The sequence below is a fragment of the Streptomyces sp. NPDC090021 genome (assembly GCF_044748225.1).
GTDB lineage: Bacteria > Actinomycetota > Actinomycetes > Streptomycetales > Streptomycetaceae > Streptomyces.
The window spans coordinates 1-55,797 of the sequence record NZ_JBIVFO010000025.1 but is presented as its reverse complement, the minus strand read 5'-3'; the positions used below and the strand labels follow the sequence as shown (position 1 = coordinate 55,797).

Below are 55,797 nucleotides of genomic sequence, written 5' to 3'. Positions count from 1 at the left end.
CCAGGTCGGCCTCCGGCGCCTTCGCGACGTACGCGTCGACCTTGGGCTGGTCGATGCAGAGCAGACGCTCGATGTCCCCGCACCAGAAGTACGAGCCGAGGGCGGTGTCGCGCACGGTCGCCGGGTCCGGGTCGCCGGACACGCCCGATTCGCGCGAGACCGCGTCGACCGTCCACACGTTGAAGAGGCCGCGGTAGGTGGTGTACGGCTCGACGGCCGCCACCTCGGCCCATTTCTGCTCGGCGTCCGCGCGGAACCGGGGCAGTTCGGCCGCGGTGTAGCCGTCGCCGATGACGACGACGTCGAGGCGGTCCGCGGTGGAGCCGTTGTCGATCATCTTGGTGACCTCACCGTCGGCCCAGCGCTCGGCCTCGGTGAGCCGGCCCGCGTGCTTCGCCGGGCTGCCGGCCGTCGGCACCAGGGCGTGCCCGGACCCGGCCTCGCCGCCGTGTTCGGGCCCGGGGATCTCCACCTCCACCCGGTCCCTGGAGGGGGTGTTGGCCGCGTCGGCCGGACCCGCGGCGACCAGCGCGGCAGCCGCGCAGACCATCGCGAGCACCGCTCGCGCCGCCGGACGTGCCCCCTTCCGCCGCGCCGACCGCCGTGCCGAACGTCTGGCCGCGCCTCTGACCGGATCCATGAAGTCCTCCCCCGGGAAAGGAAGTTAAGCGGTTTGATAAACGCATTGAACCGGCTGCTTAAACTAGGCGTCGCGCGAGAGGTGCGCAATGGCGTACTCCGGTTGAATACTGGGGAGTTCGAGCAACCAGGGGGATTCGATGGACGAACCGGGCGAGATCGGCCGCAGGGTCCAGCGCATGCGGGTCGAACGCGGTCTGACCCAGAAGCAGCTGGCGCACCCTTCCTACACCTCGGCCTACGTCTCCACCCTGGAGTCGGGCAAGGTGCGTCCCTCCGAGACGGCGCTGCGCTTCCTCGCCGCCCGCCTGGGCACGTCGTACGAGGAGCTGACCACCGGCCGCCCCGCCCATCTGGCCACCGAGCTGCGGCTCGCCCTCACCGACGCGCAGCGCACGCTCGCCACGGGCGCCGCCGAGGAGGCCGCCTCGCACTACCGGCGCCTGCTCGCCGAGGCGGAGGAGCTCGGGCTCGTCCCCGAGCAGGCACAGGCCCGCCTCGGGCTCGGCGAGTGCGCGCTGGAGGCCGGTGAACTGCCGGACGCGATCGGCCACTTCGAGGAGGCGGAGCGGCTCCTGGCCGACGAGCCGCTGACGCGCCGGGCCCGGCCCGTGCGCGGCCGGGCGGTGGCGCACCTGCTCGCCGGCGAGCTGCGCTACGCCTGCTACCTGCTGGAGTCCGCCATCGACGAGCTCGGGGCGGGCGGGCTGACCGACCCGGACGCGCTGGTCCTCCTGCACGCCGCGGTGATCGGCCCCTACATGGACATGGGCGCGCACGCGCGCGCCGCCCATTCGGCCGAGCTCGCGCTCGCCCTGGCGCCGCAGGTCAGCGATCCGGCACTGGTGGCGGGGATGCACCGGCAGGTGGCCCGGACCTTCCTCGCCGAGGGGCGGATGGCCGACGCCGACGCCTCCCTGGCCAAGGCGCAGGCCATCTACGCCCACTTGCAGCTGAGCACGGATCTGGCGCACTGCCACTGGATGCGCGGCTACGTACTGGCGCAGAACGGGGAACTCGGGTCGGCCGAACGGGAGCTGCGCACGGCCCGGGACATGCTGTCGGCCCGGCGGGCCGGTCTCTACACCGCCCAGGTGGAGGTCGAGCTGGCGGACGTGCTGCGCCGGCTGGGCCGGCAGGAGGAGGCCGCGGGGCTGCTCGCGGCGCTGCTGGAGCTGGGCAACAGCCACGGCGCCGTGCACGCGGGCGGCGCGCACCGGCTCCTCGGCCTGATGGCCGAGGAGCGCGGTGAGACGGAATCCGCCGAGGAGCACTACGTCCAGGCGCTGGCTCTGCTGGAGCGCAGCGGGGCCAGGGGCGATGTCGCCGACCTGTGCCGGCTGCTGGGCGATCTGCTGCGGCGTACGGGCCGGGTGGAGGCGGCCATGGACGCGTACCGCACGGGCCTGGGGCACCGGGCGGCGCCGGGCACCACCACACTGGGCCCGGCGCCCGCCGCCGGGGTGCGGCCCGCCGGGGTCAGTGGTTCTCGGTGGGCCTCAGGTCGCGCGGAATGAGCGTCCAGGTCGTGGCCGCCGCGGCGACGGCCAGGCCGCCGGCCATGAGGAACGCCGGGGTGATGGCGAGGGTGTACGCGTGCGAGGCGGTGTCGAGGAGGGCCTGGCCGACGGCGCCGCCCAGCCGCTCGGCGATGTGCGCGGCCTCCCCGACGGAGTCCCGGGCGGCGGCCGCGGTGGGGCCGTCCAGGTCGAGTGCGGGCAGGTTGCCCCGGTAGAGCGCGGCCGCGGTGGAGCCGAGGACGGCTACGCCCATGGCGGAGCCGAGCTCGTAGCAGGTCTCCTCGATGGCGGCGGCGCTGGAGACCTCGGCGGCGGGCGCGGCGGAGACCAGCGTCACCGAGGCGACGGTGGTCGCGATGCCCGCACCGAGGCCCATCACGGTCAGGGCGGCCGCGAAGGCCGGGTAGCCGAGGTCGGTGAACTGCTGGAGGGTCCACGGCAGCGCCATGCCCGCGGCCAGCACGACGAGTCCGGCGCCGAGCACGTGGCGGATCGCGAAGCGCTGCATCAGCGAGGGGGCGACCATGGAGGCGGCGATCAGGGCCAGCGGGGCCGGCAGCAGGCGCAGTCCGGCCTCCAGCGGGGTGTAGCCCTCGCCGTACTGGAACCACTGGGTGACCAGGAACAGAATCGCGCCCATGCCCACCATCGGCAGGAAGATCGCGGTGGCCGCGACACTGAACGCGGGCTCGGCGAACAGCCGCACCTGGAGCAGGGGGTTGTCCAGCCGGGCCTGACGGCGGACGAAGACGGTCAGGGCGACGGCCGCGACGAGGAGCAGCCCCCAGGGCAGGGGGTCCGCCACGCCGCTCTTGCCGAGCTGCTTGATGCCGCCCGCGAGGGCGAGCATGCCCACGATGGACTGTCCGACGCCCCACCAGTCCCAGCTGCCGGCGCCGCGCGGGGAGCGTGATTCGGGCAGGTAGCGCAGGCCGGCCGCGACGATGACGGCGGCGACGGGCAGGTTGAGGAGGAAGGCGGAGTGCCAGCCGTGGTCCTGGACCAGGAGGCCGCCGACGACCGGCCCGAAGGCCATGCCGCCGCCGAAGACCGCCGCCCAGACGGCGAGGGCGAAGGCGCGCTCCTTGGCGTCGGTGAAGACGGTGCGCAGGATCGACACGGTGGCCGGCATGATGGCCGCGCCGCCGATGCCGAGCAGGGCGCGGGCCGCGATCAGGTGCCAGGCATCGGTGGCGAACACGGCTATGAGCGAGGCCGCCGAGAAGATGCCGAAGCCCGCCATCAGCAGCCGCTTGCGCCCCCATCGGTCGCCGAGCGCAGCTGCGGTGACCAGCAGTCCGGACAGGGCGAGGGCGTAGATGTCGATGATCCACAGCTGCTGTACGGCGCCGGGCTGCAGGTCGCCGACGAGGGAGGGAAAGGCCACGTTGAGGATCGTGGTGTCCATGGAGATGAGCAGGAGGCTGCCGGAGAGGATCGCCAGGACGATCCACCGTCGGGGGTCCGGCGTGGGGGTGTGCATGGGGTTCCGTTCGAGGTCTGTGCGCGGTGACGGGTGGTTCAGGGTTCGGGGGTGCCGGCGGGGGGCCGCACGGGGGGCCGCGCTCCGTCGAGGAAGGAGCTCAGGACCAGGTGCCCGGTCTGGCGGGGGGCGAGGTGTCCGTCCCGTACGCCTTCGGCGGCGGCGTCGAGGAGTCCCCAGAGGGAGTACCAGATCCAGTACGGCGGGAGGTCGGCGCGCAGCCGTCCCAGCCGCTGGCCGAGGGCGAGGAAGGCGAGGGCCCGCTGGTCCTGGCGGTCCACTCCGGCCCGGAACGCGGGGTCCGCGAGCACGGTGGCGTCGCGTGAGGTGAAGCCGTAGAGGTGGGCGGCGGGCATCAGGGCGACGACCAGTTCCTCGAGCGCCGCGTCGAAGGCGTCGGCGTCGGCGTTCCGGGCCGGGTCCAGCGGGGCCAGGCAGCCGTCGACGACCTCGATGGCCCGGACCGCGACGGCTTTCAGCAGGGCTTCCCGGGTCGCGTAGCGGCGGCTGAGCGTGGCGCGGCTGGTCCCGATTCCGGCGGCGATCTGCACCATCGAGGCGCTGTGGTCTCCGGCGAGGACGCGGGCCGCGCCGTCGAGCAGTTCTTCCTCGTGCACCATGGCGAGCCTCCTTCGCCTCGAACGATACAAGAATGTCTCATCCGAGGCAAAGATGCCCCACCAGAGACGGGGTGGGGTCGAACAGCCCGCGACAGCCCGCGACAGCCGCGCAGCGGTATGGGGGCGCGGCGATGCCGCGCCGGATCTCACCGGGCGGCGGGCGTCAGCTCTCGCCGTTGGTGCGGGCCCGGGCGCCCGAGCGGGTGCGGGAGGCGGTCTGGGCGCGCTGCGGATGACGGCGCACGTACTCGTGCTCCAGCTCGTTCATCCGCTTCGTGTGGGTGACCAGGGCGTCGTCGGACCCGTGCAGCAGGGTCTCGTGGCGCGTGCGGTGGATGGCCTCCAGCTCCTTGAGCAGCCGGCCCTCCTCCAGCTTCCGCGCGGACGGGCCGCCGTCGTGCTCCGTCATGGCACGCACCTCCTCCTCGGGCCCCCGCCCGTCCATCATCCTCCGCCCCGCGCCGCACGTCCTCACCAGCGGCGGCGCCCCCGGTCAGGGCGAGTGGACACGGTCTACGCCTGCTGGTGGACCGGGCCGCGTGGACCACGACGGACCACTGCGGGAACGGCTGACCGACATCGGTGCGGAACGCGTCATGAGCGAGGGCACCGCCGTCGGCCTGGCCGCGGCGTCACTGCTGTACGGCGGCGCGCGCCCGGCAGCTGCGGGCGACCTCGTCGGCGAAGGCCAGGGCCGGCGGGGAGAGGGCGGCCCAGCGGCGGACGGCCCAGCCGACGGCGAGCGGCGGCAGGGCGGGGACGGGTACGAGGCGCAGCGGGCCGTCGGTGCCGGGGACCTGCCAGCCGGGCAGCGCGGGCACGACGGCGTGCCCCAGGCCCAGTTCGGCGAGCAGCAGGGCGGTGTCCCAGTCGGCCACGCTGGTGTCGGAACGCACGTGGATGCCGGACTCGGCGAGGGCGGCGTCGAGGTGGGCCCGGGATGCGGAGTTCTGCGGCAGCCGGATGTGGCGGATGTCGGCGAGTTCGTCGGGCGTGAGACCGGTCCGGCCGGCGAGGGGGTCGTCGGCGCCGACCGCGAGCACCCAGGGCAGTTCCATGACCGGGCGCTGCTCGATGCCCCGCACGGGGGCGCCGATGGTGATCCAGGCGAGGTCGAGGTCGCCTGCGGCGAGGGCGCCGAAGCAGCTGCGGCTGGAGTTCTCGGTCTGGAACTCCAGGCTCACCCCGGGGTGGCCGCGGCGGAAGGAGACGACCGCCTCGGACATGAAGTGCCGCACGGTCGTCGCACCGGTGGTGATGCGCACGGTGCCGCCCCCGCCCCGTACGAGGTCCGCCACGCGGCGCAGGGCCCCGTCCAGGCCGGCGAGGCCGTCGGCGGCGGCCGCCTGGAGGATGCGGCCGGCCTCGGTCGGCACGACGCCGCGGGCGTGGCGCTCCAGAAGGCCGGTGCCGGTCTGCTTCTCGAGACGGCGGACGTGCTGGCTGACGGCGGACTGGGTGCAGCCGAGGTCGCGGGCGACGGCGCTGAGGCTGCCGGCGCGGCAGACGGCCACGAACACGCGGAGATCGTCGAGAGTCATGAGGCCCAAGGTATTCCTTGGATGCGGGGAGCAAACCAGAGGATTGACTTGGGTTTTGCGGTGGATCAAGATCGATGCAGGGCCCGGGCGGCAACCCGTCCCCACCTTCGCCACGGGGTCCGGACCCCCGGCGACAGGGGTGGACGGGTGCCGACCCACCACCTTCGACCCCCGGGAGGTTCCGTGTCGGACCGCGCCGTCGCACGACTGCGGGAACTCGGTGCGCAGGAGGTTCCCCACCCGGGCGGAACGCTCCTGCTGCACCTGGAGCGCGTACGGGACCTGCTCGCGTCCTGGGGTGCGCGGCCGGCCCTGCAACGGGCGGGGCTGTGCCACGCGTTCTACGGCACCGACGGGTTCGCCACCGCCCTTCTGCCGCTCGCCCGGCGCGGGCACCTGGCCGAGGTGATCGGTGACGAGGCCGAGTCGATCGTGTATCTCTACGCGGCCTGCGACCGGGCGGCAACGTATCCGACGCTCCACCACACCGGGGCGGCCTTCCGGGACCGGTTCACGGGCCGGGTCCACCGCCCCGCGGAGCGGGCACGGCGGGACCTGGCCGAGGTGTCGGCGGCCAACGAACTCGACCTGGCGCGGATCGATCCGGTCTTCCGGGAGGCGTGGGGCGGCGAACTGCGGTCGCTGTTCGGGCGGTGGCGGGGGTTGCTGAGCGAGCCGGCCCGGCGGGAGTGCCGGGCCGTGCTCGGCGACGGGTGGGAATCAGCGGCCGGCAGTGCCCCGTGCCGGGGGAACGGCGGTCGGGGCTGAGGGCAGTGGTTCGGCGGCGTGCGGGCCACGCGGGGAACATCAAGAACCGCAGCCTCACGAAGACGGGCGTCGCGGTCGACGGCGACCGGATCGTGCAGGTGTTCACCAGCTGACCGGTCACGCCGGCGCCGGCTCAGCCGGCGTCGGCGTGGCCGTGCGCCCGTGGCGGGGTGACCGCGAGGACGGGCGGTGCGGGGGTGCTCCAACGGTGGCCGCAGGGCTCGAAGACCAACAGCACGGCCTGTCCCGGGCGCTGCCGCCAGGAGATGCGTTCCGGCATCCGGGCGCACAGCGGGCAGCAGGGCAACGGGCCGGGCTCCGGCGGGCACGCGGGGGTGGCCGCGAGCGGCGTGACGTGCGGATCGCGCATGGAGGCTCCCTCATCGTGCGGTTGGACCGATCGCACTCTGTCATGGCCGGGGCCTCGACCGCACGGGCGAATCATCCAGTGTTCCGGCTGGTCAGAGGTACGGTCACCAGGAGGATTCCGGTCCTCTTGCGGGCACTTTGTGACCAACCGCTCCCGCGACCGGCTTCCACCAGGCCCGATGCGCAGGCCGCGATCACCGCCCGCAGCCGGGACGGGCCGCTGCGACCGAGGTCCCGGGGCGCTTGGGGGATCCGCTTCACACGGGGACGCGGTGGTTCGGCCTAGCCGATGTGGAACGCGGCGGTGGCGGGGTGACGGCGGTCACGGTGGAAGGTCAGGTGGTCCCAGGTGGGGAAGGCCAGGTCGGTGACGGTCAGCAGGAGACCGGACGGGGCGTGCACGGTGCGGCGTACGGTCAGGCCGCAGGCGGGGGCGGAGGCGGGCGGGTGGGTGGTGCGGGTCATGGTGATGGTCTCGGCGACCCGCCCACACGCCGCGGCCCGCTCCAGCCAGTCCTGGAGGGGGTTCAGATCCTGGTCCTGGGCCCGCCCGGCGCGGCTGCGGCAGGCGGCGAGTTCGGGGCTCCGGTCGACGACCTCCGGGCTGAAGTAGGTGACGGCGTGCCGGAGGGTCTCCCCGGTCCGTCCCCGCTCACGCTGGTGATGGACCAGGGTGCGGTCCCCGCCGGACATGCCGAGCGGCACGGCGAGCGAGGGCGGGACGGTGACCACCGTGACCCAGCTCCGGGTGACGGCGGGAGCCGGGGACGCCGGCCCGAAGGCGACCGGATCGGCGGCGGTGGGCACGACCTCGGCCGTCACGGCGGGGCGGGAGCCACGGCGCCCGGTCACGACCAGGCCGTCCTCGCGCAGGTGCTGAAGGGCGGCCCTGATGGTCTGCCGGTTGACTTGGTAGCGGGCGGCCAGGCTGCGTTCGGAGGGCAGTCTCCCGCCGGGGGTGTGCGCGGCGCGCTCGAGATCGCGGCGCAGCGCTGCGGCGATCCGCTGGTACTTGGGCATGGCGGCCGGGCCGCCGCCCCGCGAAGGGGAGGGCATGGCTTCTCCTCTGACGGGTGGTCAAGGACTGCGCGGTCTGCCCGACCAACCTAGCATTGGTCTATACCTGTGAGTGAGAGGAGATCGGGGCGGCCCGCCCACCTTGGCCGGTTCCCGACCCCGGGCCCCGACGGGACGGCCCCGCCTACTTGCGCAGGGGGTTCGGCAGCGGACGGTAGCGGGCGTCCGCGCCGTCGGCCCGGGTCCAGCGCAGCAGCAGGTTGGTCTTCGCGGGCAGTGCGGGCGCGGACAGGAGCGCGGCGATCTCGGGGAGCCCGCGCCGTGCCTCGTAGCGCAGCAGCTCCTCCCGTACGGCCGGCCACAGGAGCGGCGAGATGTCCGGATACCGATCGGCCAGCGCGCCCGCGATCTCGGACAGGTTGTTGACCACCAGGCAGTACACCAGGCGCTCCCAGGCGTCCGTGCGCGACACGTCCGGCAGGAGCTTGACCCCTTCCGCGTCCCGGAAGAGGGCCTGCACGGGTATGCCCGCCGCGTCGACCGCGACCAGGGTGTTCTGCAGGTGGGCCTCCAGCACGACGCCGTGCCGGGCGAAGAGTTCCAGGACCGGCGGGACGACCTGGCGCAGGTACGCCCGCCACCACGCGAGGGGGTCTGCGGCGCCGGGCGGAGGGCTCCCGGGAGCACCCTCGGCGAGCGCGGCGGCGAGCAACGGGGTGGCCCCGGGCAGGGTGTGGGCGCGCAGTCCGTCCCGGACCAGGACCGCGAGTTCCTCGAACGCGAAGGCGGCGGTGCGGTAGCCGCGGTCGGCGAGCCAGGCCGCGTCCGAGCCGGTCGCGCGCAGCGCGGCGAAACCGGCCTCGACGGCCGCGTCGGCGCGGCGCAGCGCGAGCAGGTCGTGCCGCCACAGGCGGCGCACGTCGTTGGTGATCCGCACGTCGAGACTGAACTTCACGAAGAGGTCCGCCGCCGGAGCGGGAGCCGGAGCGGGAGCCGGAGCCGGAGCGGGAGCGGCCCCGGGAACGTGGACGGTCCGGATGGACGCGGTGGGCCAGACCGGACGCCGGCTCCGGCCGAGCCGCAGCAGCCGCCCGTCGGCGAACGCCTCGCGCACCGCAGGCCGGTCCGCCACCAGGTCGAGCTGCCAGGGGTGGGCGGGCAGCAGCCGGTAGCCCGCGGGCGGGCGCGGCCCGTCGAGGAGGTCGGCGAGCGAGTCGATCGCCTCGGTGACCGCCCGCCCGCCCTCCTCCACACCCTGGTCCTCGCGCAGCCCCAGGAAGACCAGCGGGAACCGGGCGTGCGCCTCGGGCGCGTACGGCAGCCAGCTGCCGGCCGGCGCCCCGCCGCGCGCCTTGGGGGCGGGGTGGTGCGGGTGGCCCGTCACGAGGGACTGCTCGGAGAGCAGGTACGGGTCCGCGGGGGGCTCGGCGGCGGCGCGGGCGCCGAGCAGCGCGACGAGCGCGTCACGGCTGTCGGCGATCTCGACGGGGAGTTCGTCGTTGGTGACGCCGGTGAACCGGCCGAGCTCGTCGGAGACGAGTTTGACCAGTTCGGTGTGGCTGAGGGGCTGCCAGCCGTTCCCGGTCCGCAGTTCGGGGCATGCGGGCCGGCGTCCGCCGCGCACCCGGAGCAGCCGCCCGCTGCCCCGCAGCCGGTGGACGGCCTCTCCCGCGGGGCCGGACGGCCCGGTGGGCTCGGCCGCCTCCCGGAGCAGGCAGTTCAGGAGCGGGGCTGCGGCGTACGCGTCTGCGGCGGCGTTGAGGTCCACTGGTTCCATTCGGTCCATCCGGTGGGCGGGAGGTCCGCGGGGCGGAACCACCGGCCGTGATCGTCGGTATCCGCAATGATTACTTGATCATCCCGTGAAGCGACATTCGAAGCGGAACTCGAAGCGACATTCCGAAGGCGGAGCCCAGCATGCACATTCCCCCCTCCGCGGCCGAAGAAGCCGTCGCCGCCGAACTGGCCGCCGTACGGCCCGCGCTCGCCACCCCGTACGCCGCCGCGCTGAACGGATCCCGGGCGGCCGTGCTCACCCGGCTGTGGCGGGCCCTGGCCTTCGAACCCCTGCCGTGGGTCGTGGGCCGGGAGGCGAGGCCGGACGGTCTGGCGCTGCGGCTGGCGGGCGGCGGGCGGCTGGAGGGTCCGCCCGCGGACCCGTACGCGACCCGGCCGTACGTGGACGAACTGCTGCTCGACGGCAGGGCCCATCGCCGGGCCGGGCAGCTCCTCAGGGCCCTCGGCGTGCCGCACGGCGAGGACTTCGCCGTCGAGCTGGACTCCAGTACGGCCTCCCTCGCCCTCTCCCGCGCCGGACAGCCGCCCGCCGGGGAGGACCCCCCGGCGCAGGTCCCCTGGGAATGGGAGCAGCGGGTGGTCGACGGCCATCCGTACCACCCCGGCTGCCGCTCCCGGCCCGGTTTCTCGGTCGTCGAGGAGCTGGCGTACGCGCCCGAGCACCGCCCGGTGGTGGAGCTCGGCCTGGTGTCGCTGCGCACCGAGGAGTGCCTGGTCACCGGCGACTGGCCGGCGCGGCTGCGCGACGCCGGGCGGATCCTGGTCCCCGTGCACCCGTGGCAGGCGGCGCATGTCCTGGGGCACAAACGGGTGCGGACCGGTTTCGCGGCGCATCCGCTGATGGCCCTGCGCACGCTGGCGCCCGCCGACGGCGGCGCCCACGTGAAGACCGCGCTCAGCGCCCGGCTGACCTCCTCCGTCCGGGACATCTCGGTCTACTCCATCGAGACGGCGGCGGCCGTGTCCGCCTTCGCCCAGGGCCTCGCCGAACGGCTCGACGGACGGCTGCACGTCACCCGCACCCTGGGGGCCGCCACCGCGCACAGCCCGGACCTCGCCGCCGTGCTGCGCGAGCCGCCGGAGGCGTACGCGGACGCCGCCGCGGGTGAGCGGGTGCTGCCGGTGGCGGCGCTGGCCTCGTACCCGCCGGCGCGTTCGGCGGCCTGGCGGGCGCGGTTCGCCCGCCTCGCGCTGTCGGTGTGCCTGCGGGTACTGGAGCTCGGGGTGGCCCTGGAGGCCCACGGACAGAACCTCCTGGTCGTCCTCTCCCCCGCCGGCGAGCCGCTGCGGCTGGTCTACCGCGACCTCGCCGACATCCGGATCAGCCCGGCCAGGCTGCGGGCGCACGGGCTGCCGGTGCCGCCGCTGTCGGGCAGGCTCGTCACGGACGACGTGACGGTCCTGCGCCGCAAGCTCTTCGGGTCCCTGCTGACGGGTGCGCTCGGCGCCACGGCGGGATCGGCCGGAGCCTTCGCCGAGGCGCTCGCGGAGGTGACCGCCCTGCCGTCCACCACCGACACCGAGGCCCTGCTGACCGGCGGGCTGCCCACGAAGGCGCTCACCCTCATGCGGCTGAGCCCGGGCGTGCCGGGCGACCAGTGGGCGGAACTGCACAATCCGCTGGCCGGAGGATGATCCGGAGCGCCGGGCGGGCTACTGTTCAGGGGCATGACAGCTTCCTCGTACCTGCACTCCGTCCGGGCTTCCTACGACGCCGTCGCCGTCGACTGCGCGCGGCTGCTGGGCACGGATCTGGCCGGGAAGCCGCTGGACCGGGCCATGCTGGGCGCCTTCGCCGAGTGCGTGCGCGGGGAGCAGGGCGGGCCCGGCAGGGCGGTCGCCGACCTGGGCTGCGGGCCGGGCCGGGTGACGGCGCATCTGGACGGGCTGGGGGTACGGGCCTTCGGGGTGGACCTGTCCCCGGCCATGGTGGCGGTGGCCCGCCGGACGTATCCGGGGCTGCGGTTCGAGGTGGGGTCGATGGCCGCGCTGGACGTGGCCGACGGGGTGCTGGGCGGGGTCCTCGCCTGGTACTCGACCGTGCACACGCCTCCGCCGGAACTGCCCGCCGCGTTCACGGAGTTCGCCCGGGTACTGGCGCCGGGCGGTCACGCCCTGGTCGCCTTCGAGGCCGGGGACGAGCGGGTCCGGCTGGACCACGCCTACGGGCACCCCGTGAGCCTCGACGTGTACCGGACACCGCCCGACCGGATCGCCGCCCTGCTGGCCGGGGCCGGACTGGCCGAGGCGGCCCGTCTGGTCCGCGAACCGACCCCGCACGAGGGCTCGCGGCAGGGCTTCCTGCTGGCCCGCAAGGGCTGACACGGGCGTACGGGACCGAACCGGGCCGTCACCGGTCGGGCGGCGCAGGACCCGGCCGGGTGGGCGGCGCAGGACCCGGCAGGGTGGGCGGGTCGGCTCCGTAGACTGCCCGGTATGGCATGCCGCATCAGTGAGCTGGTCCTGGACTGCGCCGAGCCCGAACGGCTCGCCGAGTTCTGGAGCAAGGTCCTCGGCTACGTCGAACTCGGCCGCGAGGACGACGGCAGCATCGAGATCGGGCCGCCGGGCGTGGGCTTCGGCGGCCCGCAGCCCACGCTCGTCCTCAGCCCCGGCTGCGCCCCGCGGACCGGCAAGCTGCGTCTGCACATCGACGTCAACGCCACCGACCGCGACCAGGCCGCCGAGCTGGAACGGCTGCTCGCCCTCGGCGCCCGGCCCGTAGACATCGGCCAGGACGGGACGGAGAACTGGCACGTCCTGTCCGACCCGGAGGGCCATGAGTTCTGCCTCCTCCACCGCCGCCTCGACCCCGTGGCCCCACCGGAGCCCTGACGTCGGACCTCCGGCTGTGCACCGGCGGACGGGCGGCGCCCGCCGTAGGAGAGCACCCGTTCGTCCGCCCTCCCCCCTCGCGGTGCGCCTGCCGGCCGAGGACCCGCCGGCTGATTGCGCCGCTCGGGGTCACCAGCGCAGCGGGAGCCTCGTCACGCCGCGCATCAGGGTGCCGGGGAGCCAGTCGGGCGGGCCCGCGGCCGGGTCCTCGGCCAGGGTGGGGAAACGTTCCAGCAGGGAGCGGATGGCGATGCGGCCCTCCACCCGGGCGAGGGGCGCGCCGAGGCAGTAGTGGATGCCGTGGCCGAAGGCCAGATGGCCCGGGCCGGTGCGGCGGATGTCGAACGCCTCGGGCCCGGGGCCCGGCCCGGTGAAGCGCGCCGGATCACGGTCGGCCGCGGCGAGGGCGACCATGACGGAGGATCCGGCCTCGATGGGGACACCGCCCAGTTCCAGATCGGTGTCGGCGAAGCGGTACGTGGCGTGCTGCACGGGACCGTCGTAGCGCAGCATCTCCTCCACCGCGCCGCCGATCAGCCCGTCGGGGTCGGCGCGCAGCGCGGCGAGCTGGTCGGGGTGCCCGAGCAGGGCCCGTACGCCGTTGCCGATCAGGTTGACGGTGGTCTCGTGGCCCGCGACCAGCAGCAGGAAGGCCATGCCGATCAGTTCGTCCGGGGAGAGCCGGTCGCCGTCCTCGTCGCGGGTCCGGATGAGGGCGCTGAGCAGGTCGTCGCCCGGTTCCCCGGCCTTGGCGTCGACGAGTTCGCGGAGGTACCCGGTCATCTCGTCCAGGGCCCGGGGGTCCGCGGCGACTCCGTCGAGCGGGGCGACGATCTCGCCCGACCAGTAGCGGAACCGGGCCCGGTCCAGGTCGGGCACCCCCAGCAGCTCGCAGATCAGGGTCATGGGCAGCGGTACGGCGAAGGACCGGATCAGGTCGGCCCGGCGTTCGGGCAGGGCCTCCATCGTGTCCAGCAGCCCGTCGGTGATCTGCTGTATGCGGGGGCGCAGGGACTCGACGCGGCGGGTGGTGAACTCACGGGCCACCAGGCGCCGCAGCCGGGTGTGGTGCGGCGGGTCCGTGTCCAGCATGTTCGTGGCGACGGCGTGGACCTGCGCGACTTCGAACAGCTCCGATCCCAGCCAGTTCTTCGACAGGCCCGGGTGGCTCAGCGCCTCTCTGGCCTCCTGGTGGCCGACGACGAGCCATGCGCGTTCGCCGCCCAGCACCAGCCGGTGGACGGGGCCGGCGGCGCGCAGGGCCTCGTAGAAGGGATACGGGTCGGCGTTGAACTCCTCGGCGTGCGCGGTGAGATCCACAAGAGTCATGGGGGCAGCGTACGGCGGCGGTTCACCGGGCGGGAGATGGTTCGGGGGTGGTCGCGGGACCGGATCCGCCGCCGCGCGGCGGTCGTTCCATATGACGAGTCGAACCGTTTCGGCGATGCGCCGTTCGGGGGTCACCGCGGTGCGCGTGGGACCCGCCTGCGCGGGGATCCGGACGGACGGTGGCAGGAAGGAGGTATGAGCCTCGATCGGCGCCGGGTCCTCGGCGGTGCGGCCGCGGCCGTCCTCGCCACCGTCGGCGCGACGGCCCGGGTCCCGGACTTCGGCGCGCTGGCGCGCCGGATCGACGGGCGGCTGGTGCTTCCCGGAGACCGCGAGCACCCGGAGGCCCGGCGGCTGTTCCAGCCCCGCTACGACGCCGTCGTACCGGCCGCGGTCGCCTATCCCGCGCACGCGGGGGACGTCGCCGTCTGCCTGGAGTTCGCCCGGCGCGAAGCCGTGGCCGTGGTGCCGCGCGGCGGCGGGCACAGCTACGCGGGCTGGTCCACGCGGGCCGGCGCCCTGGTCGTCGACACCGGAGCGATGGCCGCGGTGACGGTCGAGGGGGACGGCGTACGGATCGGCGCGGGCGCCCGGCTCGGTGACGTGCACGCGGCCCTGGCCGGGCGGGGCCTGTCCGTCCCCACCGGGCTGTGCCCCTCCGTCGGCATCGCGGGCCTCACGCTGGGCGGCGGCCTCGGTCTGGCCTCGCGGGCGTACGGCACCACCGCGGACCGGCTGACCGGGGCGCGGGTGGTCACCGCCGACGGGACCGTGCGTGAGGTGTCCGCCGACCGGAACGGGGACCCGGATCTCTTCTGGGCCCTGCGCGGCGGTGGCGGCGGCAACTTCGGTGTGGTGACGGAGTTCCGCTTCCGGACGCACACGGTCGGCGACTGCGCCTTCGCGGAACTCCACTGGCCGGCCGCCGGTTCCGCGGACGTCCTGCGCGGCTGGCAGCGCTGGCTCACCGGGCTGCCGGACCCGTTCTGGAGCCAGGTGGAGTTCACCGTGGACGCCGGGCCCGGCCCCGGCCCGGGGTCCGGGTCCGGGGACGCGGCCGCCACGGTGCCTTCGCTCCGGGTGGTGTGCCTCGACGGACGCCCGGAACTGGAAAGGCAGTTGACACGGCTGTCCGACCTGGTCGGCGCCGCGCCCCGGGACAGCTGGATCGTCGTGCGCAGCCACGGCGACACCCTGCGGGCCATGTCCGGGTGCCTGGACCTGAGCGCCGCGGAGTGCCGGCTGCCGGGCACACTGCCCGGCCGGGACCCGCGGGGACGGCTCGGCAGGAACTCCTACGCCGCCCGCTCCGATTTCTGGGCCGGTGCGGGACTGCCGGACGCGGCGGTCGGGGCCGTCCTGGACGCCGTCCGGCGGTACGCGGCCGAGGCACCCCGGGGCGGGCTCGGCGTGGTGCAGTTCGACGGGGTCTGCGGCGGCGCCGTCAACCGGGTCCCGGTCGGCGCCACCGCCTTCGCGCACCGCGACAGCGCCTTCCTCGGCCAGTACCTCGTCCACTGGCCCGAATCCGCCCCGGCGGCCGACGTGGCCCGGCACGAGGCCTGGCTCGACGGGCTGTGGCGGGACCTGCGTCCCTGGGCGAGCGGCCGGGCGTACCAGAACTACATCGACCCCAAGCTCAGCGGCTGGCGCGAGGCCTACTACGGCCCGAACCTCGCCCGGCTGGAGGAGGTCCGGCGTACCCACGATCCGGACCGGCTCTTCCGTTTCCCCCAGGCCGTTTAGGGAGTGTCCGGCATGCGACGTACGTTGACGGTGGCCGCGGCGGCGGCCGCCCTGCTGGTGTCCGCGGGGCCGCTGCCCGCGGCCGAGGCGGGGGGCGCGGTCGCGGTGGCCGCGGGCCGCTGGGGCACGCACGAGGCGGAGTCCTTCTGGACGCCCGAGCGGATGGCATCGGCCCGCCCGCTGCCGCCCGGCCCTGCGGAGCCGCGGGCCGGGGCTGCGCAGGACGCGGTCGCCCCGGAACCGCCCGTGGATCCCGTGGCTCCGGCGGCTCCCTCGGATGCCTCGGATGCCTCGGATGCCTCGGCTCCGGGGGTGCCCGGGCCGATGGTGCCCGTCGCGCCCGCCCCGCCGTTCCCACCGCTCCCCCCGGGTGAGCCGGGTGAGCCGGGTGAGTCGGACGAGCCGGTCCGCCCTGTGGACCCGGGCCCGGTCACGACGCCCTCTCCGTCCGCGTCTCCCACCGCACCGATGCCGAGGCCGAAGCCCACGCCGACGCCCGTCACCCTTCCCGCGCCCGCCCCCGTACGCCCGGCCCTCCCCCGGATTCCCGCCGCCGGCCCGGGCGTCGGGCAGGACTTCGGCGGCCTCCCGGTCGTCGGCCGGATGTTCCTCGTCAAGGGCGGCGGCTCCTACTTCTGCACCGCGAGCGTGGTCGCCTCCCCCGGCCGCAACCTCATCATCAGCGCCGCCCACTGCCTGACCGGGTCCGACACCCAGCAGGTGGCCTTCGTCCCGCAGTACACGCGGGCCAAGCCACGGCCGTTCGGCATGTTCCCGGTCCTGCGCACCGCGGCCGGACGCTCCAGGATCTGGATCGACCAGCGCTACCGCACCCAGGGCGTGAACCGCGCGGCAGCCCTCGACGTGGCCTTCGCCCAGGTCGGGCCCGGCCCGAAGGGGTTCCGCGTCCAGGACGTGGTGGGCGGCAACCGGCTGGTCACCGGCGCCGGTTACGCACATGCGCGGGTCGCGCTGATCGGGCACCCGTCCGCCGCCGCACGGCCCCGCCTGTGCGTGAACCGGACGACGAAGTACACCAGCGCCGACTCCCGGATCCCCGGCTCGTTCCTGCGCATCGCCTGCACCGGCTACCCGGGCGGCACCAGCGGCGGCCCGTTCCTGCTCCGTCTGGACGGCCGCACCGGGACCGGCGACGTGGTGGGCGTGATCGGCGGCTGGAAGACGGGCGGCGACCGGCCCGACGTCTCCTACAGCTCGTACTTCGGCGCGGACATCAGGAAGTTGTACGAGAAGGCGGTTGCCGGGGCGAAGGCGCCGTGAGGGCCCGTACCCACCGGGTCCGGCGCGGGTTGCCCACCGTACGCGGGGTCGCCGGGAGCCCGTCGCCGGTCAGTGGCTCGGCGGGGGCGAGGCCGAGGCGGCGGCGCAGGTCGGCCAGGGCCGCGTGGACGGGCGCCAGGACGACCTCGGCGCCCGGTGCCGCGGTCGCGAGGGCGTACGCGGTGGTCTCGATCGCCTCCGCGGCGTCCTCGGCGGCGGTCCGGCTCCACCCTCCGGGGGCTCCGGGCCCCCAGGGTGCGACGGTGTCGTAGAGGTGGCAGGCGGCATCGGCCGCGGCGTCGGCCCGTTCCCCGACGCCCGGTGCCGCGATGGTCGGCAGTTCCATACCCGTTCAACGAGCCGGTCCTGCCCGGGGGTACGTGAGCGTTGGTGCGGGTCTCCGCGCCCGCCGGGCGGGCGCGGTGCGGCGTGCGGTGGCGGGACTGCTGGCGGTGGGCTTCGGGGCGTTCGCGCTGGGCCTGGCGTAGCCGGGGGTGCCCCCGCGGGGGCCGTACATGCCGAGAGCGCCGCTCCGTCAGGGGAGCGGCGCTCTCGGCATGTACGGGTGCTGGGGCGGGTCCGCGAAGTGGCGCCGGCCGCCCGGAAGGCTCTCCCCGCGGCGTCCGGGGCCAGGGGGCCTCCCCGGACCCGCAGGGCCGAGGAGAAACATCGCGAGGCGGAGGAGCGCCCGAGCACGGACGCCGGACGTACCCGGGCGCCCCGACAACACGGCGAGGTGCGGTGCCGAACGCCGCGGGACAGGCGGGGCTTCGCGGACACGCCCCGGCGCGTCAGGCGATCGAGGCGGCGACGATCGCGGCGACGGCGAGGTTGCAGGCGCAGGAGACCCAGACCGCCGGGTGGGGCTGCGGGTCGACCACTATGGCGCCGAGCTTGCCCGGGGTCACCAGGTCGAGCACCAGGAAGGCCAGCGCCATCACGACCAGGCCGAGGAGGCCGAAGGCCGCCGTCGACGCCAGGCCCTTGCCGAAGTCGTCGTAGGTGGTCCAGATCGACGTGAAGACGATGCCGCCGATGCCCAGGAGCGCGGAGCTGAGGAAGAGGGCCGCGTTGCGGTTGCGCTCCTCCCAGATCAGCTTCGGGAGCTTCCCGGGCGTCAGCACGTCCACGAGGACGATGCCGAGGATCAGCAGGACCAGGCCCAGGGCGCCGTAGGCGCTGGTGCGGCCAAGTCCGTCGATGATGTCGCTCATTGAGAAGCCTGTCTCCGATGGGTGGGAAAATACCTGCCGTAGGGAGGCCGAATGTATCGCACGGCCCTCCCGCAGACCACGGGGAGGTCAGCGAATGGTAAAGGTCAGGGCCGCGCGGGCGGCCGAGGCGGAGGCCCTGACCGGGCTGGTGATGCGGTCCAAGGCGCACTGGGGTTACGACGCCGCGTTCCTGGCCGCGTGCGCTCCGGAACTGCGGATCCGGCCCGACGAGGTGACGGCGCGCAGGATCGTGGTCGCCGAGGACCCGCTGGGGGCGGTCCTCGGGGTCGCCTCACTGGAGGGCGCCGCCCCGCTGGCGACGCTGGGGCTGCTCTTCGTGGAACCCTCCGCCATCGGGACGGGCGTGGGACGGCTGCTGTACCGGGACGTGCTGCGCCGGGCCGTGGAGCAGGGGGTGCACAGGCTGGTCATCGACTCGGATCCGCACGCGACCGGCTTCTACCGGGCGATGGGCGCGGTCGCGGTGCCGGCAGCCGGGCAGGGCAGGGGGTCCGGGCCGGCCGCACCGGTGGCCGGGCGGTCGGGGTCCCTGGTGCGGTTCGAGGCGGCCCCGGCCCCGCTCGCCGACTGGGCACGGGCCTGGACGGGCGGCGGGCGGGCCGTGCACGTGGGGAACGTCGCCGAGTTCAACGCGCAGTTCGGCGATTCCTCCCTCGACCGCGAGCAGTCGGCGGCGCACCACTACGCCTGCCTGGCCGCCTTCTACAGCCCCCTCCCGTCCGCCCTGGTCCTGCCCCGGGCGGTACCGGCCGGCTGGACCGACCTGGTCGGCCGGCAGCTGGGCTGGACCGGGGTGGAGGTGTACGACGGCCTGGTGGAACGGGGGTCCGGGCTCGCCGACGCGGTACGGGCCCGGCCGGCGCTCGCCGCGCGGCTGACGGGGGCCGGGGAGCCGCTCGTACCGTGGGGGCTCACCCGGCCGTTCGGTCTGCTGACGGGCCGGCCGTGGCGGTCCGCAGAGCTGCGCTACGAGTCGAAGGCCGCGGCGCACGGCCTGTTCGAGCGGATCCTCGCGGACGGCGGGCATCCCGGGATCGTGCTCCCCTCGCAGGTGCGGGCCGCCACCCGGTGGGCGGCCGCTCGGCTGCTGGCCGCACGGGCGGGGGCGGGGAAGGCAACGGTTCTGAAATCGGAGCACGGGGTCGGGGGTTCGGGCACCACCGTGGTCACGGCCGGGCAGGTCCGGGCGGCGGGCGGTGCCCGCGCCGTCCTGCGGCGGCTGCCGCGGGGGCCGCTGCTGGTGGAGGAGTTCGTCGACGGGCCGACGGATCCGGGTGGCGTCCGGGACCTGACGTACGACGGTTTCGTGGACCGGGGCGGTGCGGTGCACGAGGTCGGCGCGGCGCTGATGGACGTGGTGGAGGGCGCCTACCGGGGGGCCACGGTGGGCCCCGGAGCGGTGCCGGCGTGGGCGGAGAAGCCGCTGCTCGCCTTCGGTGCGGCGGTGGGCCGGGAGCTGGCGGCGTCCGGCTACCGGGGCTGGTTCGACGTGGACTTCGTGGTGGACGCCGAGGGGCGGCTCGCGCCGACCGAGACGAACCTGCGGCTGACCGGGCCGGCGATCGCCTTCATGGTGGCGGCCCGGCTCGACGCGCTGCGGGGCGCGGGTCACCTCGTACGGATCGCCGACCGGGTGGAGCTCGGCGCGCGGCTGCCCGAGGCGCAGGTGGACGAGCTGTGCGCGGACCTGGCCCGGGCGTGCGCGGAGATCGGGGCGGTGTTCGTGCCCGCGATCCCGACGGGCGCCTTCGAACCGGCGCCCTGGATGGGTGTCCTGGTGGCCGCGCACCGCCCGGAGACACTGGACGCGGCCGAGGCCCTGGTCCGGTCCGGCGCGGCGGCCGTCGGCGCCATGTTCGACGCCCCGGAGGCCGCCGCCCGTTGACCGGACCGCCCCATCGTCGCCTCCGGCGGCGGGGTCGGGTCAGGTCAGGTCCTGTCCTCGTAGTCGAAGGGTGAGTCCGGCCTGCGGGCCAGGTGGACGGCCACGACGAGGCCCGCGATCATCAGCGGGATGTTGAAGGTGTAGACGAGAAGGGCCTGGAGGGGCCAGTCCTGCTTGGCCGCCAGCCGGTAGGCGTTGTCCTGCGGCCACCAGGCGAGCAGCAGGTAGCTCACGGCGAGGTGGACGGCCCTGATGCGGCCCGCGGGCCGGCCGCGTTCCCGGCGTGCCATCAGCCGGTATCCGGTGAAGAGGAACGCGAGGCCCGCCCCGAAGGACAGGCTTTCGGCGAGGTAGAGCAGGAAGAACAGGGCCGCCCACGGGCCGGGAACGGCGGAGAGATCGGTGGAGCCGGGCCACACGACGTCGGTGAGGGCGAAGGCGAGGAAGGAGAGGACGACGGTCAGGCAGCCGGCGGCGGCGACGCGCCCGCCGTCCGGGTCGCCGATGCCTGCTGCGGCCCGGGCGAACTTGCTCCCGTATACGGCGGGCCGTTCGGAGACAGGTTGCGTGGGCAGCGGCAGGGCCGAGCGGTCCTCCTGTCCGCCCCGCCCCCGCGGCAGGGCCCGGAGCCGGACGAGGATGGTGGGCGACTCCTCCTTCAGGACGGTGCCGGCCAGGTGGTCGCGCAGGCCGCGGATCGCGGGCAGTGGCGCGGAGGCGTCCCAGGCCGGGTCGCCGGGCGGCGGCGACACGTAGGCGACAAGCCGCTGTTCCCCGTCCTTGTCGACCGCGGCGACGAGGGCGGCGCCGATGCCCGGGTGGGTGCGGATGGCCGACTCGACGGAGTGGGGGTCGAAGGAGCCGCCCGGGAGGGCAATGCGGTCCCGGAGCCGGCCCGCGTACTCCAGCAGACCGTCGGGCCGGAGCACGCCGAGGTCGCCGGTGGGAATCGCGTCACCGCCGCCGGGCGGGGTGAGGTGTATCTCCCCGTCCCGCACGTGGACCTGGCATCCGGCGAAGGGGGTGCCCAGCAGGGAGAGCCGTTCCGGTTCGGCGACGGGGGCGGGCAGCTGCGGGAGTTCGAAGCAGGTGCCCGCTCCGGCGGTCTCGGTGAGACCGTAGACGTCGAGGATCCGTACGCCGGGGCGCAACCGGGTGTGCAGGGCGTCCAGTTCGTCGAGGTGGAGGCGGTCGCCGGTGACGGTGGCGAGCCGCAGCGAGCGCAGTGGCCGGGGGCCGGTCCTGCGGTCGGCCGCGGCGGCGGGCCGGGGGCCGTCGACCACCAGCGTGGCGACACCGGCGGGGTCGGTGTGCAGGACGGTGACCTTCTGGGCCTCGACGGCGGTGCGGATCCGGTGCGGGTGCCCGGTGCGCCAGGAGTCGTCCGGGGGCAGGACGAGGGCGCCGCCGGTGCACAGGACCCGGGTCCAGCCGGCGGCGAAGGCGGTGACGTCCGGGCGGGCGGTGATGAGGTGCCGGTCCTGCGGGGTCGGCCGGGCCAGCTCGCACCATCCCGTGTGGGCGGCGAGCAGCACGGCGTGGCCCACGGGCACGGGGCGCGGTTCTGCGCTCGCCGTGAACAGGACGGCCGCGCCACCGGCGGCCGGCGCGGCGCGGCCGTCCGCGGCTTCCGTGACGTCCGGTGCGTAGCCGGGCCGGGCGGCGATCTCGGTGGCGTCGTCGTCGGTGCGGATCGTGCGCAGGCCCGTCGCGGTGTCGAGGGCGGCCCGGTGGGGCGAGTGGGTGAGCAGGGCGAAGGGGTCCAAGGGCTGGAGTGCGGTGAGCTGTTGCCGTCCGGTGCGGGGCGTCTCGGCGTCGACGACGGCGTAGACCCCGCCGGCTTTGAGGACGGCGAGGATCCCGACGAGGCGTTCGTCGTGCCGGGTGGTGCCGATGGCGACGAGACCGCCGGGCGGCAGGCCGCGGGCCAGCAGGTGGTGCGCCAGCCGGTTGGCGCGGGCGTCGAGCACCCCGTACGGGAGTCGGTACTTCGGGGCGGCGATGAGGGCGGGCGCCTCGGGTGTGTCCCGCGCCCGGCGTTCGAAGTGGAGCAGGACGGTATCGGTGGTGTCCTCGGCGAGCCGAACGGACTCGGATCCCTGCGTCATGGACCGATGGTGCCACCGCGTACCGACACTGGAGGAGTCCCGAAGTCACTTCCCGTCCCGCGCAGTTGCTCCGGTAGAGGGGTCCGGAGCCGAACCCTTGACCTCAAGCTTGGTCGAGGTCCTAGCGTTCGGGTCATGGACATGGAAGTCACCGCTTGGACATCGCTGCACAGCGCGATCAACGCCCAGCAGGACCGCCGCCCGCTCTCCCGGGCCGGTCTGCGCCGCGTGGCCGCCTTCGCCCGCCCGCACCGCCGCGGGCTTGTCTCCTTCCTGCTGCTGAGCGTGGTGACCGCCCTGCTGGCGGTGGCCACGCCGGTGCTCGCCAGCCGGGTCGTCACCGCCATCGTGGACGGCCGGGACGGCGCGGTGGTGACCCGGCTCGCCCTGCTGATCGCGCTGATCGCACTCGCGGAGGCCGGGCTCGGGCTGCTGGCCCGCCGGCTCTCCGCCACCCTCGGCGAGGGGCTGATCCTGGATCTGCGGACGGCGGTCTTCGACCACGTGCAGCGGATGCCGGTCGCCTTCTTCACCCGGACCCGGACCGGCGCCCTCGTCAGCCGACTCAACAACGACGTCATCGGCGCGCAGCGGGCCTTCGCCAACACCCTGTCGGGCGTGGTCGCGAACACCGTGACGCTGTTGCTGACCCTCACCGTGATGCTGAGCATCTCCTGGCAGATCACCCTGCTGGCGCTGGTGCTGCTGCCCGTGTTCGTCCTGCCGGCCCGCCGGATGGGTGCGCGGATGGCGGCGATGCAGCGGGAGGCCTCGGCGCTGAACGCCGCGATGGGCACGCAGATGACGGAGCGGTTCTCGGCGCCCGGCGCGACGCTGGTCAAGCTGTTCGGGCGGCCCGCCGAGGAGTCCGCGGAGTTCGCGGTCCGGGCGGCGCGGGTCCGGGACATCGGGATCCGTACGGCGATGGCCCAGTCGGCCTTCATCACGGCCCTCACCCTGGTCTCGGCGCTGGCCCTCGCGCTGGTCTACGGCCTCGGCGGGTACTACGCGCTGCGCGGGACCCTGGACGCCGGTTCCGTCGTCGCCCTCGCCCTGCTCCTGACCCGGCTGTACGCCCCGCTGACGGCGCTCGCCGGTGCCCGCGTCGAGGTGATGAGTGCACTGGTGAGCTTCGAACGGGTCTTCGAGATCCTCGACCTGAAGCCCCTCATCGCGCAGAAGCCGGACGCGCGCCGGGTGCCGGAGGGGCCGGTGACCGTGGAGTTCGACCGGGTGTCCTTCGGCTACCCGGCCGCCGACAAGGTCTCGCTCGCCTCCCTGGAGGAGGTCGCGGCCCTCGACGCCCGGGGCGGTACGCAGGTCCTGCACGAGGTGTCCTTCCGCGCCGAACCGGGGCAGATGATCGCCCTGGTGGGCTCGTCCGGCGCCGGCAAGTCGACCATCGCGCAGCTGCTGCCGCGACTGTACGACGCCGACGCGGGCGCGGTCCGGCTCGGCGGGATCGACGTGCGCGACCTGACGGCCGACTCGATCCGCGAGACGCTCGGCATGGTCACGCAGGACGGACACCTCTTCCACGAGTCGGTACGGGCCAACCTGCTGCTGGCGCGGCCGGACGCCGCCGAGGAGGAGATCTGGGAGGCCCTGCGCCGGTCGCGGCTGGACGGCCTGGTCGCCTCGCTGCCGGACGGTCTGGACACGGTGGTCGGGGAGCGAGGTTACCGGCTGTCGGGCGGTGAGCGGCAGCGGCTGACGATCGCCCGGCTGCTGCTGGCCCGGCAGCGGGTCGTGGTCCTCGACGAGGCCACCGCTCACCTGGACTCGACCTCGGAGGCGGCGGTGCAGGAGGCCCTGGGCGAGGCGCTGGCGGGCCGGACGGCGGTGGTGATCGCGCACCGGCTGTCGACGGTGCAGGCGGCCGACCTGATCCTGGTGGTCGAGGACGGCCGGATCGTGGAACGGGGCACGCACACGGCCCTGCTGGCGGCGGGCGGCCGCTACGAGGAGCTGTACCGCACGCAGTTCGCCCCGGCGGACACGCCCGCCGACGCGGAATCCGACGGTGCGGCACCGGTGCGGGGCGCATGATGCTGTGATGGACATCAAACTGGAACTCGTCGCCGTCCCCGTCACCGATGTCGACCGGGCCAAGGCCTTCTACGAGAAGATCGGCTTCAACGCCGACCACGACGTCACCGTCAGCGAGGACATCCGCTTCGTGCAGCTGACCCCGCCGGGCTCGGCCTGCTCGATCGCGATCGGCCGGGGCCTCACCCGGATGACCCCGGGATCCCTCGACAACATGCAGGTCGTCGTGACCGACATCGAGGAGGCGTACGAGGACCTGCGCGGCCGGGGAGTCGAGGTGACGGAGATCCAGGACCTGCCGTGGGGCTCCTTCGTCCACTTCTCGGACCCGGACGGCAACGGCTGGGCGGTCCAGCAGACGACGCCGCGCAAGTCGGCGGAGTAGGGGCCCCGACCGGCGGCGCGGCTGCGGTCAGGCCGTGGGGCTCAGACCTCCGCCGCGGCGTGGTGGTGGTCGAGCTCCCAGGCGTGGTGCTTGAACTCGTGGCGGAAGTCGGCGTGGTCCTCCCACTGGCGGGCGATGCCGCGCAGCACGTCCCAGTTGTGCTCCACGGACTGGTCGATGACGCGGCGCGTGGCCGGTTCGGCGGATTCCCGCTTCTTGATGAGGCCCTTGACGGCCGAGGCCTCCAGGACGGAGTTGCGCAGTGCGCGCAGCGCACGGGAGGTGTCGTCCATCGCGAAGCCGTGCTCGCTGCCCGTCGCCTCGTCGAACAGCGGGGTGAGCCGCGCCTCGATGAAAGCGGTGATCCGCTCGAAGTGCTGCACGTCCATCGGGGGCTCCCTCTCCTGCCGGACCACCGTGTGCCCCGGCGTCTCCACTGCTTCTGCCGTTCGCGGTCATTATGCCGAAGCGGCTTGCTCGTGATCCATTCTGAAGATCCACTACGCGGAGGGGACGCGGTCCACGCAGTCGGCGCCGGACGGACGACGCGGGCGGACGCACGGTGGCTCCGCCCGGACGGCTGCTGCCGGTACTGGAGTTCGCCCCCGAGGACGGCCTGATCGCCGGGGTCGACGTCGTGGTGGACCCGGACCGCCTCGCCGGACGGACCCGGCCTTACTCGACATCCGAGCCCGTGCCCGCGCAAGCGGCCGTAGCGGTTCCGTGCCGCGGTCCCGCCGGCCGCGGTCCGGCAGCCGTCACGGGTCCTGGAGTTGGGCGGCGGCGAGGGCGAGGCCGCCCGCCGCCGTCGCACAGCGCGCCGCGAGGTTCTCGACCTCGGCGCGCAGGGCCGCGGTCTCCCGGCCCTGCCACCCCGGCGACCAGGCCGCTGCCCCGCGCAGCCGGACCGCGTGCGCGCGCAGCGCGGCGGCGTGGTCGCGCAGGTTCCCGCCCGCGGGCCGTGGCGCGGGCCGGAGCGGGCGGGGTCGCTGGGGCGGCCTGGCCACGGCACGGCGCCGGACGGGACCCCGGTCGGGTGCCGGTCCGGCCGGGGGCCGTACGGGCAGGCCGGGGCCGCGGTCGCAGAAGGCCCGCAGGGCGGCGCCGAGGCCGATCAGCGGTGGTGCCGTCTCGGCCCGGCCGGTGGCGACCTGCCAGCCGGCGTGGTCGTTGAAGGGGTTCGCGTCGGTCAGGGCGTTCCAGGCGAGGATGTCGGCGAATGACGGCGTGAGCAGGGAGAACGCGTGCTCGTCGCCCCGCTCGCGCGCGATGGCGCGGAACAGCCGGACGGCCTCGGCCTGGCGGCCGTCCTCGGCGGCCCTCAGCACCGCCGCGGAGCCGGGGTCCGCCAGGAGTTCGGGGCGGCCGGCGCTCGCGGCCCGGATCCGGGCCTTCAGCCCGCAGACGGCGATGCTGATGGCGAGGCTCTCCCGGCCGGCCAGTACCCCGGCGAACCGGCCGGCCCGGGCCGCGCCGCGCCCGCGCGCCGCCCAGCCGAGGCCCGCCGGGTCGGTGAGGGTGCGCAGCAGGGTGCGCCAGCCGCGTCTGCTGCGGCCGCCCCGGGTGAGCGCCGCCGCGGGCAGGCGGGCGCCGAAGGCCAGGCCGGAGGCGTAGCGGGCGGCCTCGCCGACCGCGTCGGCGGCCTCGGCGAGTGCGCGGCACGGGGCGTCGAGCTGGTCGGCGTCCGGGGCGGTGGACGCGGAGGTCGCGGCGTCGGACATGGGCTCCTCGTGGGTTTCGGCAGGGATCTGACGGCGTACGGGGCAAGGCGGGTCGAGTGGGTCGGGTGGGCCGGGCGGGGGACGGAGCCGTCGGCGCGGCCCCGGCGGCGTGATGTCGTCAGCGGCGGGTGAGGGTGAGCCGGACGCTGTGCGGGTCGCACGTCACGGGCAGGGGGCCCACGGGGTCCAGCACCGGCCGGGTGCCGGTGATCCGGTGACCGCGCAGTACCTCGGCGCAGAAGGCGGCGGTGATCATCAGCCCGAGCTGGTCTCCGGGGCAGCGGCCACCGCCGTGGCTGAAGGGCGCCATCCGGATGTCCTGGTCGGCACCCGGGTTCTTCCAGCGGCCCGGTACGAAGACGTGGGCGGCCGGTACCCGTTCGGGGTCGCGCTGGTGGAACGCGGCGGGCAGGAGCACCGAGGTGCCGGCCGGGTGGCGCACGCCCCGCCATTCGGTCTCGGCGCGGGTGACGCGGACCAGGTCGGGCACCACCGGGTACAGGCGCAGCGACTCCCGGACACAGGCCCGCAGCCTGGGCAGTTCTCCCCGGGCCGGACCGGCGGCGACCTCGGCGGCCGCTTCGGCCGCGGCGGCGTCCTGTTCGCAGGGGTGCGCGCCGAGCAGGAGCAGGGTGCGCAGCAGGATGTCGGGCACCGCGTCCATGGCCAGGAGCCAGAGGCGGGCCTCGTCGACGAGGTCGACGGCGCCGTCGGTACCGGCGGGGTCGGCCAGGCGGGCGGCACGGCCGGCGAGGGTGTCCTCGCCCGCGCGGCGGACGTACTCCCGGATGCGGGCGCGCGTCTTGTCGTGGGCCGAGCGCGCGGCGCGCCTCGGGCCGCCGCGCAGGCGCTTGTCCTCGGCGCGCAGTTGGGTGAGCCATCCGGCGAGTTCGTCGTCCTCGGCGGCCGGGCCGCCGAGGACGATACGGCGGGCGGCCCGGCTCGCGGCGTGCCGCGCGCGGGCGAGTTCGAGGGTCCCGGCGGCGGTGAGGTACCGGGCCTCGTCCGACACGACGGTGAGGATCGGCCCGGCCGCGGGGTGCACGGGCTGTCCCGGGGCCAGCGCGTCGGCGCTCATCCGCCGCCGCTCGGCGCGCTGTTCACCGCGGGCGCAGCCGGTGCCGTCCCCGTCGGGGCCGGGCTCGTGCGTGCTCAGGCCGCGGCACTTGCGCGGCGGGTCCGCCGCCAGGACGGTGACGGGTTCGGCGTAGAAGCGGCGCAGGTCGCGCGGGTCGAGAAGGACCAGGAGCCTCTTCCCGGAACGGGTGCGTACGAGGGCTGGCGCGTCCCCGTGGCGTGCGCGCAGGGCGCGCAGGGCGGCGGCGGAGGCGCTCACCCCGTCGAACCGCCGACGGATGGTGCGCGGCCGTCCGGTGCCGGAGAGCAGGGCGCCGAGGGCGGCGAACACGGTGGTCGCGGCCGTGGGGGACACGGCGGGCGCCATGAGTGCGGCGGTACGGGCGGGCGCGGGGGGCTGTCGTCGGAGCGGGGTGCTCACGGATGCCCGCCGGGCGGGGGTGTGCGTGCCCGGCGGCGGCTCGGCCGGTCCGGGGTCCGCGAGCCGCGCTCCGCCCCGGTGCGTGCGGACCGGTCGCTCCGCGGGACGTGGCGGGACGGCCGGTCCACCGGGCGTCCGCGGTTCGCCCCGCGTGGACCGCACCGGCAGCCCGGTCCGTTCCGCGAGGGCCCGTACCCGGGCCTTGAGCCCGTCGAGGGCGGCCCCTTGGACCGTACGCATCCGTGTACCTCCGCGACGGGAACGACGACAACGGCCGGTGACATCGGCATCACCGTACGTCCCGCCCGCGGAGTGCGCGCTCCGAGCGCTACGCCCGGGGGATGCCGTCCGGCCGGCTACTCCGCGCGGATGCGTCCGGGGTGAAGACGGCCTCGCGGAAGGTGGTCCGCAGCGGGCTGCGGGCGGCGGGGAGGAGGACGGCCCAGCGGTGGTGGCGCGGGGAGATCCAGACGGCGGGGCCCGGATCGGCCGGGGCGTGGTGCGTCCAGACGCCGTGGGGCGCGGGGTACCAGAGGAGACCGCGGGCGGGGGTGAGTTCGCCCGTGCGGATGCGGAGGGACTCGGCCGTCCAGGCGCGGGTGAGGGGTGCGGGGCGGGACGTGTCGCCGCGATCGGCGGGCACACCCGGGCCGGCCGAGTCGGTGGGATCGGCGGGGCCGGTGGGGCCGGCCGGGCCGGTGGGGTCGTCGCTGCTCGGTCCACCCGGGTGCAGGAGGCTCCGCAGGAAGAGGACGAGGTCGGTGAGGGGCGCGTGGAGGGTGCCGTCGGCGAGGCGGGTGCGGGTCATGCCCAGCGGGCTCCAGACGCGTACGGCCGCGAGTTCGGCGAGCGTGCCGCCGGAGAGGTGTTCGACGAGGCGGGTGAGGGCGGCCGTGCCACCAGGCCGGGTCAGGAGCTGGTGGGCGGTGGTTCCGGCGGGGGTGCCCGCCGCGGCCCGGTCCCCGTACGCGGCCAGCGGGGTGTGCAGGCTCAGCGCGCCCTCCTCGACGAGGGTCCCGACCGCCGGCCACAGCGCGAGGACGGCGGTGAGGCCGCCGACGTCGAGGACGCCGTCCCCCCGGTCCGAACCGGCGTGCGGGCCGTGCGGTCCGCCGACGGCCCACACCGCCCCGGGATCGGCCGACTCCACGAGGGCCCGGACGGCGTCTGCCTGGTCGCTCAGGAGCGTCATGGTCGTTCACGCTAACCACCGGCGCCACGGGCCCGTGGCAGGTCGCGCGGATCCGTCGCGCCCGCCACCCGAATGGGCCGGAGGACGCCGGGCCCGGACCGGAGGGAACCGGGCCCGGTCCGGGAGGAGGGGGCGGGGCCGGTGGGCGCCCCGCCCCCTCGCGGTGTCGGCCGGTCAGCCCTGGTCGGGCCGGTCGGTCACCCGGAGGGTGTTCAGCAGGGGCTTGCCGAATCCGGAGTGCGTCACGAAGCGGACGTTGAGCACCCCGTCCGTGACCGTGACCGTGTACGTGCGGGTCAGGGCCTGGTAGGTGCCCGCCTCCAGCGCGATGTCGAGGGAGGGCAGGACCTGTGTGCCCTCGGCCAGGACGTCGAAGACGCGCTTGTTCGGCTTGGTGGAGGAGAGCTCCGCGAAGCCGAGCTCCACCGTGTAGGTGCCGTTCGGCACGTTGTCGAAGCGGTACTCGTACATGCCCTCACGGGCGCTGCGGAAGAGCCGCTGCTCGTCCGTGCCGGCGATGGTGCGGCCGGTGGCTTTCACCGTGGCGTTGCCCTGGTATCCGTACGAGCCCGCCGTGTACTTGCGGTCCGGGGACCAGGCGTCGCCGAGGGCGTCGGTGGTGCCGTAGCCGGACCCCGCGTCGAGGGCGACCTGGTAGCGGGGGACGACGACCTTGACCGGGACGGTGAGGACCGGGGTGCGGCCGCTCGCCGAGGCGATCTTCAGGTCGGCGGTGAGGACCGTGCCGGGAGCCAGCCCGCTCGTGTCGACCGTGAGGGTGAGCGGGACCTTCCCGCCGGTCGGCAGGTCACCGCCCGCCGGTGTGGCGGTCAGCCAGGCCGCGTCCTCGGACAGCGTGAACGCCGTGCCGAGGCCCGGGTTGGTGAGGTCCAGAGTCCGCGTGCGCTGCTGGTCGGCCGGGAGCACGACCTCCAGCGCCGTCCGGGACGCCGTCACCCGGCCGGTACGCAGGGACTGCGTCAGCGTCGTGACGTCGGCGGCCTTGACGTCCACCGTCGCCGTGGCGGACTCGTACTGCGACGCCGCGAGGGAGACGCTCCGCGAGCCGGAGGGGCTCTGGACGACGTAGCCGCCGTCGGCGGCGGTGGTCGCCGACACCGCGCTGTCGCCGGTGCCGACGGTCACCGTGGCGCCCGCGACACCGCCTCCGTCGTTGGCGTCGAGCACGCGGCCCGCCACGACGCCGCTCCTGGTGGTGCGGAAGGCGATGGACAGGCCGTCGGTGATGACCGGGGTGTTGAAGGAGTACGTGAAGGCGTCGGTTCCGGTGGCGTTCTCCACGCCGACGGTGGCCGTGGAGCCGCCCTTGATGCCGGTGCCGCCTGTGCCCTTGTAGAAGTAGGTGACGGTGCCGTCCTCGCCGATCGCCGCGGAGAAGGAGAACGTGTCGGCCTGCGCCGACCAGTGGGACACCTGGCGCCACTCGATCACGTAACTGCGGTGCGGGGCGGTGCCGGTGACGGCGGTGAAGACGCCCGAGCCGCTGCCCGCCGCGCCGACGACCAGGTCGTCCCAGAAGGGGTAGAGGGCCGCGTTGGGCGTGGCCGTGCTCGGCAGGTCGCCGTTGATGTCGCCGGTGTGGTTGCCGCCGAAGCTGACGGTGCCGTTCGTGCCGATCCAGGCCTGGGCGTACGTCTTGCCGTACAGCGGCAGCGGGAAGGGCAGGTCGACCCGTTCGGTGGTGTTGTCGCCGGTCAGCGCGAGCTGCCGGCTGCCCGCCGCGTACGGCCGGTCGCCGGCGGTGGCGCAGGCGTAGCCGTAGCCGTCGGTGCGCTCGGGCAGGTTCACCGCGACGGTGGTGTCACCGCCGACGGTGACCTCGGCGGTGCCGGGGCTGAGGCAGCGGGAGGCGTGGGTGGCGTTCACCCGGTAGGTGCCGTGCGGCAGGGTGACCTCGAAGCGGCCCTGGGCGTCGGCGGTCGCGGTCACGGGGGTGTCCGCGATGGTGACGGCGGCCCCCGCGGCCGGGCCGGCGGCCGAGACCACGGTGCCGGTGACCTTGCCGGAGGCGGCCTGAGTGAGGGTGAAGTCCCCGGTGGCGGTGGCGTTCTCGGTCACGGTGACGGTCGCGGTCTGCTGCCCGTAGCCGAACTTGGCCGCGGTCAGGGTGTACTCGCCCACGGAGAGCGCCGGGAAGGCGTAGCTGCCGTCGGCGGCCGTGGTGGCGGTACGGTCGATCGGGCCGTCGGCGGTGACCTTCACGCCCGCGAGGGGCTCGCCACCGGAGCGTACGGTGCCGCTCAGGGCGCCGAGCGCGCCGCGCGGGGCGGCGCTGACGGCTGCGAGGACGTCGAGCCGGCCCTCGCCGAAGACGTTGTTGTCGGCGGCGTTGCCGCCGCACTGGCCGCTGTCGGTGTCCAGGGCGGTGCCGTCGAGGAGGGACTCGGTCTGCGCGATGTCGCCCTCGAGGGCCGGTGCGGCGGACCACAGCAGGGCCACGGCGGCCGCGGTGTGCGGCGAGGCCATGGAGGTGCCGGAGAATGCCTCGTACGCGCCGCCCGGGACGGAGGAGCGGACGTTCACGCCGGGGGCGGAGATGTTCGGCTTGACGATGCCCCCGGGACCGGCTCCGCGCGAGGAGAAGGACGCGATGGCGTTGTTGATGTCGAAGGCGCCGGAGCTGTAGGAGCTCGCGTAGTCACCGGGTGAACCGCTGGTGTTGCAGCCGGGTCCGGCGTTGCCGTTGGAGAAGGCCGGGAAGATGCCGGCGGCGCGCCAGGTGTCGACGATCTGCTGGTACCAGGTGTCGCCGCCGGTGCCGCCCCAGGAGTTGTTGACGATGTGCGGGGCGAGGTCAGGTCGCGGGTTCTGGCCGTTGAGGTCCGTCGGGGCGACGATCCACTGGCCGGAGGCGAGCAGCGAGGCCTCGGAGCAGGAGTTGGACTCGCACCCCTTGGCCGCGATCCACCGGGCACCGGGGGCGACGCCGATCTTGTTGGCGCCGCCGTCGTCGCCCACCATCGTGCCCATGGTGTGGGTGCCGTGGTCGTTGTTGTCGCACGGTGCGGCGCCGGCGCACACGCCCGCCGGGTCGAACCAGTTGTAGGCGTGGGTGTGGCTGCCGTCCGCGTTCCTGCCGCGGTACTGGTCGGCCACGGCCGGGTGCGTGAAGTCGACGCCGCTGTCGATGTTGGCGACGACGATGCCCTCGCCGCGGACCCCGATCCGGTCCCACACCTGCGGGGCCTTGATCCGGTCGATGTTCCACTCGACCGCGTCGGCGGCGGCCTTCTCGCGCTTGCCCTCGGCGGGCTTCGGCAGGTCGACCTTGTCGTCGGCGTCGATCCGGGCCACCTCGGGGCGCTGCGCGAGGGTCCCGGCGAGCTTCTCGCTGCCGACGACGCGGACGGTGTTGACGATCCAGTACGAGGTGTACTCGGCCCCGGCGCCTTCCAGGGCCTTGATGACATCGGCCTGGCTGCGTGCGGCGTGGTCCTTCTTGGTCCTCAGCACGGTCTCGGCCTTGGCGGCGCGGGTCTGCTGCTTCCCCGCGGCGGTGAGGTCGGCGGCGCTGTCGAGGTAGACCCAGAAGACGGCCTTGGCGGAGCTGTCGAGCTGGGCGCGGAGCTTGGGTTCGATCTTGCGCTCGGCCGCGCTCGGAGTGCTGGGGCCGGGATCCGGGGCGGCCGCGGCGACGCCCGCGCCGAGCGGGAGCAGCAGGACCGAGGTGAGGGCGGCGAGCGCCGTGCGTAAGGACCGTGCGGGCCGGCCCGGCCTGGTGGGCCGTAGGGCTCGTTGGGACCGCTTGTCGCGTTGGGCCACGTGTTGTCTCCTCGTACGCCGTGTGCTGGATGTGCGGGAAGGGTGCGCGTGACGTGCGCGGGTCATGGTGAACGAGACGTCATGTCCACTACAAGAGGGCCTTATGAGCCGTCCAGCCGCCGCGGACCGGGGCGCGCCCCACTGGCCCTTGGGCGCGCGGCAAGCCAGCCTGAAGGCATGACCGTGCCCGCCGAGTCGCCCGACGTGCCGCCCGACGCGCCGCCCGAGCCCGCCGTAGCCCTCGCCTCGGCGCGCGGCCGGTGGATCCTGCTGGCCACCGTGCTCGGGTCGACCATGGCCATGCTGGACTCCACGGTGGTGAACGTGGCCCTCCCCCGCATCGGGGAGGACCTCGACGCCGATCTGGCGGCGCTGCAGTGGACGGTGAACGCCTACCTGCTCACCCTGGCCGGCCTGATCCTCGTAGGCGGGGCCCTGGGCGACCGCTTCGGCCGCCGCCGGATCTTCGTACTGGGCACGGTGTGGTTCGCGGTGGGCTCTCTGCTGTGCGGGATCGCGCCGAACGCCGGGGTGCTGGTGGCCGCCCGGGCCCTGCAGGGCGTCGGCGGGGCACTGCTGACGCCCGGCTCGCTCGCCCTGATCCAGGGCTCGATCCGGGCCGGGGACCGGGGCCGCGCCGTGGGTTTGTGGTCGGGGCTGGGCGGCGTCGGCGCGGCGGTGGGACCGTTCCTCGGCGGCTGGCTGGTGGACGGGCCGGGCTGGCGGTGGGTGTTCCTGCTGAACGTGCCGGTGGCCGCGCTGTGCGTACCGGTGGCGCTGCGGCACGTGCCGGAGTCGCGGGACCCGCAGGCGCACGGACGCTTCGACGTGGCCGGGGCGGTGCTCGGCGCGGGCGCCCTGGGCCTGGTCACCTACGCACTGATCGAGGCCTCGTCGGGTACCGCCCCGGTGATCGCCGCGGCGGTGGGCGGTGTACTGCTCGGCGCCGCCTTCGTGTGGGTGGAGCGGCACCGGGCCGATCCGATGGTGCCGCCGGACATCTTCGCCTCCCGGCAGTTCACGGCCGTCAACCTCGTCACCCTGTGCGTGTACGCGGCCTTCGGCGGCTTCTTCTTCCTCGTCGTGCTCCAGCTCCAGGTGGTCGCCGGGTACTCGGCGCTGGCCGCCGGGGCCGCCCTGCTGCCGACCACCCTGCTCATGCTGCTGTTGTCGGCCCGCTCGGGGGAGATCGGCGAGCGGACCGGGCCGCGCGTCCCGCTCACTGTGGGGCCGCTGCTGTGCGCGGCGGGGACCCTGCTGACGCTGCGGATCGGCCCGGGGGCCTCCTACGCGGGGGACGTGCTGCCGGCGATGGTGGTGATGGGTCTCGGGATGGTGACTCTGGTGGCTCCGCTGACGGCGACCGTGCTGTCCTCGGTGGACCCGGGGCGGGCGGGTCTGGCCAGTGGCATCAACAACGCCGCGGCGCGCGCGGCCGGGCTGCTCGCGGTGGCGGCGCTGCCGCTGCTGGCCGGGATGGGGCCGGAGTCGTACCTCTCGGTCACGCAGTTCGACGCCGCCTTCGGGCGGGCGATGCCGTGGTGCGCGGGCGCCCTCGCGGCCGGCGCGGCCGTGGCCTGGGCGACCGTACGCTCCCCCGCGCCCGGGGTGCGCCACCCGAAGTGCCACACGCACTGCGCGCTGTCCTCCCCGCCGCTCGAACCCCGCGAGCGGGGTGACCGTACGGCGCCGGACTGATCCCGTGTGCTGGAGCGCGACGGCCGATCTGGTGGCGGGCACGGCCGTCGCCGCCGTCGGACTCGTCTGCCTGGCACGGGTACGGCGGGCCCGCGACCTGCCCGTCGCGGCGCTTCCCCTGCTGCTGGGCGGGCACCAGCTGGTGGAGGCCGCGGTCTGGGGCACGGGCGGCGGGTGCTCCCCCGCCGCCACCGCCTGGGCGGTGATCGCCCTGCCTCTGCTGGCGGTGTGGGTACCGGTCGGGGTGCTGGCCACGGCGGCGCCCGCGGCGCGGCGCCGCCTGTGGGGGCCGGTGGCGGTGGGTCTCGCGACCGCCGGGGTGCTCGCGCACGGCCTCGCGAGCGGGCCGGTGGCCGCCGAGATCCGGGGCCGCACGATCGGCTACGGCGTGAATGTTCCGTGGACGCCACTGGTCCTGACGGGCTACCTGTTCGCCACCCTGGGCGCGCTGCTGCTCGCCGGGGACCGGCGGCTGCGGACCCTCGGCATGGTGCTCGCGGCGGGGGCACTGGCCTGCTCAGCGCTGTGGCGGCTGGAATTCGCCTCCACCTGGTGCGCCTTCGCCGCGGTCGCCTCGCTGCTCGTCCTGGGCTGGGTCCGGGGCCGGGAACCGGCCGCCGGGGGCGGCTGATCGACCGAAAGTTACCTAGACGTATGTAGTGACTTCACACGCGGGCAGCAGTAGAACTCGTTCCCATTCTATCGAGAGTGAGGAACGTCACATGAGTGACAATGCCCTGCCCAGAAGAGGCTCCAAGGGAATCTCACGCCGCGGCTTCCTGGGTAGAACAGGTTCCCTCATCGGGGCCGTGACACTGGCCGGCCACCTCACCCCTGCCACCGCCGCCGCGACGGCCGGGGCCGCGAACCCCATCGCCGACGGCGCCCGGGTACCCGTCCTGATCATCGGCACCGGCTACGGCGGCTCGGTCGCGGCGCTGCGACTGGCCCAGGCCGGAATGGACGTACAGATGGTCGAGATGGGCATGAACTGGGACACCCCCGGTCCCGACGGCAAGATCTTCCCGAAGGTGACCAGCCCGGACTACCGCTCCTTCTGGCTCCGCACCCGGACCAAGGCCCCGCTCAGCAACTTCCTCGGCTTCCCCATCGACAAGGACGTCCCCCCGTACACGGGGATCCTGGACGCCGAGGACTTCGCCGGCATCACGGTCTACCAGGGCCGCGGCGTCGGCGGCGGCTCGCTCGTCAACGGCGGCATGGCCGTCACCCCCAAGCGCGCGAACTTCGCCACCGTCCTCCCGTCGGTGAACGCCGACGAGATGTACGACACCTACTACCCGAGGGCCAACGCCGGGCTCGGCGTCGGGATGGTCGACCCGGCCTGGTTCGACACCGCGGACTGCTACCAGTTCTCCCGCGTCGGCCGCAAGCACGCCCAGCGCTCGGGCTTCGCCTGGACCTTCGTGCCCGACGTGTACGACTGGGACTACATGAAGAAGGAGGCCGCAGGCACAGCCACCCGGTCCGCCCTGGCCGGGGAGATCCTCTACGGCAACAACCACGGCAAGAAGTCGCTGGTGCAGACGTACCTCGCGCAGGCCAGGGCCACGGGCAGGGTCACCATCTCCCCCCTCCACAAGGTCACCACGGTCTCCCCCGCCGCGGGCGGCGGCTACACGGTCGCCATCGACCGGATCAACACCACCGGGGACACCGTGGCCACCAAGACCGTCACCGCCGACCGGGTGTTCTTCGCGGCCGGCAGCGTCGGGACAGCCAAGCTCCTGGTCAAGCTGAAGGCGACCGGGGCGCTGGCGAACCTCAACGGCGAGGTGGGCAAGGGCTGGGGTGAGAACGGCAACGTCATGTGCGCCCGCGCCAACCACATGTGGGACCCGACCGGCAAGCTCCAGTCGACCATCCCCTGCTCCGGCATCGACAACTGGGACGCCGGCGGCGCCTTCGCCGAGGTCGCCCCGCTCCCCACCGGGATCGAGACGTACGCCTCCTTCTACCTGTCGATCACGAAGAACCCCCACCGCGCCGAGTTCACCTGGAACGCCGCGACGGGCAGGGCCGACCTGAGCTGGCAGACGGCCTGGAAGCAGCCGTCCATCAGCATGGCCAGGACCATCTTCGACAAGATCAACTCCCGGGAGGGGACGATCTACCGGACCGACCTGTTCGGCGGCAACAGGATCTGGCACGACACCCTCACCTACCACCCGCTCGGCGGCGCCGTCCTCGACAGGGCCACCGACAACTACGGCCGTCTGCACGGCTACACCGGCCTGTACGTGATCGACGGCGCGCTGATCCCCGGAAACGCCAGCGTGAACCCGTTCGTCACCATCACCGCGCTCGCCGAGCGCAACATCGAGAAGATCATCGCCACCGACCTCCCGTAGGGCCGCGTCCTCCCCCCAGCGGCCGGGGCCGTTCGGATGCGCCGAACGGCCCCTTTTTCACGCCCGGACCCCGTCCGGGGCCCCGCTCACTGCCCGGGCAGCACGCAGACGCTGTCGAGGCCCAGCACGTGGTTGAGCCTGCCGAAGGCCAGCCAGGACCCGATGCTCATGGTGAGCTCCACGATCTCCAACTGGCTGTAGTGCGCGGTCATCCGGTCCCAGAACTCCTCGTCGAGCCCGTGGTGGTCGAGGGTGTACCGCTCCGCGTACTCCGCCGCCAGCCGGGTGCGCTCGTCGAACGCCTCGGTGGTGCGCCACTCGGTGACCGCGTCGGCGAACTCCTCCTCGACCTTCCGCCCGTCCCGCTCGGTCCGCCAGTCCAGACAGAACACGCACCCGTTGATCTGCGCGACGCGCAGCCGCGCCGCCTCGAACTCGCGCAGCCCCAGGGTCGTGTGGGCGTACACCGACAGGGAGAAGTTGGCGGCGGCCATGCCGATCCCGGGCACCATGTCGCCCCACACGTACTCGATGGGGTGCTGGCCTTCGGGGATGTCGATCCTCATGACGGTTTCCTTCCGAGTCTGCCGGTGGCGGGGCGCAGCGGGACGTCGAGGGCGTCGTACAGTCCGGGCTCGGCCTCGGTGAGCCAGTCGATGGCGCCGACGAGACGGCCGACGGCGGTGGCGTTGCCCCCGGCCGAGCGGTTCTCTGCCTCGTCGGTGGCCTCGACGGTGACCTCGATGCGGGGGCGGCCCTCGATGACGACCCGGTGGGCGCCGTCGCCGCCGTCCGGCGGCACGGGCCAGTCCGGGGCGCACGAGGCGTGGATGCGGGTGACGTGCTCGATGACGATGCGGGGCTCGCCGCCGACGATGCCCTGGACCTCGAAGCGGATGGCGCCCTGGGTGCCCGCTTCGAAGGTGCCCATGGTGCGGGTGGTCACGGTGGTGTCGAGGGCGCGGCGCTCCGACGTCTCGCGGATCTCGTCGAGTTCGACGCCGAGCGCACGGGCCATCATCCGTATCTGGCCGCCCCAGACCATGGTGGGGATCGAGGGCATGAGCATCATCGGCTCGAAGTCCATGGGGTGGCCCATGCCGACGAGGTCGCGGACGGAGTCCGGCTGGTCGTAGGTGGAGTAGTCGAAGATCTCCTGGCAGCGGATGGCGTCGATGGTGGTGCCGAGTCCGCTGAGCAGGAGCGGGAGGACGTCGTTGCCCCAGCCGGGGTCGACGCCGGAGGCGAAGAGCGAGCCGCCGCCCTCCGCCACGGCCGCCAGCACCGGGTCGCGGAACTCCGGCGGGGCGCTGCGGTGGTCGTAGAGCGGGTAGAGGGCCGGGCTGACGACGACCGCGCCCGCCCGGACGGCACGGGTGATGTCGGCGAGGGCCTCGTCGGGCCGGACGTCCCCGGACGCGGCGTACACCACGGCGCGGGGGCGGCCGGCCAGGACGGCTTCGGCGTCGTCGGTGGCCTCGATGCCCAACAGGTGGTCGAGGCCGCCGAGTTCGCCGGCGTCGCGGCCGACCTTGGCTGGATTGTGGACGATGACGGCGGAGAGCTTCAGCGCGGGATGGGCCGCGACGGCGCGGATGGCCAGACGGCCGACGTTGCCGGTACCCCAGACAACCGTGGGAATCATGCGCGGAGGGTAGCCACCGGCCCCGCACCTTTCCATAGCCGCGCGGCCCGAACTCGCGTGCTCGGGGCGGCTACTGGTTCTGGCCGCCCAGGACGAAGAGGAGGTAGACGAAGAAGGCGAAGAGGTGGCCGACGAAGAGGTAGGCGATCAGCCGGATGATCAGGCCGCGCGGGAACTTGGCCTCGAAACGGGCGCGGACGCCGACGGGCTTGTCCGCGGGGGGCACGGGGGTCATGGGTGGCTCCTCGCCTATCGGTGGTGCGTGGTGGTCGGGGCCCCGCCGAGGCACAGCCCGGCGAGGCTGCTCTGGAGCAGGGTGTGCACGAACAGCAGGTCGGCCCCGCCGGAGGAGGCCGCGCCGATCCGGTGCGGGGTGAGGGAGTCGAAATGCGCGCTGTCCCCCGGTTCCAGCAGGTGCTCGGCCTCGCCGAGGTGCAGCCGCAGCCGCCCCTGGAGGACGTACAGCCATTCCTCGCCGGGGTGGACGCGGACCAGCTCGTCCGGGCCGCGGCCGTGGGGGACGTGCACGCGCAGCGCCTGCATCCCGCGGCCGGCGGCGCCCGCCTGCCAGTACGTCCAGCCGTCGGCCTCGCGGGCGCCGGGACCGCCGGCCCGTACGATGGGATCGGCGACGGGGGAGGTCTCGCCGAGCAGTTCGGAGACCGTCGTACCGTAGGTGCGGGCGAGCCCCAGCAGGAGCGGCAGCGAGGGCTGTCGCCTCCCGGTCTCCAGCCGCGACAGGTGGGCGGGCGAGAGCCGGGCCCGGGCGGCGGCGGCCTCCAGGGTGAGACCGGCGCGACGGCGCAGTTCGCGCAGCTGCGGTGCCACGGCGGGCAGCTCGTCGGCGGTGTCGTCGCAGCGGTCGGGGGCGGGACCGGGGTTCATGCCCCTGATTGAGCCAGAGCCTTGTCTCTGTGGCAAACCCTCTTGCCTCTGAGGCAAACCATCCGGGTGTGCGTCCACCGCGACCGCCGGCTACCACCAGCGGACGGGGTACGGGGGCGCCGACCGGTGCGGGCGCCCCGTCTCCCCCGGCGGGGGCACGTCGTCGCGGGGCGCATCGGTGCCGGGCAGGGCCTGGGGGGACAGCACGGAGTCAACGTCCACGACGGCGGCTCCCGGCACGGCGGGTCACGGTCACGGGTCGCGGAGCGACGGGGCGGGCGACCTCGGCCGGCGGCATGCGGCCGTCCTCCCGCCCGGCGGTGCGGTGCGCGGGTCGGACGGACGTACCGCAGGTGCGGTACGCGCCGGCGGCGGACTACTCCCTGAGAAGGTCGGGAGTTCCGCCTGTGGGTGCTCCGAGGCCGGGTAGCGGCCGTTTAGGGTGCCCGTATGAAGCTCCGAATGCCCCGGCGGCGCCGAGACCGACTGCTCGCGGGTGCCGCCGCGCTGGCCGTCGTGGCGGGTGCCGGTACGTGGACGGCCGCGTCCGCGTCCGGCGACACGCCCGCCGTGCACCGCGAGGACCAGGTCCTGAACATGCCCGGTGCCGACATCGACACCTCCTACTTCGTCTCGGGCGGCGGGCAGGACGGTGGGGCGAGACGTCCCGCCGTGCTCCTCGGGCACGGCTTCGGGGGCAGCAAGGACGACGTCCGCGAACAGGCCGAACGGCTGGCCCGCGACGGCTACGCCGTCATGACCTGGTCGGCGCGCGGCTTCGGCCGCTCCGGCGGCCGGATCGGGCTGAACGATCCCGAGCACGAGGTCAAGGACGTCTCGCGGCTCATCGACTGGCTCGCGACACGGCCCGAGGTGCGGCTCGACGCCGCCGGCGACCCGCGCGTCGGGGTGTCCGGGGCCTCCTACGGCGGGGCCGTCTCGCTGCTGGCCGCCGGTCACGACCGGCGCGTGGACGCGATCGCCCCGGAGATCACCTACTGGAACCTCGCGGACTCCCTCTTCCCCGGCGGCGTCTTCAAGAAGCTGTGGTCCGGGATCTTCTTCACCACCGGGTCTGCCGGAGGGATGCAGCAGGCCGGGGCGCCGCCGCAGGACGCCGGGGCCGGACGGCCCCAGGACGCGGGCGCGGGTTCGCGAGCGTCCGCGACCGGGTCCGCGCCCGGGGCCGGTCCCCAGGACGGCGCGGTGGCCGGACCCGGCTGCGGGAGGTTCACTCCGGAGCTGTGCGCGATGTACGAACGCGTCGCCGTGGCCGGGAAGCCCGACGCGGAGGCCCGCACCCTGCTGGAACGGCGCAGCCCGTCGGCGGTCGCCGACCGGATCAAGGTGCCGGCCCTCATCGTCCAGGGCCAGGACGATTCCCTCTTCCCGCTGGACCAGGCCGACGCCATGGCCACTGCCATCGCGGCGAACGGCGCGCCGGTCTCGGTGGACTGGGCGGCGGGCGGGCACGACGGCGGCATGCGCGAGGCGGACCGGGTGCAGGCCCGGGTGGCCGCCTGGTTCGACCGTCACCTCAAGGGCGACGAGGGCGTGGACACCGGCCCGGCGTTCCGGGTCTCGCGTACCGGCGGCATCGACTCCACCGACGGCGAGGTGATACTGCGCGGCGCGAGCGGCGACCGCTACCCGGGGCTGGCTTCCGGCCCGCGGGAGTTCGCCCTGACCGGACGGGAGCAGACCTTCACCAACCCGGCGGGCGGCGCACCGCCCGCACTGTCCTCCCTGCCCGGCATCGGCGGGCAGTTGGCCTCCTTCGGGGCCGGGCTCTCGCTGGACTTCCCCGGGCAGAACGCCCGCTTCGAGTCCGCGCCGCTGGGCGAGGACCTGCAGATCACCGGGGCACCGACCGTCACCCTGAAGCTGAGGTCGACGGCCGCGGACGGGTCGGCCGTGCTGTTCGGCAAGGTGTACGACGTGGGGCCCGACGGGCGGCAGCAGGTGCTGCCCTCCCAACTGGTCGCCCCGCTGCGGATCGAGAACGCTCAACAGGGTGCGACCGTGCGGCTGAGACTGCCCGCGATCGACCACTCCTTCGCGGCCGGACACCGTCTGAGGCTGGTGGTCGCGGCCACGGACCTCGGCTACGCGAGCCCGGCCGCGTCGGCCGCCTACACGGTCTCGGTGGACGGCCCCCTGGCCGTGCCCGTCGCCCCGCAGGTGCGGACCGCCACGGCGGGACTGCCCGCGTGGACCTGGGGACTGCCGCTGGGTGCGCTGGTCCTGGCCGCTGCCCTGCTGGGTGTCCGCCGGACCGGGAAGGGCTCCGCCGGGACGCGGGCCGGCGTACCGCAGCCGGACCCGGCGCTGGCCGACGTACCGCTCCAGATCACGGGACTGACGAAGCGGTACGCGAAGTCGCAGGACCGGTACGCGGTGCGGGACCTGTCGTTCCGGGTCGAGAAGGGGCAGGTGCTGGGGCTGCTCGGACCCAACGGGGCCGGGAAGACCACCACCCTGCGCATGCTGATGGGGCTGATCTCGCCGGACGCCGGGGAGATCCGGGTGTTCGGGCACGCGGTGCGGGCCGGAGCGCCGGTCCTGTCGCGGGTCGGGGCCTTCGTGGAGGGCGCGGGCTTCCTGCCGCACCTGACGGGCCGCGCCAACCTGGAGCTGTACTGGCAGGCCACCGGCCGCCCGGACGAGGACTCGCACATGGCGGAGGCCCTGGAGATCGCGGGGCTCGGCGACGCGCTGGAGCGCGCGGTGCGCACGTACTCGCAGGGCATGCGGCAGCGGCTCGCGATCGCGCAGGCCATGCTCGGGATGCCGGACCTGCTGATCCTCGACGAGCCGACGAACGGTCTGGACCCGCCGCAGATCCGCGAGATGCGCGACGTGATGATCCGCTACGCGGCCGGCGGGCGGACCGTCATCGTCTCCAGCCACCTGCTGTCGGAGGTCGAGCAGTCCTGCACACACCTGGTGGTCATGGACCGCGGGCAGCGGGTGGCGGCGGGCGAGGTCGCCGAGATCACCGGGGGCGGCGACACGCTGCTGGTGACCCTGGCCGAGCCGGTGGACGAGGTGGCCGTCGAGAAGGTGGCGGCACTGGAGGGCGTGGGTTCGGTGGTGGCCGCGGACGACGGTCTGCTCGTACGGCTGGAGGGCGCGACGGCGGCCGGGCTGATCGCCGAACTCGTGCGGCTGGAGGTGCCGGTGACCGGAGTGGGGCCGCACCGCAGACTTGAGGACGCGTTCCTCACCCTGATCGGAGGTGCGGCGTGAGTACGGCGACGACGGCGCGGGAGGTGGCCCCGGGCTACCGGGCGAGCCGTACGCTGCCGCTGCGCGTGGAGGCGCTGCGGCAGTGGCGCCGACGGCGGACGCTGGTGATGGGCGGGGTGCTGGCCGCACTGCCCTTCATCATGATCATCGCGTTCGCGGTGGGCGGCGGCCCGGAGGGCCGGCGCGGCGGCGGCAACCGGATCACCCTGATCGACACGGCAACGGCCTCGGGGGCGAACTTCGCCGCGACCTGTCTGTTCGTGTCGGCCGGTTTCCTGCTGGTGGTGCCGGTGGCGCTGTTCTGCGGGGACACCGTGGCCTCGGAGGCGAGCTGGTCCTCGCTGCGCTATCTGCTGGCGTCGCCGGTGCCACGGGCTCGGCTGCTGTGGAGCAAGCTGGTGGTGGCGCTGGGCTTCAGCCTGGCGGCCATCGTGCTGCTGCCGGTGGTGGCGCTGGCGGCGGGCACGGTCGCGTACGGGTGGGGGCCGCTCAAGCTCCCTGCGGGCGGCGCGCTGCCGGCCGCGGACACGGTGCCGCGGCTCGCACTGGCGGTGGCCTTCGTCTTCGTGTCGCAGCTGGTGACGGCGGGGCTGGCCTTCTGGCTGTCCACGCGGACGGACGCACCGCTGGGCGCGGTGGGCGGCGCGGTCGGGCTGACGATCGTCGGGAACGTGCTGGACGCGGTGACGGCGCTGGGCTCGTGGCGTGAGTTCCTGCCGGCGCACTGGCAGTTCGCGTGGGCGGACGCGTTGCAGCCGCAGCTGGAGTGGGGCGGGATGGTCAAGGGGGCGGTGGTGTCGGTGTCGTACGCGCTGGTGCTGTTCGCCCTCGCCTTCCGGGGCTTCTCCCGCAAGGACATCGTGTCCTGACCCGGCGGCGGCGCCGCCCGCACGACGAGCGCTCCTGGTGCCCTGCGGGGCGCGGGGAGCGCTCGTCGGCGTTCGCGGCCCCTACGCGGGCACGCCGGGGGCGATCGCGTCGATCTCGGCGAGCAGGTCCGCGTCCAGCGGGCGTTCGCCGGCGGCCGCGTTCGCGCGGATCTGCTCGGGGGAGGTGGCGCCGGCGATGACGGAGGCGCAGCCGGGCCGGGCGGAGAGCCAGCCGATGGCCAGTTCGAGGACGGTGCGGTCGTGCTTCTCGGCGATCGCGGCCAGTGCCTCGACCACGTCGAGGCGCTCCTCGGTGAGGTAGGAGTCCCTGCCCTCCAGACGGGAGCCGGCCGGGACGGGCGCGCCCCGGCGGATCTTGCCGGTCAGCAGGACGGGAAAATGATCAACGGTTCGTCGGTCCAGGGCGTGTCCGCGAAGGAGCGCCGGCTGCGCGTCGTGTGCGACTCCCGGCCATGCTGTGCGGAATCGTTCATCTTCGCCGCCGTACGCCATCCCTCGCTCCCTCATGACCGACTGGTGTCCGGAAACGACAAAGAGCCAGCCTAGAACGCCCGAGTGGGGTGCAGGCCACCCCTCTCCCCCGTTCTGCCGCATACCTGCGGCCGGATCAGGTCGATCGGTCACCACTCCTCGGAGACAGCATGCGATCGCCTGACGGCGCACCTTGACCGTTCTCTTCGACGCGGGCGGATCGGGAGCGTTCAAACCGTCTGGACGGGTGAAGCCCGCAGTCCGCCACCAAGAGCGGAGATGTCCTGATATGCACTACGCGGTCCACCGGCCGGGCTAGAACGGGTCCCCCACGGCACCGACCGGCCCGCCCGGTCGGCGATTTCGAGAGGACGGCTTCGTGAGCCACTCGCAGGACGACAACCCGATCACCCCGGTCACCTCGGCCCAGTTGAACCGGATCTCCGGGCAGGGCATCTACACCTCGGCCACGTCCGTGGACCCGGACGCCGTCAACGTCGCCGAGGCGCTGGTCGCCACGCTGAGCGGGACGGCCGAGACTCCGCTGCTCACCCCCGAGCTCCAGCAGCTGACGGAGCAGGTGCGGCAGAAGGCGACCATCGGCTTCCCCCGCATCACCACCGACGACGGCGTGCGGCTCTCCGCCCACACCATCAGGCTCAACACCACCGAGCCCCGCCCCGTGGTGATCGTCCCGTCGGGCTGGACCCCCTTCGGCTGGATCCTCTTCGAGTACGCCTACCTCCAGCTGGCGCTCCGCGGCTACCACGTCCTGGCCTACACCCCGCGCGGCATGGGCCTCACCTTCCCCGCCGTCGGCGGCTCCTTCATCGACGCGCCCTGGACCTCCGGCGGCACGATCGACGTGGCAGGTCCACTCGACCGGGCCGACGGCTCCACCGTCATCGACTACGCCCAGCAGCACTTCGAGCCGAGCTCGATCGCCTTCCTCGGCGAGTCCTACGGGTCGGGCATCAGCCAACTGGTGGCGGCGCACGACCCGGCGGACCGCGTGGACGCGGTCGTGGCCCTGAGCACGTGGGGCGACCTGGCCGACAGCCTCTACCAGAACGACACCCGGCACCTGAAGGCGGTGCAGGCCCTGATCGACTTCACCGGCGGCCCGATCGAGCGCAAGTTCGATCCGGCCACCCGGCAGATCCTTGAGGACTTCCTGGCCGGTGAGAACCTCGACGGGGTGGTCGCCTGGGGCAAGGAGCGCTCCCCGGCCTCGTACGCCGACCGGACCAACGCCCGCGGCGTCCCCACCTTCATCTCCAACACCTGGCACGAGACGCTGTTCCCGGCCAACCAGACCATCGGGCACTTCGAACGGCTGACCGTTCCCAAGCGGCTCAACCTCTGGATCGGCGACCACGCCGCGCCCGAGGGCGCCGGCCTCACCATCCCGTTCAGCGGGCCGAACCTGCCCGTCGAGGAGGCGTTCGCCTGGCTCGACCACCACGTGCTCGGGGCCGACAACGGCGTTCCCGGATGGACGCCGGTGAGCAGCCAGATCATGTTCACGTACAGGACCCAGCCCGACCCCGGCACCGGCCAGCACGTCATCACCGAACCGGCCGTCCGCGAAGAGGCGCAGTCCTGGGCGGACGTCACCACCTCCACCGAATCCTGGTACCTCACCGCCTCCTCCACGGACCGCCGTGACGGCGGCCTCGGCACCGCGCCGGAGACGGGCTGGAAGCGGGAGTTCACGGCCGGACAGATCACGGCCGCCACCGCGGTGGACGCCATCATCACGACGGGCCAGGCGGAGTGGAAGGGCAACCCGAAGCCCTACCCCACGGGCACCTTCGACCGCCGGCACCTCGCCGTGTGGACCAGCGGCCCGCTGCAGGCGGGCCGCCGCGTCCGCGGTGTCCCCGAGCTCACCCTGACCGTCCGCAGCTCGGCCCCGGACACGACCCTGGTGGCCTACCTGTTCGACGTCGCCCCCGACGACACCGCCCGCATCATCACGCACGAGCCCTTCACCCTGCGGGAGCTCGCCCCCGACGAGGACCGCAGGGCCGCCTGGCGGCTCCAGGCAGCCGGCTACGACATCGCCCCGAACCACCGGCTCATGCTCGTGGTGAACAGCAAGGACCAGCTCTACTCCGACGCGGGCGACGGCGCCGCCCACAGCATCACGTTCACGGCCGCCGAGGACACCTCCGCCCGACTGGTCCTGCCCCTGGGCTAGCCACTGGCCCCGCGCAGCGGGAGCACGCGACCGCGCCCCGTTTCCACCGCCCCTCGGAGCGGGCGCGCGCTCCGGGGCGCTGACGACGCGGGTGACGCAGAACAGCACTACGCCTTCCTCCTCTCCGAGGAGGAGTCCGACGTGGCGTTCGAGAGGATCCGCTCGGACGGAGTCCCGTACTTCGCCGACCCGCACGGCAGGTTCCCGGGCGAGATCAACCACAACGGCGGGGGCCGCGGCGTGTACTTCACGGACCCCGCCGGGCACGGGATGGAGATCATCACGCGCCCGTACGGTTACCAGGAGCCCGCGGCGACGGGCAGGTAGACGACGTTGGGCGAGCCCGTGTCGGGATGGACCTCGACACGGGCCCGCACCCCGTACACCTCGGCCAGCAGTTCCTCGGTGAGCACCTCCCGCGGCGGCCCCGAAGCCGCGACACGCCCGCCCGCGAGCACGTACAGCCGGTCGCAGAAGGCGGCGGCGAGGTTGAGGTCGTGCAGCACCAGCAGGCTGGTGGCGGGCAGCGCCCGGACCAGGCCGAGGACCTCCAGCTGGTAGCGGATGTCCAGGTGGTTGGTCGGCTCGTCGAGGGCGAGCAGGCCGGGGTCCTGGACGAGGGCCCGGGCCACCAGGACGCGCTGGCGTTCGCCCCCGGACAGCTCGTCGAAGCGGCGGGCCGTGAAGGGGCCGGCGCCCACGGTCTCCAGGGCGTCCGCGATGCGCCGCGCGTCGTCCGGGCCGTCCTGCTCCCAGAAGCGCTTGTGCGGGCTGCGCCCCATGGCGGCGACCTCGCGCACGGTCAGCCCGAAGGTGCCGCTCGCGTCCTGCGGGACCACCGCCACGCGCCGCGCGCGCTCCCTGACGGTGAGCGCGTCCGCGTCCGCGCCGTCCAGCAGCACCCGGCCGGCGGTCGCCCGCAGGGTGCCGTAGACGCAGCGCAGCAGGGTGGTCTTGCCGCTGCCGTTGGGGCCGACCACGCCCACCGTCTCCCCGGGCCGGGCGTTGAGGTCGATTCCGTGGAGCAGGGTGTGCCCGTCGGTCTCGTAGCGCACGCCCTCGACGGCGAGTTCCACCGGCCGGGCCGCTCCGTTCGCCCGCGTCATCCGCTCACCCCCTCGGTCCGGCCGGAACGGCGCAGCATCCAGAGGAAGAACGGCCCGCCGACCAGTGCGGTGACCACCCCCACCGGTATCTCCTCGGGGGCGGCGGCCGTACGGGCGGTCAGGTCGGCCAGCAGCAGGAACACCGCCCCGCCGAGTGCGGCGACCGGCAGCAGCGCCCGGTGTCCGGCGCCGACGACCATGCGGGCGGCGTGCGGAACCATCAGTCCGACGAAGCCGATCGCCCCGCTGCAGGCGACGAGCACACCGATGACGAGGGAGGTCAGGACGAACACGGCGGCGCGGAAGCGTCCGGTGTCCAGTCCCAGGGTGCGCGCGCCCTCCTCCCCTGCGAGGAGCAGGTCGAGCGGCCGGGCGAGGGTGAGGAGCAGGACCCCGCCGACGAGCAGCGCGACGCCGGGCAGGGCCAGTTCGTCCCAGCGCGCCCCGCCGAGGCCGCCGAGGGTCCAGAAGAGGACGGAGCGGATCTGATCGGGGTGCGCGGCGAGCACGATGACGAGGCTGGTGACGGCGGACAGGATGTACTGGACGGCCACACCCGCCAGGATCAGCCGGCCGGTGGTCATGGTCCCGCCGCGCCGGGCCATCGCGTAGACGGCGACGAGCGCGACCAGGGAGCCCACGAAGGCGGCCAGCGGCACGCCCATGCCGAATCCGGCCGCGGCCGAGCCGAAGACGATCACGAGGACCGCTCCGGCGGAGGCCCCGGAGGAGGCTCCGAGCAGGAACGGGTCGGCGAGCTGGTTGCGCACGAGGGCCTGGAGCACGGTGCCCGCCACGGCGAGCCCGGCTCCGACGACGGCGCCGAGGAGGATCCTCGGCATCCGCACGTCCCAGACGATGGAGGCGAAGGCTCCGGTGGGCCGGTTCCCCGACAGGCCGCCGATGACGATGTCGACGACGCGGCCGGGGGCGATCCGTACGGGGCCCAGCGCGAGGCCCGCGATCGCGGAGGCGGCGAGCGCGGCGGTGAGGACGGCGAGGACCGCGCCCGTGCGCAGCCTCACGCGGGGTTCGGGTGGAGCTGGCCGCCCAGCGCTTCCACCGCGTCCGCCACGCGGACGCCGAGGACGACCGAGGAGAGCGGCAGGACGACGAACCGCCGGTTCTTGACGGCGGGAACCTCGGCGAGCGCGGGATCGTTCAGCAGTCGCTGCTTCTTGGCCTCGACGGTGGTGCCGCCGTAGTCGTAGATGAGGACGACCTCGGGCTTGCGTTCGATGACCTTCTCCCAGGCGACGTCGCCGAAGGTGTCCTTGAGGTCGGCGAAGACGTTCTCGCCGCCGGCGAGGGAGATGATCTCGTTGCCCACGCCGTTGCCTCCGGAGGTGGAGGCGGTGGCCTCACCGGAGTCGTAGGCGAAGACGGTCGGGCGCGGCCGGTCCTTGACGCGGGCGGCCACGGCGTCGATGCGGCCCTGCTCGTCCTCGATGAGCTTCGCGCCCCGGTCGGGTACGCCGAAGGTCCGGGCGACCTCGGTGATCTCGGTCTTGAGCTGGTCGAGGCCGACTTTCCCCTCGGTGCAGTACTCGACGTTGAGGCGGGAGTCGATGCCCGCCTGGGCGAGGCCCGCGCGGTCGCGGCCCTGCGCCTTGTCGAAGGCGCTGGCGTAGCCGCCGTAGACGAAGTCGGGTTCGGCGCCGAGCAGGATCTCCTTGGAGGGGTACTCCTCGGCCAGCACCTTGATCTTGTCGTAGGCCGGCTTGTAGGCGGGCAGTACGGCGTCGTCGAGGTAGGCGGTGCCGGCGATCCGGTCGCCCAGGCCGAGGGCGAGCATGAGCTCGGTGGCGTGCTGGTTCATGGTGACCGCCCGCCGGGGCGGGGCCTGGTAGGTGCTGCTCACACCGCAGTTGGTGACGGTGTACGGAAAGCCCGGCGCGGGGGCGGCGTCCCCCGCGGCCGCGTCCTGCCCGGAGCCGGGTGAACCGGCGCAGGCGGTCAGGGACATCAGGAGCGCGACGGGGGTGAACGCGCGCAGGGCGGCGCGGGAACGCGACATGGCAGGGCCTCTCCGGGGGATCCGCGTCCCCTGGTCGACGTGAAGGAGCAGAGGCGGTGCGTCAGTGTCTGACTCCCGGGCCCCGCGCGGGGGCGACCGGTCACAGTGGCGGGACCGCACCGGAATCGCACCGGTTTCCTGTCCTGCACCGCCTGGTTGTGCGCCCCAGTCTGCCAGAGCCCCCCGTGTGGGGTGGGGGCCGGGTCCAGGGGCGGTGATCAGGTCCGTCCCGGGGCAGCGGGCGGCGGCGAAGCCCGCGGCGCGGTGGACGGATGCGCCCGCGGCGCCGGTGTGCAACTGGATGAAGTGCACGCCGAGTCCGTTCAGCCGGTCCACCAGGGCGGCGACGACGATCCGTACGGAATGGCCCTGCCCACGGCGGCCGCGTCGATCGGGCCGCACCCCTGAAACACCACGGGCCCGGGCGGGACCGAGTCCCTCACCCGGGCCGCGTGAGCGGGCCGTTGCGCCGTGGCAGGGGCGGCAGGATTTGAACCTGCGGCCTACGGTTTTGGAGACCGTTGCTCTGACCAGCTGAGCTACACCCCTTCGGTGGGACCCACCATGGCACGGCCGGGCCGGGTGATCCAGTGAATTACCGGCGCGCCGCCGAACGGGATCAGCGGCGGAGTTCCGCGCGGCGGGGCACGGTCCGGGGTGGCCCGCCCAGTTTCAGCCGCCCCCTTGACCCAGATGGTCCAGACCAATAGTTTCCGGCATGCACCGCCGCACGCGCTCACGCCCACTCCTCGCATCCGCAAAGGAAGCCCATGCGCCGCAGCATGCTCGGCAGGCTGGCCGTAGCCGCCTGTTCCCTCTCCCTGCTGACCGCCTTCGCCCCCGCCGCCGCCGGCACGGACATCGCGGACAGCGGCGCCGGCCGCTCGTACAAGAAGGTCGGCTACTTCACGCAATGGGGCGTCTACGGCCGGGACTTCCAGGTCCAGGACCTTGAGGCGAACGGCTCCGCAGGCAAGCTCACCCACATCAACTACGCCTTCGGCAACGTCAGCGCCGAGGGCAAGTGCTTCACCGGGAACATCCCCGGCGAGGCCGACGCCTGGGCCGACTACGCCCGCCCGCTCGACGCCGCGAACTCCGTCGACGGGGTCGCGGACACCTGGGACCAGCCCCTCGCCGGCAACTTCAACCAGCTGAAGGAGCTGAAGGCCCGGCACCCCGGCCTCAAGGTGCTGATCTCACTGGGCGGCTGGAGCTGGTCCACCCACTTCTCCGACGCCGCGCTCACCCCCGCCTCCCGCAAGGCCTTCGTCGCCTCCTGCATCGACCTCTACATCAAGGGCAACCTCCCCCAGGACGGCACCCGAGGCGGCGCCGGAGCCGCCGCCGGCGTCTTCGACGGCATCGACCTCGACTGGGAGTGGCCCGGCTCGGCGGGCGACACGGACACCACGTACCGGCCCGAGGACAAGCGCAACTTCACCGCGCTCGTCAGGGAGTTCCGCACCCAGCTCGACGCGTACGCCCGCACCCAGAAGCGGGGAACGACGTACGAGCTGACCGCCTTTGTCCCGACCGCACCCGCCAAGATCGACGCGGGCTTCGACGTCCGCCGCATCATGCGCGACCTGGACTTCGTCAACCTCCAGGGCTACGACTTCCACGTCTCGGGCGAGCCGAGGACCGCACAGCAGTCCGCCCTGTACGCCCGCGGCGACTTCAGCGTCCACGGCACCGTGGAGGCCTGGAAGCGGCGCGGCGCGCCCGCCCACAAGCTCGTGATGGGCATGCCGTTCTACGGGCAGGGCTGGACCGGCGTCACCGGAGGCGGGGACGGCCTGGGGCAGCCCGCCACCGGCCCGGCCCCGGCCACCTGGGCCGCCGGGTACGAGGACTACAAGGCACTGAAGAAGCTGGCCGGCTCCGGCGCGTACCAGGTCCACCGCGACCGGCGCGGCGGGCACGCGTGGCTCTTCGACGGCACCACCCTGTGGACGTACGACGATCCGCGGGTGCTGCGCGCCAAGTCCGGCTACGTCCGCGAACACGGCCTGGGCGGCGCGATGTTCTGGTCCCTCGACGCGGACACCGCTGACGGCGAGCTGGTGACCGCCGTCGACCGGGGCCTGCGCGGCCGCTGACCGGCGCCGCCGGGCCGTGGGAATCCGTCCGGCCCGGCGGCGTCCCTCCACGTACGCTCCCCCGCATGACGACGACGAGGACGACGAGGACGGCGACGAGGACGGCAAGGACCGCGAAGACGGTGGCGACGGCCGCGACGGTACGGGCGGTCAACCGCCTCACCACGCGCTGGGCCTCGCGGGCCGCTTCCGACGCCGGGGGCACGGTGTTCACCGCGGCCGGGGTCTGGCCGCTGCTCGCCCTGCTCGCGGACGGCGCGGGCGGGCCGGCCCGCGAGGAACTGACGCAGGCCCTCGGCATACCCGCCGAGGACGCGGCCGCGGCCGCGCGGGACCTGCTGACCGCACTGGCCGGCGTACGCGGGCTCAGCGTGGCGACCGGCCTGTGGACCAAGGCCGACCTGCCGCTGAAGGACGGCTGGTCCGCACAGCTCCCGCCCGGCACCCGGGGCAAGCTGACCGGCGACCCGGAGGGGGACACGAAGGCCCTGGACGGCTGGGCGTCGGACCGGACGGCAGGCCTCGTCGAACGCATGCCGGTCACCCTGCAGCCGGACACCCGCCTCGTCCTCGCCTCGGCGCTCGCGCTGACGCTGACGTGGGAGGAGCCCTTCCGGGAGTTCCCGGGCCGGGTGTCCGACGGCCCCTGGGCGGGCCGCGGGGTGCGGCAGCTCTCGCGCACCACGTCCGGTCTGGACCCGGTCGGGGTGGCCGAAGGGCCCGCCGGGCCGGTCACCGTCCTGAGGGTCGCCGGCGCGCAGGACACGGACCTGGACGTGCACCTGCTTCTCGGCCGTCCGGCGGCGCCCGCCGCCGAGGTACTGGCGACCGGTGTCGCGGCTGCCTCCGGTACCGGCCCGCTGGTGGGCGGTGGCGCCCTCGCGGACGGCTCCCCGGGCCCCGGGCTGACGATCCGGGCGGTGCACGCCTTCAGCCCGCAGCCGCAGCTGTGCGTGTCCACGGTGGCCTTCTCGCTGTCGGCGGGGCACGACCTGCTGGAGGACGCGGCACTGTTCGGACTCCTGACCGCGACCGACGGCGCCTCCGGCCACTTCCCGGGCGTCAGCACCGAGGCGCTGGCCATCGGCTCGGCGCGGCAGTCGGCCGTGGCCCGTTTCCACGCCGCGGGGTTCGAGGCGGCGGCCGTCACCGCCGTCGCCGCCCGGCCCGGCGGCGCCGCACCGCAGCCGCACCACCAGGCCCGGCGGGCCGAGATCCGCTTCGACCGGCCGTTCGGGTTCCTCGCCGTCCACCGGGCCTCCGGGCTGGTCCTCGCCGCGGGCTGGGTCACCGACCCCGAGGCCCCGGCGCAGGGTCGGCCCGGAGCGGCCGGTCCGCTCGCTCCGCCGCCCTTGCGCGGTGTGCGGCCGCCGGCGCCGCCGTCTCGCTGAAGGCGGGGACCCGCCGGTGCCGCCGCGGGCTGGGTCACCTATAGGGAGGCGGCTGCGGTCGCGTGTGCCACGGCGTCCGCGAGGGTGTCGCCGAGGACCATCCGGGCGGTGGCGGTGCCCGGCGGCCAGCACCGGCTGACCGACATCGCGGCGACCGCCGCCGACCCCGAGCCGGGCACCTTCCGCATCGGCGCGGCGGCGCCCCCGCGGTGACCCCCGATGGACTCCGATGGCGGCCTCGGAAAGACCCCCGGGAAACTTCTTCCGATTAACTGTTATCGAGGCCCCCCTGCACGGTCTCCCATGTATCGGGCATCATCGACCGCCGGTACGGACAGGGACATTCACATGACTACTCAGCACACCGCAGCGCTGGTGGCAGCGGCTCGCGCGGGCGATGCCCGCGCACAGGACGAGCTCGTCGGCGCCCACCTCCCGCTCGTCTACAACATCGTCGGGCGGGCCCTGAGCGGCTCCTGCGACGTGGACGACGTGGTGCAGGACACGATGCTGCGGGCCCTCGACGGGCTGGGCGGCCTGCGCGCTGACGAGTCCTTCCGGTCCTGGCTGGTGGCCATCGCGATGAACCGGGTACGGGCACACTGGCAGGCCCGGCAGAGCGGCTTCGGCGAGAGCACCCTGGAGTCGGCCTGGGACGTGGCGGACCCGGGCGCGGACTTCGTCGATCTGACCGTCGTACGCCTCAACCTGGCCGGTCAGCGGCGTGAGACGGCCCGGGCGACGCGTTGGCTGGATCCCGAGGACCGGGGACTGCTGTCGCTGTGGTGGCTGGAATGCGCCGGTGAGCTGACCCGGGCGGAGGTGGCCTCGGCGCTGGAGCTGTCCCCCCAGCACACGGCGGTCCGGGTGCAGCGGATGAAGGCGCAGCTGGAATCGGCGCGGGTGGTGGAGCGTGCCCTGGACTCCCGGCCGGCGTGCGAGGAGCTGCGGGGCGTGCTGGTGTCCTGGGACGGGCAGCCGTCGGCGCTGTGGCGCAAGCGAATAGCCCGTCACGCGCGTGCATGCGTACGGTGTTCCGGCCTGTGGAGCGGGCTGGTTCCGGCGGAGGGACTGCTGGCCGGTCTGGCCCTCGTTCCGGTCTCGGCGGCGCTGCTGGCGGGAATGCGCACGGCCGGGACGGCCGGCTTCGCCCCCGCGGCCTTCACGGACGGCGCCGCTCGCACGGACGGCGCGGACGGCGGATTCGGCGCGGACGGCGGCTTCGGCGACGCGGCGACCCAGCTGACTCCGGTGGCGAGCACGGGCACCGGCGGCCGGGGCGCACTGCGCAGGCGCCGGCAGAGCCGGCGCCGGGTGGTCGGCGGTGCGGTCGTCGCCGCCTGTGTCGCGGGCGGTGGTCTGGTGTACCTGGGCGGGCTCCCCGGTTCGGGCAACGCCAAGGACGACACCGCCGCGACCGCGGCGCCGCTGGCCGCGCTCTCGGCGACGGAGTCCGCCGGGACCCCCTCACAGTCGGCCTCCGCCTCGCCGACCGCGTCCCCCTCCCCGTCCGCCTCGGCCTCGGCGAGCCCGTCGGCGAGCCCGAGCCCCACGCAGAGCCGGAGCAGCTCGCCGAGCCCGCGCCCTTCGACGCCCAAGCCCGCGCCCGCCCCGCCGGGCATCGCCGGCCAGGTGGTGGCGCTGGTCAACACCGAGCGGGCGGCGGCCGGCTGCGGCCCCCTCAAGGAGGACCCGCAGCTGCGGGCGGCCGCGCAGGGCCACTCCGACGACATGGCCGCACGCAGCTTCTTCGACCACACCAACCCGGACGGCAAGGACCCGGGGCAGCGCACGACGGCGGCCGGCTACCGCTGGTCGACGTACGGCGAGAACATCGCGAGGGGGCAGCAGACGGCGCAGTCGGTCATGGACTCCTGGATGAAGAGCCAGGGCCACCGGGCCAACATCCTCAACTGCTCCTTCAAGGACATCGGTGTCGGTGTCCGCCAGGGTGCGGGCGGCCCGTGGTGGACACAGAACTTCGGCGCCAAGTAGGACGAGCGCCCCGCCCGGGAACCCGGCGTCGGCGCACTCCATCAGCCGCGCCCACTGCATCCGCATCCGCAGCGGCAGCCGCCGGCGGGCGGGTGGTACGCCTCTCGCCCATCGAACCGGCAGCGGCCGGCCACGCCCTGCGCCAGGACGTGGAAGAGGTCCGGAGCCGACCCGAGGACGCCTCGGCAGCGGGTCTCTCCGGCGCCGAGCGCGCCGACACCGCCGCCACCCCGGCACGCCCCTGGAGCAGAACCTCGTGCACGCCGACGCCCGGCCCGACGCGGACCGGGAAGGCCGGAGGGGAACACGGGGCCGGCGCGCCACGGGGGAAGGGGCGCCGGCCCCGGACGGCCGCGGAATCGGGGGGAGGATCCTGCGGCCGTGGGCGGGGTGTCCGATCCGCTGCCGCAGGCAGGGACGAACACACCAGCGATTGAACTGTAAACCATTCGGCGGGCTTCCTCGCGAACAGGTACCCACCGCCGGTCGATGACACCCGCCGCGGGGGCGGGTGACAGGGGGACGCGGCGCCGTCACGAAGGTGCCGGACGGCCTGGCGCGCCTCCCCGCGCGGATCCGGCACGACCCGCCGGTGTACGGCCCCGGGCGAGTGCGCGCAGCCCTTCGGCGCAGCCGGGGTGGCCGGGGGTCCAGCCCAGCTCCACCTTCGCCTTCGCCTTCGCGCCGGACACCCGCGTGTTCGCCGTGACCATCCGGTGGGCGTACGGGTGGGCGCGCATCAGCCAGGTGGGCACGTTCAGCGGCTTCGGTGTGGCGAACGTCTCGGCGACCCGGCGGCTCCACCGGCCCATGTACCGCTCGTAGGCCTCGCCCTGCGCCCACACGTCGGCCGGACGGCCCGGAGCCATCCGCGGCGCCTAGAAGACTGATGAAAATGTTGGGTTCTGGCCTCGCCGCGTCAGCGGCGGGGCCAGACTCGTCTTGTGGTGCAAGGGGAGTGGGTCGGGGAGA

General features: G+C 74.3%; 46 protein-coding genes, 1 tRNA gene, 1 pseudogene and 1 riboswitch (1 of these 49 only partly in view). Of the genes and pseudogenes, 20 read left to right on the top strand and 28 right to left on the bottom strand.

Going from position 1 to position 55,797, the window contains the following annotated elements; all coding sequences use genetic code 11:
- A protein-coding gene (locus ACIPXC_RS20960; protein ID WP_401620390.1) for a M64 family metallopeptidase crosses the window boundary here: on the bottom strand, window positions 1-550 show its 5' portion. Its footprint begins 752 nt before the window's first position; only the first 550 of its 1,302 coding nucleotides appear in the window; it begins with the start codon at window positions 548-550; its stop codon lies beyond the left edge, outside the window.
- Between the two features lie 229 nt (window positions 551-779).
- Between ACIPXC_RS20960 and ACIPXC_RS20955 the strand changes: the two genes are divergently transcribed.
- Complete coding sequence (locus tag ACIPXC_RS20955) at window positions 780-2,156, top strand: tetratricopeptide repeat protein (RefSeq protein ID WP_401620236.1); 1,377 nt, start codon at window positions 780-782, stop codon at window positions 2,154-2,156.
- Here the strand turns inward: ACIPXC_RS20955 and ACIPXC_RS20950 are convergent.
- The 4 genes from ACIPXC_RS20950 to ACIPXC_RS20935 form a co-directional block, all read right to left on the bottom strand.
- Window positions 2,119-3,642 carry an MFS transporter gene (locus tag ACIPXC_RS20950; protein ID WP_401620234.1) on the bottom strand — a complete coding sequence of 508 codons (1,524 nt, stop codon included), beginning with the start codon at window positions 3,640-3,642 and terminating at the stop codon, window positions 2,119-2,121. The two genes, ACIPXC_RS20955 and ACIPXC_RS20950, sit on opposite strands and share 38 nt — an antisense overlap.
- 38 nt (window positions 3,643-3,680) lie before the next feature.
- Window positions 3,681-4,262: a TetR/AcrR family transcriptional regulator gene (locus ACIPXC_RS20945; RefSeq protein ID WP_401620231.1), complete on the bottom strand. Its 582-nt coding sequence runs from the start codon at window positions 4,260-4,262 to the stop codon at window positions 3,681-3,683.
- Between the two features lie 163 nt (window positions 4,263-4,425).
- Window positions 4,426-4,671, bottom strand: coding sequence for a DUF6158 family protein (locus ACIPXC_RS20940; RefSeq protein ID WP_386460779.1), 246 nt, complete (start codon window positions 4,669-4,671; stop codon window positions 4,426-4,428).
- Window positions 4,672-4,894: 223 nt separating this feature from the next.
- Entirely contained in the window at window positions 4,895-5,803 is a 909-nt protein-coding gene (locus tag ACIPXC_RS20935) for a LysR family transcriptional regulator (RefSeq protein WP_401620228.1), read from the bottom strand.
- Between the two features lie 183 nt (window positions 5,804-5,986).
- On the opposite strand from ACIPXC_RS20935, the gene ACIPXC_RS20930 reads away from it, so the two are divergent.
- Window positions 5,987-6,571, top strand: a complete 585-nt coding sequence (locus tag ACIPXC_RS20930) for a DUF6817 domain-containing protein (RefSeq protein ID WP_401620226.1) — start codon at window positions 5,987-5,989, stop codon at window positions 6,569-6,571.
- Window positions 6,572-6,704: 133 nt separating this feature from the next.
- On the opposite strand, the gene ACIPXC_RS20925 is transcribed toward ACIPXC_RS20930, so the two are convergent.
- The 3 genes from ACIPXC_RS20925 to ACIPXC_RS20915 all read right to left on the bottom strand — a co-directional run bounded on the left by ACIPXC_RS20925 (window position 6,705) and on the right by ACIPXC_RS20915 (window position 9,743).
- Complete coding sequence (locus ACIPXC_RS20925) at window positions 6,705-6,941, bottom strand: hypothetical protein (RefSeq protein WP_401620223.1); 237 nt, start codon at window positions 6,939-6,941, stop codon at window positions 6,705-6,707.
- Between the two features lie 281 nt (window positions 6,942-7,222).
- Complete coding sequence (locus tag ACIPXC_RS20920; RefSeq protein WP_401620221.1) at window positions 7,223-7,996, bottom strand: GntR family transcriptional regulator; 774 nt, start codon at window positions 7,994-7,996, stop codon at window positions 7,223-7,225.
- Between the two features lie 145 nt (window positions 7,997-8,141).
- Window positions 8,142-9,743 carry an IucA/IucC family protein gene (locus ACIPXC_RS20915; protein ID WP_401620218.1) on the bottom strand — a complete coding sequence of 534 codons (1,602 nt, stop codon included), beginning with the start codon at window positions 9,741-9,743 and terminating at the stop codon, window positions 8,142-8,144.
- 131 nt (window positions 9,744-9,874) lie between these two features.
- Between ACIPXC_RS20915 and ACIPXC_RS20910 the strand changes: the two genes are divergently transcribed.
- From ACIPXC_RS20910 to ACIPXC_RS20900, 3 genes are all read left to right on the top strand, one after another.
- Window positions 9,875-11,389, top strand: a complete 1,515-nt coding sequence (locus ACIPXC_RS20910) for an IucA/IucC family protein (protein WP_401620215.1) — start codon at window positions 9,875-9,877, stop codon at window positions 11,387-11,389.
- A gap of 33 nt (window positions 11,390-11,422) precedes the next feature.
- On the top strand, window positions 11,423-12,076 hold the full coding sequence (locus ACIPXC_RS20905; RefSeq protein ID WP_401620213.1) for a class I SAM-dependent methyltransferase: 654 nt from the start codon (window positions 11,423-11,425) through the stop codon (window positions 12,074-12,076).
- A 114-nt stretch (window positions 12,077-12,190) separates the two neighbouring features.
- A complete protein-coding gene (locus ACIPXC_RS20900) occupies window positions 12,191-12,589 on the top strand; it encodes a VOC family protein (protein WP_401620210.1) in 399 nt (132 codons plus the stop codon).
- A gap of 129 nt (window positions 12,590-12,718) precedes the next feature.
- Here the strand turns inward: ACIPXC_RS20900 and ACIPXC_RS20895 are convergent, their stop codons facing one another.
- Entirely contained in the window at window positions 12,719-13,918 is a 1,200-nt protein-coding gene (locus tag ACIPXC_RS20895; RefSeq protein ID WP_401620207.1) for a cytochrome P450, read from the bottom strand.
- A gap of 195 nt (window positions 13,919-14,113) precedes the next feature.
- On the opposite strand from ACIPXC_RS20895, the gene ACIPXC_RS20890 reads away from it, so the two are divergent.
- Together ACIPXC_RS20890 and ACIPXC_RS20885 are read left to right on the top strand one after the other, a co-directional pair.
- Complete coding sequence (locus ACIPXC_RS20890; protein ID WP_401620204.1) at window positions 14,114-15,664, top strand: FAD-binding oxidoreductase; 1,551 nt, start codon at window positions 14,114-14,116, stop codon at window positions 15,662-15,664.
- A gap of 12 nt (window positions 15,665-15,676) precedes the next feature.
- Window positions 15,677-16,945, top strand: a complete 1,269-nt coding sequence (locus ACIPXC_RS20885; RefSeq protein ID WP_401620201.1) for a trypsin-like peptidase domain-containing protein — start codon at window positions 15,677-15,679, stop codon at window positions 16,943-16,945.
- Here ACIPXC_RS20885 and ACIPXC_RS20880 read toward each other — a convergent pair.
- Both ACIPXC_RS20880 and ACIPXC_RS20875 read right to left on the bottom strand, forming a co-directional pair.
- On the bottom strand, window positions 16,899-17,291 hold the full coding sequence (locus ACIPXC_RS20880) for a hypothetical protein (RefSeq protein ID WP_183064714.1): 393 nt from the start codon (window positions 17,289-17,291) through the stop codon (window positions 16,899-16,901). The genes ACIPXC_RS20885 and ACIPXC_RS20880 overlap by 47 nt on opposite strands.
- 445 nt (window positions 17,292-17,736) lie before the next feature.
- Window positions 17,737-18,159, bottom strand: a complete 423-nt coding sequence (locus tag ACIPXC_RS20875) for a DUF350 domain-containing protein (protein WP_401620198.1) — start codon at window positions 18,157-18,159, stop codon at window positions 17,737-17,739.
- Window positions 18,160-18,253: 94 nt separating this feature from the next.
- On the opposite strand from ACIPXC_RS20875, the gene ACIPXC_RS20870 reads away from it, so the two are divergent.
- Window positions 18,254-20,065 carry a GNAT family N-acetyltransferase gene (locus ACIPXC_RS20870; RefSeq protein WP_401620195.1) on the top strand — a complete coding sequence of 604 codons (1,812 nt, stop codon included), beginning with the start codon at window positions 18,254-18,256 and terminating at the stop codon, window positions 20,063-20,065.
- A 44-nt stretch (window positions 20,066-20,109) separates the two neighbouring features.
- Here ACIPXC_RS20870 and ACIPXC_RS20865 read toward each other — a convergent pair whose 3' ends face one another.
- Window positions 20,110-22,173, bottom strand: a complete 2,064-nt coding sequence (locus ACIPXC_RS20865) for an AMP-binding protein (RefSeq protein WP_401620192.1) — start codon at window positions 22,171-22,173, stop codon at window positions 20,110-20,112.
- Between the two features lie 135 nt (window positions 22,174-22,308).
- On the opposite strand from ACIPXC_RS20865, the gene ACIPXC_RS20860 reads away from it, so the two are divergent.
- The gene (locus ACIPXC_RS20860; RefSeq protein WP_401620189.1) at window positions 22,309-24,222 is read left to right on the top strand and encodes an ABC transporter ATP-binding protein; all 1,914 of its coding nucleotides are present in this window, start codon (window positions 22,309-22,311) and stop codon (window positions 24,220-24,222) included.
- A 7-nt stretch (window positions 24,223-24,229) separates the two neighbouring features.
- Window positions 24,230-24,607, top strand: a complete 378-nt coding sequence (locus tag ACIPXC_RS20855; RefSeq protein ID WP_401620186.1) for a VOC family protein — start codon at window positions 24,230-24,232, stop codon at window positions 24,605-24,607.
- A 41-nt stretch (window positions 24,608-24,648) separates the two neighbouring features.
- On the opposite strand, the gene ACIPXC_RS20850 is transcribed toward ACIPXC_RS20855, so the two are convergent.
- The 5 genes from ACIPXC_RS20850 to ACIPXC_RS20830 form a co-directional block, all read right to left on the bottom strand.
- Window positions 24,649-24,996: a hypothetical protein gene (locus ACIPXC_RS20850; RefSeq protein ID WP_401620183.1), complete on the bottom strand. Its 348-nt coding sequence runs from the start codon at window positions 24,994-24,996 to the stop codon at window positions 24,649-24,651.
- Window positions 24,997-25,365: 369 nt separating this feature from the next.
- On the bottom strand, window positions 25,366-26,328 hold the full coding sequence (locus ACIPXC_RS20845) for a hypothetical protein (protein WP_401620181.1): 963 nt from the start codon (window positions 26,326-26,328) through the stop codon (window positions 25,366-25,368).
- A 118-nt stretch (window positions 26,329-26,446) separates the two neighbouring features.
- The gene (locus tag ACIPXC_RS20840; protein ID WP_401620178.1) at window positions 26,447-28,066 is read right to left on the bottom strand and encodes a cytochrome P450; all 1,620 of its coding nucleotides are present in this window, start codon (window positions 28,064-28,066) and stop codon (window positions 26,447-26,449) included.
- A gap of 88 nt (window positions 28,067-28,154) precedes the next feature.
- On the bottom strand, window positions 28,155-29,018 hold the full coding sequence (locus tag ACIPXC_RS20835) for a hypothetical protein (RefSeq protein WP_401620175.1): 864 nt from the start codon (window positions 29,016-29,018) through the stop codon (window positions 28,155-28,157).
- 174 nt (window positions 29,019-29,192) lie between these two features.
- Complete coding sequence (locus tag ACIPXC_RS20830) at window positions 29,193-32,801, bottom strand: S8 family serine peptidase (protein WP_401620173.1); 3,609 nt, start codon at window positions 32,799-32,801, stop codon at window positions 29,193-29,195.
- Window positions 32,802-32,978: 177 nt separating this feature from the next.
- Here ACIPXC_RS20830 and ACIPXC_RS20825 point away from each other — a divergent pair, with 177 nt between their 5' ends.
- The 3 genes from ACIPXC_RS20825 (at window position 32,979) to ACIPXC_RS20815 (ending at window position 36,871) form a co-directional block, all read left to right on the top strand.
- The gene (locus ACIPXC_RS20825; RefSeq protein ID WP_401620170.1) at window positions 32,979-34,499 is read left to right on the top strand and encodes an MFS transporter; all 1,521 of its coding nucleotides are present in this window, start codon (window positions 32,979-32,981) and stop codon (window positions 34,497-34,499) included.
- A gap of 4 nt (window positions 34,500-34,503) precedes the next feature.
- The gene (locus ACIPXC_RS20820) at window positions 34,504-35,130 is read left to right on the top strand and encodes a DUF6629 family protein (protein WP_401620167.1); all 627 of its coding nucleotides are present in this window, start codon (window positions 34,504-34,506) and stop codon (window positions 35,128-35,130) included.
- Between the two features lie 91 nt (window positions 35,131-35,221).
- Window positions 35,222-36,871 carry a GMC oxidoreductase gene (locus ACIPXC_RS20815; RefSeq protein ID WP_401620164.1) on the top strand — a complete coding sequence of 550 codons (1,650 nt, stop codon included), beginning with the start codon at window positions 35,222-35,224 and terminating at the stop codon, window positions 36,869-36,871.
- Between the two features lie 86 nt (window positions 36,872-36,957).
- On the opposite strand, the gene ACIPXC_RS20810 is transcribed toward ACIPXC_RS20815, so the two are convergent.
- The 5 genes from ACIPXC_RS20810 to ACIPXC_RS20790 form a co-directional block, all read right to left on the bottom strand.
- Entirely contained in the window at window positions 36,958-37,437 is a 480-nt protein-coding gene (locus ACIPXC_RS20810) for a carboxymuconolactone decarboxylase family protein (RefSeq protein WP_401620161.1), read from the bottom strand.
- Complete coding sequence (locus ACIPXC_RS20805; protein WP_401620159.1) at window positions 37,434-38,516, bottom strand: dihydrodipicolinate reductase; 1,083 nt, start codon at window positions 38,514-38,516, stop codon at window positions 37,434-37,436. Before ACIPXC_RS20805 ends, ACIPXC_RS20810 begins: the two co-directional genes overlap by 4 nt.
- 70 nt (window positions 38,517-38,586) lie before the next feature.
- A complete protein-coding gene (locus ACIPXC_RS20800; RefSeq protein ID WP_183064694.1) occupies window positions 38,587-38,751 on the bottom strand; it encodes a DUF6126 family protein in 165 nt (54 codons plus the stop codon).
- Window positions 38,752-38,765: 14 nt separating this feature from the next.
- Window positions 38,766-39,401, bottom strand: a complete 636-nt coding sequence (locus ACIPXC_RS20795) for a helix-turn-helix domain-containing protein (RefSeq protein WP_401620154.1) — start codon at window positions 39,399-39,401, stop codon at window positions 38,766-38,768.
- A gap of 90 nt (window positions 39,402-39,491) precedes the next feature.
- On the bottom strand, window positions 39,492-39,623 hold the full coding sequence (locus tag ACIPXC_RS20790; RefSeq protein WP_401620152.1) for a hypothetical protein: 132 nt from the start codon (window positions 39,621-39,623) through the stop codon (window positions 39,492-39,494).
- 228 nt (window positions 39,624-39,851) lie between these two features.
- On the opposite strand from ACIPXC_RS20790, the gene ACIPXC_RS20785 reads away from it, so the two are divergent.
- Together ACIPXC_RS20785 and ACIPXC_RS20780 are read left to right on the top strand one after the other, a co-directional pair.
- Window positions 39,852-42,650: an alpha/beta fold hydrolase gene (locus tag ACIPXC_RS20785; RefSeq protein WP_401620150.1), complete on the top strand. Its 2,799-nt coding sequence runs from the start codon at window positions 39,852-39,854 to the stop codon at window positions 42,648-42,650.
- On the top strand, window positions 42,647-43,519 hold the full coding sequence (locus tag ACIPXC_RS20780) for an ABC transporter permease (RefSeq protein ID WP_030959531.1): 873 nt from the start codon (window positions 42,647-42,649) through the stop codon (window positions 43,517-43,519). The genes ACIPXC_RS20785 and ACIPXC_RS20780 overlap by 4 nt, the downstream gene beginning before the upstream one ends.
- A gap of 81 nt (window positions 43,520-43,600) precedes the next feature.
- Here ACIPXC_RS20780 and ACIPXC_RS20775 read toward each other — a convergent pair whose 3' ends face one another.
- The gene (locus tag ACIPXC_RS20775) at window positions 43,601-44,032 is read right to left on the bottom strand and encodes an aldo/keto reductase (RefSeq protein WP_401620147.1); all 432 of its coding nucleotides are present in this window, start codon (window positions 44,030-44,032) and stop codon (window positions 43,601-43,603) included.
- A gap of 358 nt (window positions 44,033-44,390) precedes the next feature.
- On the opposite strand from ACIPXC_RS20775, the gene ACIPXC_RS20770 reads away from it, so the two are divergent.
- The gene (locus ACIPXC_RS20770; RefSeq protein ID WP_401620144.1) at window positions 44,391-46,214 is read left to right on the top strand and encodes a CocE/NonD family hydrolase; all 1,824 of its coding nucleotides are present in this window, start codon (window positions 44,391-44,393) and stop codon (window positions 46,212-46,214) included.
- 102 nt (window positions 46,215-46,316) lie between these two features.
- Window positions 46,317-46,541: pseudogene (locus ACIPXC_RS20765) on the top strand (VOC family protein); the annotation flags it as partial.
- Here ACIPXC_RS20765 and ACIPXC_RS20760 read toward each other — a convergent pair.
- The 4 genes from ACIPXC_RS20760 to ACIPXC_RS20745 all read right to left on the bottom strand — a co-directional run bounded on the left by ACIPXC_RS20760 (window position 46,511) and on the right by ACIPXC_RS20745 (window position 49,886).
- Complete coding sequence (locus ACIPXC_RS20760; protein WP_401620141.1) at window positions 46,511-47,320, bottom strand: ABC transporter ATP-binding protein; 810 nt, start codon at window positions 47,318-47,320, stop codon at window positions 46,511-46,513. The pseudogene ACIPXC_RS20765 and the gene ACIPXC_RS20760 overlap by 31 nt on opposite strands.
- The gene (locus ACIPXC_RS20755) at window positions 47,317-48,345 is read right to left on the bottom strand and encodes a FecCD family ABC transporter permease (protein WP_401620138.1); all 1,029 of its coding nucleotides are present in this window, start codon (window positions 48,343-48,345) and stop codon (window positions 47,317-47,319) included. The genes ACIPXC_RS20760 and ACIPXC_RS20755 overlap by 4 nt, the downstream gene beginning before the upstream one ends.
- On the bottom strand, window positions 48,342-49,337 hold the full coding sequence (locus ACIPXC_RS20750) for an ABC transporter substrate-binding protein (RefSeq protein ID WP_401620135.1): 996 nt from the start codon (window positions 49,335-49,337) through the stop codon (window positions 48,342-48,344). Before ACIPXC_RS20750 ends, ACIPXC_RS20755 begins: the two co-directional genes overlap by 4 nt.
- A 62-nt stretch (window positions 49,338-49,399) precedes the next feature.
- A riboswitch (cobalamin riboswitch) is annotated at window positions 49,400-49,479 on the bottom strand.
- Window positions 49,480-49,809: 330 nt separating this feature from the next.
- A tRNA-Trp gene (locus tag ACIPXC_RS20745) sits at window positions 49,810-49,886 on the bottom strand.
- Between the two features lie 221 nt (window positions 49,887-50,107).
- Between ACIPXC_RS20745 and ACIPXC_RS20740 the strand changes: the two genes are divergently transcribed.
- From ACIPXC_RS20740 to ACIPXC_RS20730, 3 genes are all read left to right on the top strand, one after another.
- Entirely contained in the window at window positions 50,108-51,439 is a 1,332-nt protein-coding gene (locus ACIPXC_RS20740) for a glycoside hydrolase family 18 protein (RefSeq protein WP_401620132.1), read from the top strand.
- 65 nt (window positions 51,440-51,504) lie between these two features.
- Window positions 51,505-52,830 (top strand): serpin family protein, encoded by a 1,326-nt coding sequence (locus ACIPXC_RS20735; RefSeq protein WP_401620129.1) that lies wholly within the window; start codon window positions 51,505-51,507, stop codon window positions 52,828-52,830.
- 348 nt (window positions 52,831-53,178) lie between these two features.
- Window positions 53,179-54,825, top strand: a complete 1,647-nt coding sequence (locus ACIPXC_RS20730) for a sigma-70 family RNA polymerase sigma factor (RefSeq protein ID WP_401620126.1) — start codon at window positions 53,179-53,181, stop codon at window positions 54,823-54,825.
- Between the two features lie 533 nt (window positions 54,826-55,358).
- Here the strand turns inward: ACIPXC_RS20730 and ACIPXC_RS20725 are convergent.
- Window positions 55,359-55,694, bottom strand: a complete 336-nt coding sequence (locus tag ACIPXC_RS20725) for a hypothetical protein (RefSeq protein ID WP_401620123.1) — start codon at window positions 55,692-55,694, stop codon at window positions 55,359-55,361.
- Window positions 55,695-55,797: the final 103 nt, after the last annotated feature.

Coding starts and splice junctions, on each gene's coding strand:
- ACIPXC_RS20955 (WP_401620236.1), top strand. CDS start 780: ATGGACGAACCGGGCGAGATCGGCCGCAGGGTCCAGCGCATGCGGGTC.
- ACIPXC_RS20950 (WP_401620234.1), bottom strand. CDS start 3,642: ATGCACACCCCCACGCCGGACCCCCGACGGTGGATCGTCCTGGCGATC.
- ACIPXC_RS20945 (WP_401620231.1), bottom strand. CDS start 4,262: ATGGTGCACGAGGAAGAACTGCTCGACGGCGCGGCCCGCGTCCTCGCC.
- ACIPXC_RS20940 (WP_386460779.1), bottom strand. CDS start 4,671: ATGACGGAGCACGACGGCGGCCCGTCCGCGCGGAAGCTGGAGGAGGGC.
- ACIPXC_RS20935 (WP_401620228.1), bottom strand. CDS start 5,803: ATGACTCTCGACGATCTCCGCGTGTTCGTGGCCGTCTGCCGCGCCGGC.
- ACIPXC_RS20925 (WP_401620223.1), bottom strand. CDS start 6,941: ATGCGCGATCCGCACGTCACGCCGCTCGCGGCCACCCCCGCGTGCCCG.
- ACIPXC_RS20920 (WP_401620221.1), bottom strand. CDS start 7,996: ATGCCCTCCCCTTCGCGGGGCGGCGGCCCGGCCGCCATGCCCAAGTAC.
- ACIPXC_RS20915 (WP_401620218.1), bottom strand. CDS start 9,743: ATGGACCGAATGGAACCAGTGGACCTCAACGCCGCCGCAGACGCGTAC.
- ACIPXC_RS20910 (WP_401620215.1), top strand. CDS start 9,875: ATGCACATTCCCCCCTCCGCGGCCGAAGAAGCCGTCGCCGCCGAACTG.
- ACIPXC_RS20905 (WP_401620213.1), top strand. CDS start 11,423: ATGACAGCTTCCTCGTACCTGCACTCCGTCCGGGCTTCCTACGACGCC.
- ACIPXC_RS20900 (WP_401620210.1), top strand. CDS start 12,191: ATGGCATGCCGCATCAGTGAGCTGGTCCTGGACTGCGCCGAGCCCGAA.
- ACIPXC_RS20895 (WP_401620207.1), bottom strand. CDS start 13,918: ATGACTCTTGTGGATCTCACCGCGCACGCCGAGGAGTTCAACGCCGAC.
- ACIPXC_RS20890 (WP_401620204.1), top strand. CDS start 14,114: ATGAGCCTCGATCGGCGCCGGGTCCTCGGCGGTGCGGCCGCGGCCGTC.
- ACIPXC_RS20885 (WP_401620201.1), top strand. CDS start 15,677: ATGCGACGTACGTTGACGGTGGCCGCGGCGGCGGCCGCCCTGCTGGTG.
- ACIPXC_RS20880 (WP_183064714.1), bottom strand. CDS start 17,291: ATGGAACTGCCGACCATCGCGGCACCGGGCGTCGGGGAACGGGCCGAC.
- ACIPXC_RS20875 (WP_401620198.1), bottom strand. CDS start 18,159: ATGAGCGACATCATCGACGGACTTGGCCGCACCAGCGCCTACGGCGCC.
- ACIPXC_RS20870 (WP_401620195.1), top strand. CDS start 18,254: ATGGTAAAGGTCAGGGCCGCGCGGGCGGCCGAGGCGGAGGCCCTGACC.
- ACIPXC_RS20865 (WP_401620192.1), bottom strand. CDS start 22,173: ATGACGCAGGGATCCGAGTCCGTTCGGCTCGCCGAGGACACCACCGAT.
- ACIPXC_RS20860 (WP_401620189.1), top strand. CDS start 22,309: ATGGACATGGAAGTCACCGCTTGGACATCGCTGCACAGCGCGATCAAC.
- ACIPXC_RS20855 (WP_401620186.1), top strand. CDS start 24,230: ATGGACATCAAACTGGAACTCGTCGCCGTCCCCGTCACCGATGTCGAC.
- ACIPXC_RS20850 (WP_401620183.1), bottom strand. CDS start 24,996: ATGGACGTGCAGCACTTCGAGCGGATCACCGCTTTCATCGAGGCGCGG.
- ACIPXC_RS20845 (WP_401620181.1), bottom strand. CDS start 26,328: ATGTCCGACGCCGCGACCTCCGCGTCCACCGCCCCGGACGCCGACCAG.
- ACIPXC_RS20840 (WP_401620178.1), bottom strand. CDS start 28,066: ATGCGTACGGTCCAAGGGGCCGCCCTCGACGGGCTCAAGGCCCGGGTA.
- ACIPXC_RS20835 (WP_401620175.1), bottom strand. CDS start 29,018: ATGACGCTCCTGAGCGACCAGGCAGACGCCGTCCGGGCCCTCGTGGAG.
- ACIPXC_RS20825 (WP_401620170.1), top strand. CDS start 32,979: ATGACCGTGCCCGCCGAGTCGCCCGACGTGCCGCCCGACGCGCCGCCC.
- ACIPXC_RS20815 (WP_401620164.1), top strand. CDS start 35,222: ATGAGTGACAATGCCCTGCCCAGAAGAGGCTCCAAGGGAATCTCACGC.
- ACIPXC_RS20810 (WP_401620161.1), bottom strand. CDS start 37,437: ATGAGGATCGACATCCCCGAAGGCCAGCACCCCATCGAGTACGTGTGG.
- ACIPXC_RS20805 (WP_401620159.1), bottom strand. CDS start 38,516: ATGATTCCCACGGTTGTCTGGGGTACCGGCAACGTCGGCCGTCTGGCC.
- ACIPXC_RS20800 (WP_183064694.1), bottom strand. CDS start 38,751: ATGACCCCCGTGCCCCCCGCGGACAAGCCCGTCGGCGTCCGCGCCCGT.
- ACIPXC_RS20795 (WP_401620154.1), bottom strand. CDS start 39,401: ATGAACCCCGGTCCCGCCCCCGACCGCTGCGACGACACCGCCGACGAG.
- ACIPXC_RS20785 (WP_401620150.1), top strand. CDS start 39,852: ATGAAGCTCCGAATGCCCCGGCGGCGCCGAGACCGACTGCTCGCGGGT.
- ACIPXC_RS20775 (WP_401620147.1), bottom strand. CDS start 44,032: ATGGCGTACGGCGGCGAAGATGAACGATTCCGCACAGCATGGCCGGGA.
- ACIPXC_RS20760 (WP_401620141.1), bottom strand. CDS start 47,320: ATGACGCGGGCGAACGGAGCGGCCCGGCCGGTGGAACTCGCCGTCGAG.
- ACIPXC_RS20750 (WP_401620135.1), bottom strand. CDS start 49,337: ATGTCGCGTTCCCGCGCCGCCCTGCGCGCGTTCACCCCCGTCGCGCTC.
- ACIPXC_RS20740 (WP_401620132.1), top strand. CDS start 50,108: ATGCGCCGCAGCATGCTCGGCAGGCTGGCCGTAGCCGCCTGTTCCCTC.
- ACIPXC_RS20735 (WP_401620129.1), top strand. CDS start 51,505: ATGACGACGACGAGGACGACGAGGACGGCGACGAGGACGGCAAGGACC.
- ACIPXC_RS20730 (WP_401620126.1), top strand. CDS start 53,179: ATGACTACTCAGCACACCGCAGCGCTGGTGGCAGCGGCTCGCGCGGGC.
- ACIPXC_RS20725 (WP_401620123.1), bottom strand. CDS start 55,694: ATGGCTCCGGGCCGTCCGGCCGACGTGTGGGCGCAGGGCGAGGCCTAC.